Annotated in this window: 41 protein-coding genes (1 of these 41 only partly in view); 12 read left to right on the top strand and 29 right to left on the bottom strand. The window is 71.5% G+C overall.

Annotated elements, in window-relative coordinates; genetic code table 11:
• Positions 1 to 295: 295 nt before the first annotated feature.
• From ACLJT4_RS04340 to ACLJT4_RS04305, 8 genes are all read right to left on the bottom strand, one after another.
• Entirely contained in the window at positions 296 to 631 is a 336-nt protein-coding gene (locus tag ACLJT4_RS04340) for a metal-sulfur cluster assembly factor (protein ID WP_016578639.1), read from the bottom strand.
• Positions 628 to 1086, bottom strand: coding sequence for a Fe-S cluster assembly sulfur transfer protein SufU (gene sufU / locus ACLJT4_RS04335; protein WP_016578640.1), 459 nt, complete (start codon positions 1084 to 1086; stop codon positions 628 to 630). Before sufU ends, ACLJT4_RS04340 begins: the two co-directional genes overlap by 4 nt.
• Positions 1087 to 1138: 52 nt before the next feature.
• Positions 1139 to 2395: a cysteine desulfurase gene (locus ACLJT4_RS04330; RefSeq protein ID WP_411121044.1), complete on the bottom strand. Its 1257-nt coding sequence runs from the start codon at positions 2393 to 2395 to the stop codon at positions 1139 to 1141.
• Positions 2392 to 3156, bottom strand: coding sequence for a Fe-S cluster assembly ATPase SufC (gene sufC / locus ACLJT4_RS04325; RefSeq protein ID WP_411121043.1), 765 nt, complete (start codon positions 3154 to 3156; stop codon positions 2392 to 2394). The genes ACLJT4_RS04330 and sufC overlap by 4 nt, the downstream gene beginning before the upstream one ends.
• A 7-nt stretch (positions 3157 to 3163) precedes the next feature.
• Positions 3164 to 3481 (bottom strand): non-heme iron oxygenase ferredoxin subunit, encoded by a 318-nt coding sequence (locus tag ACLJT4_RS04320; protein WP_016578643.1) that lies wholly within the window; start codon positions 3479 to 3481, stop codon positions 3164 to 3166.
• Positions 3478 to 4665 carry a Fe-S cluster assembly protein SufD gene (gene sufD, locus ACLJT4_RS04315; protein WP_411121042.1) on the bottom strand — a complete coding sequence of 396 codons (1188 nt, stop codon included), beginning with the start codon at positions 4663 to 4665 and terminating at the stop codon, positions 3478 to 3480. Before sufD ends, ACLJT4_RS04320 begins: the two co-directional genes overlap by 4 nt.
• 61 nt (positions 4666 to 4726) lie before the next feature.
• Positions 4727 to 6148: a Fe-S cluster assembly protein SufB gene (gene sufB, locus ACLJT4_RS04310; protein ID WP_411121041.1), complete on the bottom strand. Its 1422-nt coding sequence runs from the start codon at positions 6146 to 6148 to the stop codon at positions 4727 to 4729.
• Positions 6145 to 6966, bottom strand: coding sequence for a helix-turn-helix transcriptional regulator (locus ACLJT4_RS04305; RefSeq protein WP_411121040.1), 822 nt, complete (start codon positions 6964 to 6966; stop codon positions 6145 to 6147). The genes sufB and ACLJT4_RS04305 overlap by 4 nt, the downstream gene beginning before the upstream one ends.
• Before the next feature lie 223 nt (positions 6967 to 7189).
• Here ACLJT4_RS04305 and ACLJT4_RS04300 point away from each other — a divergent pair, with 223 nt between their 5' ends.
• The 3 genes from ACLJT4_RS04300 (at position 7190) to ACLJT4_RS04290 (ending at position 10016) form a co-directional block, all read left to right on the top strand.
• A complete protein-coding gene (locus ACLJT4_RS04300) occupies positions 7190 to 8152 on the top strand; it encodes an ABC transporter ATP-binding protein (RefSeq protein WP_411121039.1) in 963 nt (320 codons plus the stop codon).
• On the top strand, positions 8149 to 8937 hold the full coding sequence (locus tag ACLJT4_RS04295; RefSeq protein WP_411121038.1) for an ABC transporter permease: 789 nt from the start codon (positions 8149 to 8151) through the stop codon (positions 8935 to 8937). Before ACLJT4_RS04300 ends, ACLJT4_RS04295 begins: the two co-directional genes overlap by 4 nt.
• An 83-nt stretch (positions 8938 to 9020) precedes the next feature.
• Entirely contained in the window at positions 9021 to 10016 is a 996-nt protein-coding gene (locus ACLJT4_RS04290; protein WP_411121037.1) for a COX15/CtaA family protein, read from the top strand.
• On the opposite strand, the gene ACLJT4_RS04285 is transcribed toward ACLJT4_RS04290, so the two are convergent.
• The 3 genes from ACLJT4_RS04285 to ACLJT4_RS04275 form a co-directional block, all read right to left on the bottom strand.
• The gene (locus ACLJT4_RS04285; RefSeq protein ID WP_411121036.1) at positions 9989 to 11035 is read right to left on the bottom strand and encodes an amidohydrolase; all 1047 of its coding nucleotides are present in this window, start codon (positions 11033 to 11035) and stop codon (positions 9989 to 9991) included. The genes ACLJT4_RS04290 and ACLJT4_RS04285 overlap by 28 nt on opposite strands.
• Positions 11036 to 11166: 131 nt before the next feature.
• Complete coding sequence (locus ACLJT4_RS04280) at positions 11167 to 11553, bottom strand: hypothetical protein (protein ID WP_016578651.1); 387 nt, start codon at positions 11551 to 11553, stop codon at positions 11167 to 11169.
• Positions 11554 to 11600: 47 nt separating this feature from the next.
• Positions 11601 to 12551, bottom strand: a complete 951-nt coding sequence (locus tag ACLJT4_RS04275) for a heme o synthase (RefSeq protein ID WP_411121035.1) — start codon at positions 12549 to 12551, stop codon at positions 11601 to 11603.
• Positions 12552 to 13070: 519 nt separating this feature from the next.
• Between ACLJT4_RS04275 and tkt the strand changes: the two genes are divergently transcribed.
• The 5 genes from tkt to pgl are packed head-to-tail and all read left to right on the top strand — an operon-like array spanning position 13071 to position 19714.
• Positions 13071 to 15173 (top strand): transketolase, encoded by a 2103-nt coding sequence (gene tkt, locus ACLJT4_RS04270; protein ID WP_411121034.1) that lies wholly within the window; start codon positions 13071 to 13073, stop codon positions 15171 to 15173.
• A gap of 34 nt (positions 15174 to 15207) precedes the next feature.
• Positions 15208 to 16326, top strand: a complete 1119-nt coding sequence (gene tal, locus ACLJT4_RS04265; RefSeq protein WP_411121033.1) for a transaldolase — start codon at positions 15208 to 15210, stop codon at positions 16324 to 16326.
• A gap of 6 nt (positions 16327 to 16332) precedes the next feature.
• Positions 16333 to 17865: a glucose-6-phosphate dehydrogenase gene (zwf, locus tag ACLJT4_RS04260; protein WP_411121032.1), complete on the top strand. Its 1533-nt coding sequence runs from the start codon at positions 16333 to 16335 to the stop codon at positions 17863 to 17865.
• Positions 17862 to 18911, top strand: coding sequence for a glucose-6-phosphate dehydrogenase assembly protein OpcA (gene opcA, locus ACLJT4_RS04255; RefSeq protein ID WP_411121031.1), 1050 nt, complete (start codon positions 17862 to 17864; stop codon positions 18909 to 18911). The genes zwf and opcA overlap by 4 nt, the downstream gene beginning before the upstream one ends.
• Positions 18908 to 19714: a 6-phosphogluconolactonase gene (gene pgl, locus ACLJT4_RS04250; protein ID WP_411121030.1), complete on the top strand. Its 807-nt coding sequence runs from the start codon at positions 18908 to 18910 to the stop codon at positions 19712 to 19714. The genes opcA and pgl overlap by 4 nt, the downstream gene beginning before the upstream one ends.
• 87 nt (positions 19715 to 19801) lie before the next feature.
• Here pgl and pgi read toward each other — a convergent pair whose 3' ends face one another.
• The 13 genes from pgi to ACLJT4_RS04185 form a co-directional block, all read right to left on the bottom strand.
• Complete coding sequence (gene pgi / locus ACLJT4_RS04245) at positions 19802 to 21454, bottom strand: glucose-6-phosphate isomerase (RefSeq protein ID WP_411121029.1); 1653 nt, start codon at positions 21452 to 21454, stop codon at positions 19802 to 19804.
• A 56-nt stretch (positions 21455 to 21510) separates the two neighbouring features.
• Positions 21511 to 22785, bottom strand: coding sequence for an MFS transporter (locus ACLJT4_RS04240; protein WP_411121028.1), 1275 nt, complete (start codon positions 22783 to 22785; stop codon positions 21511 to 21513).
• A gap of 230 nt (positions 22786 to 23015) precedes the next feature.
• Positions 23016 to 23351: an RNA polymerase-binding protein RbpA gene (locus ACLJT4_RS04235; protein ID WP_016578660.1), complete on the bottom strand. Its 336-nt coding sequence runs from the start codon at positions 23349 to 23351 to the stop codon at positions 23016 to 23018.
• Positions 23352 to 23502: 151 nt separating this feature from the next.
• Positions 23503 to 23739, bottom strand: coding sequence for a preprotein translocase subunit SecG (secG, locus tag ACLJT4_RS04230; protein WP_275465173.1), 237 nt, complete (start codon positions 23737 to 23739; stop codon positions 23503 to 23505).
• Positions 23740 to 23880: 141 nt separating this feature from the next.
• Entirely contained in the window at positions 23881 to 24657 is a 777-nt protein-coding gene (gene tpiA, locus ACLJT4_RS04225; RefSeq protein ID WP_016578662.1) for a triose-phosphate isomerase, read from the bottom strand.
• Between the two features lie 6 nt (positions 24658 to 24663).
• Entirely contained in the window at positions 24664 to 25875 is a 1212-nt protein-coding gene (locus ACLJT4_RS04220) for a phosphoglycerate kinase (RefSeq protein ID WP_016578663.1), read from the bottom strand.
• A gap of 111 nt (positions 25876 to 25986) precedes the next feature.
• Positions 25987 to 26991 carry a type I glyceraldehyde-3-phosphate dehydrogenase gene (gene gap, locus ACLJT4_RS04215; RefSeq protein ID WP_016578664.1) on the bottom strand — a complete coding sequence of 335 codons (1005 nt, stop codon included), beginning with the start codon at positions 26989 to 26991 and terminating at the stop codon, positions 25987 to 25989.
• A gap of 250 nt (positions 26992 to 27241) precedes the next feature.
• Positions 27242 to 28231, bottom strand: coding sequence for a DNA-binding protein WhiA (gene whiA, locus ACLJT4_RS04210; protein WP_037683479.1), 990 nt, complete (start codon positions 28229 to 28231; stop codon positions 27242 to 27244).
• Positions 28222 to 29283 (bottom strand): gluconeogenesis factor YvcK family protein, encoded by a 1062-nt coding sequence (locus ACLJT4_RS04205; protein WP_411121026.1) that lies wholly within the window; start codon positions 29281 to 29283, stop codon positions 28222 to 28224. Before ACLJT4_RS04205 ends, whiA begins: the two co-directional genes overlap by 10 nt.
• A complete protein-coding gene (gene rapZ / locus ACLJT4_RS04200; RefSeq protein WP_411121025.1) occupies positions 29280 to 30233 on the bottom strand; it encodes an RNase adapter RapZ in 954 nt (317 codons plus the stop codon). Before rapZ ends, ACLJT4_RS04205 begins: the two co-directional genes overlap by 4 nt.
• Positions 30230 to 32395 (bottom strand): excinuclease ABC subunit UvrC, encoded by a 2166-nt coding sequence (gene uvrC, locus ACLJT4_RS04195; RefSeq protein WP_411121024.1) that lies wholly within the window; start codon positions 32393 to 32395, stop codon positions 30230 to 30232. Before uvrC ends, rapZ begins: the two co-directional genes overlap by 4 nt.
• Positions 32396 to 32507: 112 nt before the next feature.
• The gene (locus tag ACLJT4_RS04190; protein WP_411121023.1) at positions 32508 to 33401 is read right to left on the bottom strand and encodes a hypothetical protein; all 894 of its coding nucleotides are present in this window, start codon (positions 33399 to 33401) and stop codon (positions 32508 to 32510) included.
• A gap of 4 nt (positions 33402 to 33405) precedes the next feature.
• Positions 33406 to 34017, bottom strand: a complete 612-nt coding sequence (locus tag ACLJT4_RS04185; protein WP_411121022.1) for a papain-like cysteine protease family protein — start codon at positions 34015 to 34017, stop codon at positions 33406 to 33408.
• Between the two features lie 240 nt (positions 34018 to 34257).
• Between ACLJT4_RS04185 and ACLJT4_RS04180 the strand changes: the two genes are divergently transcribed.
• Entirely contained in the window at positions 34258 to 35217 is a 960-nt protein-coding gene (locus ACLJT4_RS04180) for a hypothetical protein (RefSeq protein ID WP_411121021.1), read from the top strand.
• A gap of 21 nt (positions 35218 to 35238) precedes the next feature.
• On the opposite strand, the gene ACLJT4_RS04175 is transcribed toward ACLJT4_RS04180, so the two are convergent.
• From ACLJT4_RS04175 to ACLJT4_RS04165, 3 genes are read right to left on the bottom strand one after another with little or no spacing between them, the layout of a single operon-like run.
• Complete coding sequence (locus tag ACLJT4_RS04175; protein WP_411121019.1) at positions 35239 to 35652, bottom strand: Rieske (2Fe-2S) protein; 414 nt, start codon at positions 35650 to 35652, stop codon at positions 35239 to 35241.
• 14 nt (positions 35653 to 35666) lie between these two features.
• A complete protein-coding gene (locus ACLJT4_RS04170) occupies positions 35667 to 37082 on the bottom strand; it encodes a sugar porter family MFS transporter (RefSeq protein WP_411121018.1) in 1416 nt (471 codons plus the stop codon).
• Positions 37083 to 37108: 26 nt separating this feature from the next.
• The gene (locus ACLJT4_RS04165) at positions 37109 to 38125 is read right to left on the bottom strand and encodes a zinc-dependent alcohol dehydrogenase family protein (RefSeq protein WP_411121017.1); all 1017 of its coding nucleotides are present in this window, start codon (positions 38123 to 38125) and stop codon (positions 37109 to 37111) included.
• A gap of 196 nt (positions 38126 to 38321) precedes the next feature.
• Between ACLJT4_RS04165 and ACLJT4_RS04160 the strand changes: the two genes are divergently transcribed.
• On the top strand, positions 38322 to 39326 hold the full coding sequence (locus ACLJT4_RS04160) for a LacI family DNA-binding transcriptional regulator (RefSeq protein ID WP_411121016.1): 1005 nt from the start codon (positions 38322 to 38324) through the stop codon (positions 39324 to 39326).
• A 114-nt stretch (positions 39327 to 39440) separates the two neighbouring features.
• A complete protein-coding gene (locus ACLJT4_RS04155) occupies positions 39441 to 40400 on the top strand; it encodes a carbohydrate kinase family protein (protein WP_411121014.1) in 960 nt (319 codons plus the stop codon).
• Between the two features lie 114 nt (positions 40401 to 40514).
• Here ACLJT4_RS04155 and uvrA read toward each other — a convergent pair whose 3' ends face one another.
• Both uvrA and ACLJT4_RS04145 read right to left on the bottom strand, forming a co-directional pair.
• On the bottom strand, positions 40515 to 43604 hold the full coding sequence (gene uvrA / locus ACLJT4_RS04150) for an excinuclease ABC subunit UvrA (RefSeq protein ID WP_411121013.1): 3090 nt from the start codon (positions 43602 to 43604) through the stop codon (positions 40515 to 40517).
• A 272-nt stretch (positions 43605 to 43876) separates the two neighbouring features.
• Positions 43877 to 44590, bottom strand: a complete 714-nt coding sequence (locus ACLJT4_RS04145; RefSeq protein ID WP_411121012.1) for a TetR/AcrR family transcriptional regulator — start codon at positions 44588 to 44590, stop codon at positions 43877 to 43879.
• 63 nt (positions 44591 to 44653) lie between these two features.
• On the opposite strand from ACLJT4_RS04145, the gene ACLJT4_RS04140 reads away from it, so the two are divergent.
• Positions 44654 to 44948: the start of an FAD-dependent oxidoreductase gene (locus ACLJT4_RS04140; RefSeq protein ID WP_411121011.1), read on the top strand. The gene runs 1259 nt beyond the window's last position; the window shows 295 of its 1554 coding nt (coding positions 1-295); the start codon lies at positions 44654 to 44656; its stop codon lies off the right edge, out of view.

The following is a 44948-nucleotide window of genomic DNA, read 5'->3' as shown; positions in this document are numbered from 1 at the left end:
CCCCCCCCCTCCGGCCCGGCGCCACCCCCCCCCCCCCCCCCCCCCCCCCCCCCCCCCCCCCCCCCCCCCCCCCCCCCCCCCGCCGGCCCCCCCCCCCCCCCCGGGGCGGCCCCCCCCCCCCCCCCCCCCCCCCCCCCCCCCCCTGGGGGGGGGGGGGGGGGCCCCGCCCCCCCCCCCCCCCCCGGCCCCCCCCCCCCGGCCGGCCCCGCCCCCCCCCCCCCCCCCCCGCCCGCCCCCCCCGCCCCCCCGGGCGCCACGGCCGTGGTGACCGTGCGGGGTGCCGCAGGAGGGCCGCTCAGACGTTGAAGCCCAGCGCGCGCAGCTGCTCGCGGCCGTCGTCGGTGATCTTGTCCGGGCCCCACGGCGGCATCCAGACCCAGTTGATCTTCAGCTCGTTGACGATGCCGTCCGTCGCGGACCGCGCCTGGTCCTCGATGACGTCGGTCAACGGGCAGGCCGCCGAGGTCAGCGTCATGTCGATGGTGGCGATGTTGGCGTCGTCGATGTGGATGCCGTAGATCAGCCCGAGGTTGACGACGTCGATGCCCAGCTCGGGGTCGACGACGTCGTACAGCGCCTCGCGGACCTCTTCCTCCGAGGCCGGCTTGGTGGTGGTCGGGGTGTCGGTCATGCGGTCTTCGCCTCCTGGGAAAGGGCCTTGGCCGTGGCGTCCTTCCAGGCCATCCAGCTGAGCAGGGCGCACTTCACGCGCGCCGGGTACTTCGAGACGCCGGCGAACGCGACCGCGTCCTCCAGCACCTCCTCCATGGCGTCGTCCGGCTCCACCTGGCCCTTGGACTGCATCAGCTCCAGGAACGTCTCCTGGATCCGCTGCGCCTCACCGAGCTCCTTGCCGACCAGGAGGTCGTTGAGCACCGACGCACTGGCCTGGCTGATGGAGCAGCCCTGCCCCTCGTACGACACGTCCTCGATGGTCGTGCCGTCGAGCCGCACGCGGAGCGTGATCTCGTCGCCGCACGTGGGGTTGACGTGGTGCACCTCGGCGTCGCCGTCCCGAAGACCGCGCCCGTGGGGGTGCTTGTAGTGGTCCAGGATGACGTCCTGGTACATGGAATCCAGCTTCACGACTCAGTCAGTCCTCGTCCTCATCCGCCGTGCTCGTTAACCGCGGTGATCATTAACCGAAGAAGTTGCGGACGTGCTCCAGGCCCTCGACCAAGGCATCGACCTCACCCGGGGTGGAGTACAGATAGAACGACGCCCGCGTGGTCGCAGGAATTCCGTAGCGCAGGCAGACCGGGCGCGCGCAGTGGTGCCCCACCCGGACCGCGATGCCCTGCTCGTCCAGAACCTGACCCACGTCGTGCGGGTGGATGTCGCCGAGCGTGAAGGAGATCGTCGCCCCGCGGTCCTCGGCCGTGCTCGGGCCGATGATCTTGAGGTCGGGGACCTCCAGCAGCCGCTTGACGGCGTACTCGGTGATCGCGTGCTCGTGCGCGGCGATCTTGTCCATGCCGATGGCGCTGAGGTAGTCCACCGCCGCGCCGAGGCCGACGGCCTGGGCGATCGGGGGCGTACCGGCCTCGAACTTGTGCGGCGCCGGGGCGTACGTGGAGGAGTGCATCGAGACGGTTTCGATCATCTCGCCACCGCCGAGGAACGGCGGGAGGTCCTCCAGCAGCTCCTGGCGGCCCCACAGGACGCCGATGCCGGTCGGGCCGCACATCTTGTGGCCGGTGAAGGCCACGAAGTCGGCCTGCAGCGCCTGGACGTCCAGGACCATGTGCGGCGCGGCCTGCGAAGCGTCTATGCAGACCAGCGCGCCGACTTCCTGGGCGCGGCGGATGATCGTCTCGACCGGGTTGACCGTGCCCAGAAGGTTGGACACCAGGGTGAAGGAGACCACCTTGGTCCGGTCGGTGATGACCTCGTCGATGGTGGAGAGGTCCAGCCGGCCGTCGTCGGTCAGGCCGAACCACTTCAGCTTCGCGCCGGTGCGCTGCGAGAGCAGCTGCCACGGAACGATGTTGGAGTGGTGCTCCATCTCCGTGATGACGATCTCGGTCTCGTGGTCCACGCGGTAGGGCTCGTCGGCCCAACCGAGCATGTTCGCCACGAGGTTGAGCGACTCCGAGGCGTTCTTGGTGAAGATCACCTCGTTGCGGCTCGGCGCGTTGATGAAGGTGGCGACCTTGTCGCGGGCACCTTCGTACAGCGCCGTGGCCTCCTCGGCGAGCACGTGCACGCCGCGGTGGACGTTGGCGTTGTGACGTTCGTAGTAGGCACTCAGGGCGTCGAGGACCTGGCGCGGCTTCTGCGACGTCGCCGCGTTGTCCAGGTACACGATCTTCTTCCCGTCGTGGACCTGACGGTCCAGGAGGGGGAAGTCCTTACGGATCGCCTCTGTGTCGAGGAGGCCCGGCAGCTGTGTCACGCGGTGGTACCACCCTTCACGTACGCCTCGTAGCCCTCGGCCTCCAGCTTGTCCGCCAGCTCAGGGCCGCCGGACTCGGCGATCCGGCCGTTGGCGAAGACGTGGACGTGGTCGGGCTTGATGTAACGGAGGATCCGGGTGTAGTGGGTGATCAGCAGAGTGCCCACCTCACCGGACTCGCGGACGCGGTTGACGCCCTCGGAGACGACCCGCAGCGCGTCGACGTCGAGGCCGGAGTCGGTCTCGTCGAGGATCGCGATCTTCGGCTTGAGCAGCTCCAGCTGGAGGATCTCGTGGCGCTTCTTCTCACCGCCGGAGAAGCCCTCGTTGACGTTGCGCTCGGCGAACGCCGGGTCCATCTGGAGACGCTCCATGGCCTCCTTGACCTCCTTGACCCACGTGCGGAGCTTGGGGGCCTCACCGCGGATGGCGGTGGCGGAGGTGCGCAGGAAGTTGGAGACCGAGACACCGGGGACCTCGACCGGGTACTGCATGGCGAGGAAGACGCCGGCGCGGGCGCGCTCGTCGACGGACATCTCCAGGACGTCCTCGCCGTCGAGGGTGACGGTGCCGCCGGTGATCGTGTACTTGGGGTGACCCGCGAGGGAGTAGGCGAGGGTCGACTTGCCGGAGCCGTTGGGGCCCATGATGGCGTGCGTCTCGCCCTGCTTCACAGTCAGGTCGACGCCCTTCAGGATCTCGCGCTGGCCGTTCTCGGCCTCGACGGAGACGTGCAGGTCGTGGATCTCAAGCGTTGCCATGGGTGACTCAGGACTCCTGGGTGACGGAGACGAGCACGTCGTCCCCTTCGATCTTTACGGGGTAAACGGGGACGGGGCGCGTCGCGGGAAGGCCGGACGGCTTGCCGGTGCGCAGGTCGAAGCTCGAACCGTGCAGCCAGCACTCGATCGAGCAGTCCTCGACCTCGCCCTCCGAGAGGGAGACGTTCGCGTGCGAGCAGATGTCGTTGATCGCGAACACCTCGCCCTCGGTGCGCACCAGCGAAATCGGCGTGCCGTCGATCTCCACCCTCTTGGGGGTGTCCTCCTCCAGCTCGCTCAACGCGGCGGCGCGTACGTAGGTCATGCCGCCGACGCTTCCAGCTCGGCTTCGATCTTGCTCATCAGCCGCTCCTCGACGTCCGGGACGCCGATCTGCTGGACCAGCTCGGCGAAGAATCCGCGGACGACCAGCCGACGCGCCTCGTCGGCGGGGATGCCGCGGGCCCTCAGGTAGAAGAGCTGCTCGTCGTCGAACCGGCCGGTCGCCGAAGCGTGGCCGGCGCCGACGATCTCGCCGGTCTCGATCTCCAGGTTGGGCACCGAGTCGACCCGCGCGCCGTCGGTCAGGACGAGGTTGCGGTTGAGCTCGTAGGTGTCGGTGCCGGTGGCAGCCGCCTGGATCAGCACGTCGCCGATCCAGACCGCGTGCGCGTCCTGCCCCTGCAGCGCGCCCTTGTAGGTCACGTGCGAGCGGCAGTTCGGGGTGTCGTGGTCGACGAAGAGGCGGTGCTCCTGGTGCTGGCCCCGCTCGGTGAAGTACAGGCCGTAGAGCTCGGCCTCGCCGCCGGGGCCCTGGTAGTCGATCCGCGGGTGGAGGCGGACCAGGTCGCCGCCGAAGGTGACGACCACGGACTTGAAGCTTGCGTCCCGGCCGATCAGGGCGTTGTGCTGGCCGCAGTGCACGGCGGTGTCGTCCCAGTCCTGCACGGAGACCACGGTCAGCTTGGCGCCGTCGCCGAGCAGGTAGTCGACGTTGGCGGCGAGCACGCCGTCACCGGTGTGGTCGATGACCACGACGGCCTCGGCGAACGCGCCCAACTCGATGACCTGGTGGCCGAAGGCGGTGCCGCCGTCGCCGTGCACCCGGATCCGCACCGGCTCAGTGAGGACGGTGTCCTTGGGGACGGTGACCACCGACGCCTTCTCGAACACGCTGTACGCCTGCGCGGCGACACGGTCCACCGGCTTGCCGGCCTTGCCGACCCGCGGGTCGGCACGGTCGACGAGTTCGTGGGTGACGCCCTCGGGCGCGGTGATGTCGACCTTCAGGTCGGGGCCGCCGGCCGTGGCGCTGCCGTCGTGCAGACCGCGAAGCCGCGCGAGCGGCGTGAAGCGCCACTCCTCCTCGCGGCCGTGCGGCACCGGGAAGTCCGCCACGTCGTAGGACGGCGGGGCGCTCATCCGGGTGGCGACGGTGGACTCGGCAGCCACCGCGATGGAACCGGTGGTGGTGGAACCCGCCGGGATAGTCGTCTGAGCCTCAGCCATGGCTGTCGTCTAGCTCGCTTTCTGCGTTCTGTCGGGAGTCAGTCGCTGCGTGGGGCCGGGGTCAGCCGACCGCGCCTTCCATCTGCAGCTCGATCAGCCGGTTGAGCTCCAGCGCGTACTCCATCGGCAGCTCACGGGCGATCGGCTCGACGAAGCCGCGGACGATCATCGCCATGGCCTCCTGCTCGCTCAGGCCGCGGCTCATCAGGTAGAAGAGCTGGTCCTCGCTGACCTTGGAGACGGTCGCCTCGTGGCCCATGGAGACGTCGTCCTCGCGGACGTCCACGTAGGGGTAGGTGTCCGACCGGGAGATGGTGTCGACCAGCAGCGCGTCGCACAGCACGTTGGACTTGGAGCCCGCGGCGCCCTCGCCGATCTCGACCAGACCGCGGTAGGAGGTCCGGCCGCCGCCCCGCGCCACCGACTTGGAGACGATGTTGGAGGAGGTGTTCGGCGCCATGTGGACCATCTTGGAACCGGCGTCCTGGTGCTGGCCCTCGCCCGCGAAGGCGATGGAGAGGGTCTCGCCCTTGGCGTGCTCGCCCATCAGGTAGACCGCCGGGTACTTCATCGTCACCTTGGAGCCGAGGTTGCCGTCGACCCACTCCATGGTCGCGCCCTCGTAGGCCACGGCCCGCTTGGTGACCAGGTTGTAGACGTTGTTCGACCAGTTCTGGATCGTCGTGTAGCGGCAGCGGCCGCCCTTCTTGACGATGATCTCGACGACCGCGGAGTGCAGCGAGTCGGACTTGTAGATCGGCGCGGTGCAGCCCTCGACGTAGTGGACGTAGGCGTCCTCGTCGACGATGATCAGCGTCCGCTCGAACTGGCCCATGTTCTCGGTGTTGATCCGGAAGTAGGCCTGCAGCGGGATGTCCACGTGGACGCCCTTGGGCACGTAGATGAACGAGCCGCCGGACCACACCGCGGTGTTCAGCGACGCGAACTTGTTGTCGCCGACCGGGATGACCGTGCCGAAGTACTCCTGGAAGAGCTCCGGGTGCTCCTTCAGCGCGGTGTCGGTGTCCAGGAAGATGACGCCCTGCTTCTCCAGGTCCTCGCGGATCTGGTGGTACACGACCTCGGACTCGTACTGCGCGGCGACACCGGCGACCAGGCGCTGCTTCTCCGCCTCGGGGATGCCGAGCTTGTCGTAGGTGTTCTTGATGTCCTCGGGCAGGTCCTCCCAGGAGGCCGCCTGCTGCTCGGTGGAGCGGACGAAGTACTTGATGTTGTCGAAGTCGATGCCCGACAGGTCGGAGCCCCAGGTCGGCATGGGCTTCTTGTCGAACAGCTTCAGCCCCTTGAGGCGGAGCTTGAGCATCCACTCCGGCTCGCTCTTCTTCCCCGAGATGTCGCGGACGACAGCCTCGGACAGGCCGCGCTTGGCAGCGGCGCCGGCGGCGTCGGAGTCGGCCCAGCCGTATTCGTAGTTGCCCAGTCCCTCAAGCTCAGGGTGAGCAGTCTCCGTGGGGAGCGTCATGCGGGGTTCCTCCCGGCCGTGGTGCTAGCAGAAGCTGTGGTGGTCTTTGTGGGGCGCTCACCGGTGCGGTGAGCTGCCTTGCCTGCGCCGGCCTTCGGGACGAAGGTCGTGCACACCCCGTCGCCGTGGGCGATGGTGGCAAGGCGCTGTACGTGGGTCCCGAGCAATCGGGAGAAGACCTCGGTCTCCGCCTCGCACAGCTGCGGGTACTGCTCGGCGACGTGGACGACCGGGCAGTGGTGCTGGCAGAGCTGTTCACCGAGCTGGGGATTGGGCGCACTGCGCGCCGTAGCAGCGTACCCGTCCGTGGTCAACGCCCTCGCCAGGGCCTGGGTGCGGGCCTCCGGCTCGGCCGCCTCGACCGCCTCGCGGTACCCCTCGGCCTGCGCGGCCAACCGGGCCCGGGCGAACGCGGCGACCGCCGCTTCACCCTTGACTCCGCCGCCCGCACTCTGCGCGATCCAGCGCAGCGCATCGGCGGCGAGGTCGTCGTACGCCTGGTCGAAGGCGTCCCGGCCGCACTCGGTGAGGGCGAACGCCTTGGCCGGGCGGCCGCGGCCGCGGGCACCGTAGACCCGCTTCTCGCGGGGCTCCACGACGCCCTCGGCCGCCAGCGCGTCCAGGTGACGGCGGACGGCGGCCTGGGTCAGCTCCAGGCGGAGGGCGAGCTCGGCCGCGGTGGACGGACCGTGGTCGAGGATGGAGCGGGCGACGCGGTTGCGGGTACCGGGCTGGTCGTCGTGCGCCGGCGCGACGGAACCCGGACCGGCGGTCTGCCGGGCCGCGGGCCTCTTCCGATCCTCGCTCGCGTTTTTCACAACGCCATTGTTGCGTAATTCGTCAAAGCGATTCAAGCCTGTACCGAATGGCGGACCGGTGGCCTCCATCACTTAGGGTCACCTAATTACGGGGTGGACCGTCACGCTGCGGAACCACCGTCGGCCGACCCGGAGGGTGCCTCCCGCCGGAGCACCCCGCGCCGACCGGACGGGCCCCGGCCCCCGCTCCCGGCACCCCCGCCCGCTCCGTAGACTGCCCGGCATGCCCAGCACCTCCCCAGGGGACGCCCCCCGCTCCCCCGGCCGTGAGCCCGCCGTCGAGGTCGTCGGCCTGGTCAAGCGGTACGGGACGAAGACCGCCGTGGACGGTCTCGACCTCACCGTCGCGCGCGGCACCGTGACCGCGGTCCTCGGCCCCAACGGCGCCGGGAAGACCACCACCGTCGAGACCTGCGAAGGGTACCGGCGCCCGGACGCCGGCCGGGTCCGCGTCCTGGGACTGGACCCGGTCGCCGACGCCGCCGCCCTGCGCCCGCGGATCGGCGTGATGCTCCAGTCGGGTGGGGTCTACCCGGGCGCCCGGGCCGAGGAGATGCTGCGGCACACCGCCACCCTGCACGCCCACCCCCTCGACGTGGACCAGTTGATGGACCGACTGGGCCTGGACAGCTGCGGACGCACCGCGTACCGGCGGCTGTCCGGCGGGCAGCAGCAGCGACTGGCCCTGGCGATGGCCGTGGTCGGCCGCCCCGAGCTGGTGTTCCTCGACGAGCCGACGGCCGGCCTCGACCCGCAGGCCCGCCGCGCCACCTGGGACCTCGTCAGGGAACTGCGCGCCGACGGCGTCAGCGTGGTGCTGACCACCCACTTCATGGACGAGGCCGAGCAGCTCGCCGACGACGTCGCGATCATCGACGGCGGCCGGGTCGTCACCCAGGGCAGCCCGGAGGCGCTGTGCAAGGGGGGCGCGGAGAACAGCCTGCGCTTCACCGGCCGCCCCGGCCTGGACGTCGCCTCGCTGCTCAAGGCACTGCCGGCGGAGAGCGCCGCCGCCGAACTGACCGCCGGCACCTACCGCGTCCAGGGCCGGATCGATCCGCAACTGCTGGCCACCGTGACCTCGTGGTGCGCCCAGAACGGCGTGCTGCCCGACGCGATAGCCGTCGAGCGCCACACGCTGGAGGACGTCTTCCTGGAACTGACCGGCAAGGAGCTGCGCGCATGACCACCGCGACCGGCACGTTCGCCCCGCGGCCCGGCGCCGCCCCGCTGCCCCGGATGATCCGCGCGCAGGCCGCCCTGGAAACCAAGATGCTGCTGCGCAACGGCGAGCAGCTGCTGCTGACGGTGATCATCCCGACGCTGCTGCTGGTGCTGTTCTCCGCCGTCCGCATCATCGACACCGGTGCCGGCAAGCCGGTGGACTTCCTCGCCCCCGGCATCCTGGGGCTCGCCGTCCTGTCCACCGCCTTCACCGGGCAGGCCATCGCCACCGGCTTCGAGCGGCGCTACGGCGTGCTCAAGCGGCTGGCCGCCTCGCCGCTGCCGCGCTGGGGCCTGATGACCGCCAAGACCTGCGCGGTGCTGGTCACCGAGGCCCTCCAGGTCGCCCTGCTGACCGTGGTCGCCCTCGCGCTGGGCTGGTCCCCACACGGCGCCGCGACGTTTTCCGGCGTGCTCTCCGTGGTCCTGCTGCTCCTGCTGGGCACCGCCGCGTTCTCCGGCCTGGGGCTGCTGATGGCCGGCACCCTCAAGGCCGAGGCCACGCTGGCCGCCGCCAACCTGGTCTTCCTGCTGCTGCTCGTCGGCGGCGGGGTGATCGTCCCGCTGGACAAGTTCCCGGCCGGGGCCCAGCAGGTGCTCCAGTTCCTGCCGATCTCCGCGCTCTCGGACGGGCTGCGGGAGGTCCTCCAGCACGGCGCCGGCCTGCCCCTGGCCGACCTGGGCATCCTGGCCGTCTGGGCCGTCCTGGGCCTGGGCGCGGCGGCTCGGTTCTTCCGCTGGGAGTGACCGCCCACCGTCCGACCAGCCCCGCGCGCCCGTTTCGCACCCCTCGTGAAAACTCGCACAAGCCGCCGCCTACGATGACTCCCGTGCCGAACACGCTGAATCCCCTTGAGCTGATCGCCCGCCACTGGCAGCCCTCCGCGCGCTTCGTCCGGCGGGCGGCGCTCGCCACCGTCGTGATGGCCGTGATCATCGTCGTGACCGGCGGCGCGGTCCGGCTGACCGAGTCCGGCCTCGGCTGCTCGACCTGGCCCAAGTGCACGCCGGACAGCCTCACTCCGACCGCCGCGATGGGCATCAACGGCCTCATCGAGTTCGGCAACCGCCTGCTGACCTACGTCCTGTGCGCGGTCATCGGGCTGTTCATCATCGCCGCCCGGGCCCGCGCACCGCGTCGCCGGGCGCTCACCCGGCTCGGCTGGGCACAGTTCTGGATCGTGATGGGCAACGCGGTCTGGGGCGGCATCGTCGTGCTGACCGGCCTGAACCCGTACCTCGTCGCCGCGCACTTCCTGCTCACCAGCGCCCTGCTGACGGTCGCGGTGCTGAGCTGGCAGCGCGCCAAGGAGGGCGACGAGGAGCCGCGCGACGTGGTGGCCCGACCGGTCCGGCAGCTGTCCTGGCTGCTGGTGGCGGCGACCGGCGCGCTCACCGTGATCGGCACGGTCGTCACCGGCACCGGCCCGCACGCCGGCGACGCCCACAAGGTCCACCGCATCCCGCTGAACTGGCAGGAAGTCACCCAGCTCCACGTCGACTTCGTCTACGTCGTGGTCGGCCTGAGCGTGGCCCTGTGGTTCGCCCTGCGCGCGGTCAAGGCCCCGGCCGCGGCGCGCCGCACCGCGCTGGAACTCCTCGGCTGCATCGCCCTGCAGGGCGTCATCGGCTACGTCCAGTACTTCAGCGGCCTGCCGGAGATCGTGGTCGGCCTGCACATGCTGGGCTCGACCCTGGTGTGGGTCGCCGTGCTGCGGGTCGCCCTCGCCCTGCGCGTCCGCGGCCCGCTCCAGGAGGACGACCCCGCCGCGTCGGCCGTCGACGCGGCGCCGGACGCTCAGCTCGCCTCCGCCGCCAGCCGGTAGACCCGGCGCGCGGTCCCCGAGCCGACCAGCTCGACGATCCGCCGGCCGTCCGAGGCGGCGCACAGCCCCTCGGCGGCCCACTCCCCGACGACGCGTTCGACGGCCCGTGAGAAGAGCCGGGCCGCGGTGACGTAGAGCTCGGGCAGGCCCCGCGCCCCCGAGGAGAACAGCAGCTTGCCGAACGGCGCCTGGCCCAGCGTCTCCTCGGGGAACGGGCCGGCGTCCGCGTAGACGTGGGCGTGCACCGTGGCGAGCTGTGCGGCCCGCCGGTGGTGCGGGATACGGGGCAGCAGCACCACGTCCGAGCCGAGCCCGGCGGTGGCCCGCAGGAAGTCGGTCAGCGGCTGCGGATCGGGGCAGTGCAGCTGCACCGGCAGCCCGGTGGCCACCGCGCTCCACAACAGGTGCCGGACGAGCGCCGGCTCCCCCAGCGGCTCCCCCGGGCGGCGGCCGCGCAACCAGCGGTCCGCGGCCCGACGCACCGCGCCCGCGTCCGGGGCCCGACCCTCGCAGTAGGTGGCGCCGGAGGCGAAGGCGGTGGCGTGCTGGGCGGCGGCGTAGAGGGCCTCGGCGGTGTAGCCGAGGAAGGAGTCGACGCTGCCGGAGGTGTCGGCGACCTGCTCGGCGAGCGGTTCCAACCGAACGACCTCGTGGGCGCGGGCCTCGGCGGCGGCCGCGAGTTCAGCGGCCGAGGTCAGGCCCGCCGGGGCGCCGGCCTCCACCAGGAACGCGCCGATGCCGGCCCCGCGCAGCAGCATCCGGCCGGCCAGGAAGGCGCCCAACTCCCGCCGGCGGGCCAGGTAGCGCACCGGCGAACAGTGCGGCTCCAGACCGAGCAGCGGGGGGCACCAGCGGCGTATCGCGAGCCCGGTGCGGGTGTCGAAGTGGCTGGTGCCGGCGGGCGCCGGGCCCTCGGCACCCGAGGCGGCGGCCATCTGTGCCTCGAAGGAACCGAGGCCGAGCTCGCCGTGGACGGCACCGTGGCTGTGTTGGTCGACGAGCGGGGGCAGTGCCGGCATCCGCCCTCCTCCGCCGTCGGCCCACCAGGCGTGGCCGGTCCACCGCGCCCGGTGAGCTTAACGGGCGGTCCCGCGGTGAGGTAGCGGGCGCTGCGCCCCGGCGCACGGCACCGGGGCGGCGCCGCGGAGCCCTACGGGTTGGCCGGGCCGCCCAGTTGGAGGCCGGCCATCCGGGACCACTCGTACGGACCGGTGCGGACCTTGCCGGCCAGCTCGCCGTCGAAGTCGTCCTGCAGGGTGAGGCCGGCCTGTTCGGCGGCCTTCTCGGCGGCGCCGTAGCTGTCCGCGACGAGGTTGCCCCACTCGCCGTTGGCACCGACCAGGGCGATCCGGGTGCGCCCGCGGCCGATGTGGGCGAGCTGTCCCTCGGCGCTGCCGCCGTGGGAACTCGCGAAGGCCCGGATCTGCTTGGCGAGTCGGGCCGCCTGCTTGTCGGCCCGCTTCTGCGCCGCGTTGGCGGTGGCCGGGCCGCCCGCCGCCTGCTCGTCCGCCTGCTGGGTGTCTGCCATGGTCAGCATGCTACTCGCGGGTACGGCCTTTGTGGGGGTGATCCCCCACACCTCCGTCAGCGCAGGAAGGGGTCCACCGCGACGGCGACGAACAGCAGCGACACGTAGGTGATGGACCAGTGGAACAGTCGCATCTCCTTGAGCTTGGCACCGGTGACGCCGGCCTTGGCGCGGCTCTGGAGGGCGTGCGCCTCGCGGAGCCAGAAGGCGCCGCAGGCGACCGCGACGGCGGTGTAGAACCAGCCGGTGTAGCCCAGCGGCTGGAGCAGCAGCGAGACCGCGACCATCACCCAGCTGTAGACGACGATCTGCCGGGCGACGACCTTGTTGCCCGCCACGGCCGGCAGCATCGGCACGCCGACCCGCTTGTAGTCGTCGGAGACCTTCATCGACAGCGGCCAGTAGTGCGGCGGCGTCCAGAAGAAGATGACGAGGAAGAGGACGAGCGAGGCCCAGGAGACGGAGTTGGTCACCGAGGACCAGCCGATGAAGACGGGCATGCAGCCCGCGATGCCGCCCCAGACGATGTTCTGCGAGGTGCGCCGCTTCAGGATCATCGTGTAGACGACCACGTAGAAGAAGATCGCCCCGAGCGACAGCATCGCCGACAGCGGGTTGACGAGGTACCAGAACAGCGCGGTGGAGCCGACCGTGAGCGCGGACGCGAAGACCAGGCACTCGCGCGGCGAGACCATCCCGGTGACCAGCGGCCGCTGCGCGGTGCGGTCCATCATCGCGTCGATGTCGCGGTCGAGGTACATGTTGAAGGCGGCGGCGCCGCCGGCGGAGAGGTAACCGCCGACGCAGGTGGCCAGCACCAGCCACAGGTCCGGCACGCCTCCGGCGGCCAGGAACATCACCGGCACCGTCGTCATCAGCAGCAGTTCGATGACCCGCGGCTTGGTCAGCGCGATGAACGCCTTCACCCGGGCCCCGAACGGCCGGTTACCGGGACTCCCGGGGACTTGAGAGAGCCCCCCCGCAGGACGGGTTTCGACGGCCGTCACGCACACCCCTGGAAGTTAACGTCAGCGGCCTGGGCCGCGGAGATAAGGCCAGCAAGCTCCGCCGGCAGTGAACACCCGGTAAAGGCTTGCGCTTACCACGCCACTTTAGACGTTGGCCATACGGCGGCTCTCGCGGGGGTGGGGTCGTGTTGGGTGCCTGAGCGCGGCGTGGTCGCCGCGGCGGGCCCGGCGGAGCGCGCGACGGTTTGTCCGGAGGTCTCCCGGGACGGTCGTCCGGCGTTCGAGAGGCGGAGGCGCCCGGGGCCCGGCAGTCTGGTCCTAGGGCGCGCCCCCGGCGCCGGGAACGCCCCGGCTTCGACGTGATGACCCCAAGCGAAATCCGCTCCCGCGGGACCCGCCCGCCGACTGAGCGCCCCCGGCGCCGACTGAGCACCGACTGAGCGCTGAAATCACCGACTGAGCGTCGAAAAGGCGGGCCCATTTACGGGGGTAGGCTCGACACCGCCTGGGCGGACATGCCGTCCGCGTTCGACATGTGGAGAGGAGCCCTGACTCAGGGTGAGCACCAAGCCGACCACCACAGATTTCGAGTGGACCGAACTGGACCAGCGGGCGGTGGATACCGCCCGCGTCCTGGCCATGGATTCCGTGCAGAAGGTCGGTAACGGCCATCCGGGTACGGCCATGAGCCTGGCGCCCGCCGCCTACGTTCTGTTCCAGAAGCTCATGCGGCACGACCCCGCCGATGCGGACTGGACCGGCCGGGACCGGTTCGTCCTCTCTGCCGGCCACTCCAGCCTGACCCTCTACACCCAGCTCTTCCTGGCCGGCTTCGGCCTGGAGCTGGACGACCTGAAGGCCTTCCGCACCTGGGGCTCGAAGACCCCCGGTCACCCGGAGTACGGCCACACCACCGGCGTGGAGACCACCACCGGCCCGCTGGGCCAGGGCGTCGCCAACGCCGTGGGCATGGCGATGGCATCCCGTTACGAGCGCGGCCTGTTCGACCCCGAGGCGGCGCAGGGCACCTCGCCCTTCGACCACACCATCTACTGCATCGCCGGCGACGGCTGCCTCCAGGAGGGCATCGCCGCCGAGGCGTCCTCCCTGGCCGGCCACCAGAAGCTCGGCAACCTCGTGCTGCTGTGGGACGACAACCACATCTCCATCGAGGGCGACACCGAGACCGCGGTCTCGGAGGACACCTGCAAGCGCTACGAGGCGTACGGCTGGCACGTCCAGCGCGTCGAGCAGGCTCCCAACGGCGACCTGGACCCGGCCGGCCTGGCCCGGGCCCTGGAGGCCGCCAAGGCCGTGACCGACCGCCCGTCGTTCATCGCGATGCGCTCGATCATCGCCTGGCCGGCCCCCAACGCCCAGAACACCGAGGCCGCCCACGGCTCGGCGCTGGGCGAGGAGGAGATCGCCGCCACCAAGCGCGTGCTCGGCCTCGACCCGGAGCAGACCTTCGAGGTCGCCGACGAGGTCCTGGCGCACACCCGTGGCGCCCTGGACCGCGGCCGCGAGGCCCGCGCCGAGTGGGAGAAGGCGTTCGCCGCCTGGCGCACCGCCAGCCCCGAGCGCGCCGCCGCGTTCGACCGGATCGCCGCGGGCGAACTGCCCGAGGGCTGGCAGGAGCACGTCCCGGCGTTCGAGACCGGCAAGGCGGTGGCCACCCGTGCCGCCTCCGGCAAGGTGCTGCAGGCGCTGGGCGCGGTCGTGCCCGAGCTGTGGGGCGGCTCCGCCGACCTCGCGGGCTCGAACAACACCACGATCGACAAGACCTCGTCGTTCCTGCCCGAGGGCAACCCGCTGCCGGGCGCCGACCCCTACGGCCGCACCATCCACTTCGGCATCCGCGAGCACTCCATGGGCGCGGAGATGAACGGCATCGCGCTGCACGGCAACACCCGCATCTACGGCGGCACCTTCCTGGTGTTCTCCGACTACATGCGCAACGCCGTCCGACTGTCCGCCCTGATGCACCTGCCGGTGACGTACGTGTGGACGCACGACTCCATCGGTCTGGGCGAGGACGGCCCGACCCACCAGCCGGTCGAGCACCTGGCCTCGCTGCGCGCCATCCCGGGCCTGAACGTCGTCCGCCCGGCCGACGCCAACGAGACCGCCCTCGCCTGGCGCGAGATCATGCGCCGTTGGACGAAGGAGTTCGGCGTGGGCGCCCCGCACGCGCTGGCGCTGACCCGTCAGGGCGTGCCGACGTACGAGGCCAACGACGACACCGCCAAGGGCGGTTACGTCCGCTTCGAGGCCGAAGGCGCCGACGGCCGGGCCACCGAGCCGCAGCTCGTGCTGATCGCCACCGGTTCCGAACTGCAGCTGGCCGTCGCGGCCCGCGAGCAGCTCCAGGCCGAGGGCGTGCCCACCCGCGTGGTGTCGATGCCGTCGGTGGAGTGGTTCGAGGAGCAGGACCAGGAGTACCGCGACAGCGTGCTGCCCCCGTCCGTCAAGGCCCGGGTCGCCGTCGAGGCCGGCATCGGCCTCACCTGGCACCGCTACGTCGGCGACGCCGGCCGGATCGTGTCCCTGGAGCACTTCGGCGCCTCCGCCGACGCCAAGGTCCTCTTCCGCGAGTTCGGCTTCACCCCCGAAGCGGTGGCCACCGCCGCGCGGGAATCCCTGGCCGCCGCCGCGCGCTGACGCCCACATACGACTAGTAGGAGATGCAGAACCCATGACAGACGCACTCAAGCGCCTCTCCGACGAGGGCGTGGCGATCTGGCTGGACGACCTGTCGCGCAAGCGCATCACGTCCGGCAACCTGGCCGAACTGATCGACCAGCAGCACGTCGTCGGCGTCACGACCAACCCGTCGATCTTCCAGAAGGCGATCTCCTCCGGCGACGGGTACAGCCCGCAGCTGGCGGACCTGGCGGCCCGCAAGGTCACCGTCGAGGAAGCCATCCGCATGATCACCACGGCGGACGTCCGGGACGCCGCCGACGTGCTGCGCCCGGTCTTCGACGCCACCGGTGGCCAGGACGGCCGGGTCTCCATCGAGGTCGACCCGCGGCTGGCGCACCACACCGTGGCGACCGTCGCCGAGGCCAAGCAGCTCGCTTGGCTGGTGGACCGCCCGAACACGCTGATCAAGATCCCGGCCACCAAGGCGGGCCTGCCGGCCATCACCGAGGTGATCGGCCTGGGCATCAGCGTCAACGTCACCCTGATCTTCTCGCTGGAGCGCTACCGCGAGGTGATGGACGCCTACCTCGCCGGTCTGGAGAAGGCCAAGGCCGCGGGCCTGGACCTGTCCGAGATCCGTTCGGTGGCGTCGTTCTTCGTGTCCCGCGTGGACAGCGAGATCGACAAGCGCCTGGAGAAGCTCGGCACCGACGAGGCGAAGGCGCTCAAGGGCAAGGCCGCGCTGGCCAACGCCCGACTGGCGTACCAGGCGTACGAGGAGGTCTTCTCCTCGGACCGCTGGGCCGCCCTGGACAAGTCGGGCGCCAACAAGCAGCGTCCGCTGTGGGCCTCGACCGGCGTGAAGGACCCCGCGTACAAGGACACCCTGTACGTGGACGAGCTGGTCGCCCCCGGCACGGTCAACACCATGCCCGAGGCCACCCTGCAGGCCACCGGCGACCACGGCCAGATCACCGGCGACACCATCGCCGGCACCTACGCCGCCGCCCAGGCCGACCTCGACGCGATCGGCGCGCTCGGGATCTCGTACGACGACGTCGTGCAGCTCCTGGAGGACGAGGGCGTGGAGAAGTTCGAGTCGGCGTGGAACGACCTGCTCAAGTCGACCGAGGCGGAACTGTCGCGCCTCGCTCCCTCGGAGGGCTGATCTCCCTTGTCTGGTTCACACGGAGCTAACCCGCTCCGTGACGCCGCGGACCGACGGCTCCCGCGTATCGCGGGGCCGTCGGGCCTGGTCATTTTCGGCGTCACGGGCGATTTGTCCCGTAAAAAGCTGATGCCCGCGGTCTACGACCTGGCGAACCGGGGGCTGCTGCCGCCGGGCTTCTCGCTGGTCGGCTTCGCCCGCCGCGAGTGGGAGGACGAGGACTTCGCACAAGAGGTGTACGAGGCCGTCAAGCAGCACTCCCGCACGCCGTTCCGCGAAGAGGTCTGGCAGCAGCTGGTGCAGGGCTGCCGGTTCGTCCAGGGCAACTTCGACGACGACGACGCCTTCGAGACGCTCAAGGACACCATCAACGAACTCGACAAGGCGCAGGGCACGGGCGGCAACTTCGCCTTCTACCTGTCGGTGCCGCCGAAGTTCTTCCCCAAGGTCGTCCAGCAGCTCAAGAAGCACGGGCTGGCCGACCAGAAGGAGGACTCCTGGCGCCGCGCGGTCATCGAGAAGCCCTTCGGTCACGACCTGAGGAGCGCCCAGGAGCTCAACCGGATCGTCCACGAGGTCTTCCCGCCCAACGAGGTCTTCCGGATCGACCACTACCTGGGCAAGGAGACGGTCCAGAACATCCTGGCGCTGCGGTTCGCCAACACCATGTTCGAGCCGCTGTGGAACCGCAGCTACGTCGACCACGTGCAGATCACGATGGCCGAGGACATCGGCATCGGCGGCCGGGCCGGCTACTACGACGGCATCGGCGCCGCCCGTGACGTCATCCAGAACCACCTCCTCCAGCTGCTCGCGCTGACCGCCATGGAGGAGCCCGCCTCCTTCGAGGCGGACGCACTGGTCGCGGAGAAGACCAAGGTGCTGGGCGCCGTCCGGCTGCCCAAGGACCTCGGCAAGGAGACCGTCCGAGCGCAGTACACGGCCGGTTGGCAGGGCGGCGAGAAGGTCGTCGGCTACGCCGAGGAAGACGGCATCGACCCCAAGTCGAAGACCGACACCTACGCCGCGATCAAGCTCGGGATCGACAACCGCCGCTGGGCGGGCGTCCCCTTCTACCTGCGGACCGGCAAGCGCCTGGGCCGCCGGGTCACCGAGATCGCGGTCGTCTTCCAGCGCGCCCCGCACTCCCCGTTCGACCACACCGCCACCGAGGAGCTGGGGCAGAACGCCCTGGTCATCCGGGTGCAGCCGGACGAGGGCGTGACCGTGCGGTTCGGCTCCAAGGTGCCCGGCACCTCGATGGAGGTGCGCGACGTCTCGATGGACTTCGCGTACGGCGAGTCCTTCACCGAGTCCAGCCCCGAGGCGTACGAGCGGCTGATCCTCGACGTGCTGCTCGGCGACGCCAACCTCTTCCCCCGCCTGGAGGAGGTCGAGCTGTCCTGGAAGATCCTCGACCCGATCGAGACCTACTGGGACAAGCACGGCAAGCCCGCGCAGTACCCGGCGGGCACCTGGGGTCCCGACGAGGCAGACGAAATGCTCGCACAAGACGGACGGAGCTGGCGTCGGCCATGAAGATCGATCTGACGGAAACCACGGCCAGCAAGATCAACAAGGCGCTGGTCCAGGGCCGCCGCGCCGTCGGCACCCCGGCCATCGGCATGGTGCTCACCCTCGTCATCGTCACCGACGAGGAGAACGCCTACGACGCCCTGAAGGCCGCCAACGAGGCGTCCCGCGAGCACCCCTCGCGCACCCTCGTCGTCATCAAGCGGGTCAGCCGGTCGCCGCGCGACCGCGCCAAGGCCCGGCTGGACGCCGAGGTGCGGGTCGGCACGGACGCCGGCACCGGCGAGACGGTGGTGCTGCGGCTGTACGGCGAGGCGATCGACCACGCCCAGTCCGTGGTGCTGCCGCTGCTGCTGCCGGACGCCCCGGTGGTGGTCTGGTGGGCGGTCAACGCCCCGCTGGACCCGGCCCAGGACCCGCTCGGCGCACTGGCGCAGCGCCGGGTCACCGACGCGTACGCCTCCGAGGAGCCCATCCGGGAGCTGTCCGCGCGCGCCGACACCTACACCCCGGGCGACACGGACCTGTCCTGGACCCGGATCACGCCCTGGCGCTCCATGCTGGCGGCGGCGCTGGACCAGTCTCCGTGCACCGTCACCTCGGCCGTGGTCGAGGGCGAGGAGTTCAACCCCAGCTGCGAGCTGCTCGCCATGTGGCTCGCCAGCCGGCTGGACGTGCCGGTCCAGCGCACCGTCTCGACCGGCCCCGGGCTCACCGCGGTGCGCCTGGAATCCAGTGCCGGAACGATTGTCCTGGACCGTGCGGACGGCTCGCTGGCCACCCTGTCCATGCGCGGTCAGCCGGACCGCGCGGTGGCACTCAAGCGGCGGGAGACCGCCGAGCTGCTCGCCGAGGAGCTGCGCCGACTCGACCCGGACGACATCTACGCCGCCGCGCTGAAGTACGGCGTGCAGCGGATCGGCGAGCCGGACGGGCAGTCGCCGGCCCCGGCCGCCGACCAGCCGGCGGCCGGCAAGGCCGCGGACGCGGGCGACGCCCCGGCCAAGCCGGCGGCGAAGAAGGCGCCCGCCAAGAAGGCAGCCGCCAAGTGAGTGCGCCGCAGGTCGTCGTCCACCGCGACAAGGAGCTGATGGCGAAGGCCGCCGCGGCCCGACTGATCACCAAGATCGTCGATGCCCAGTCGGCCCGCGGCACCGCCTCCGTCGTGCTCACCGGCGGGCGCAACGGCAACGGGCTGCTCGCGGCCCTGGCCGAGGCGCCCGCCCGGGACGCGGTCGACTGGTCCCGGCTGGACCTGTGGTGGGGCGACGAACGCTTCCTGCCGGACGGCGATCCGGAGCGCAACTACACCCAGGCCCGCGAGGTGCTCCTGGACAGCGTCCCGTTGGACCCGGCCCGGGTGCACCCGATGGCGCCCTCGGACGGCCCGCACGGCAACGACGCGGACGCCGCCGCCGAGGCGTACGCGGCCGAACTGGCCGCCGCCGCGGGCCCGGAGCACTACCAGTCCGCGGCCGCCACCGCGGGCGGCGCGGTGCCGTCCTTCGACGTCCTGCTGCTGGGCGTCGGCCCGGACACCCACGTCGCCTCGCTCTTCCCGGAGCTCCCCGCGGTCTACGAGCGGGAGCGGACCGTGGTCGGGGTGCGCGGAGCGCCCAAGCCGCCGCCCACCCGGGTCACACTGACCCTGCCCGCGATCCGCGCGGCACGGGAGGTCTGGCTGCTGGCGGCCGGCGAGGACAAGGCCAACGCCGCGGCCATCGCGCTGTCCGGTGCCGGCGAGGTGCAGGCCCCGGCCGCCGGGGCGCGCGGCCGCAGCCGGACGCTGTGGCTGCTGGACGAGGCCGCCGCCACCCAGCTGCCGCGCGCCCTCTACCCCCCGGCGTCCTCCTGAGCCGGGCGGCGCACCGGCCCGCCCGAGCGCCGCAGATGTGCTGATGGCCCCGCACCCCGAAGGGTGCGGGGCCATCAGCACATCGCATCAACGGCCGCGCAGCTCGCGGTACTTGGCGACCAGACCGGCCGTGGACGCGTCCAGGCCCGGCACCTCGGCGCCCTCGGTGAGCGCCGGCTCGACGCGCTTGGCCAGGACCTTGCCCAGCTCCACGCCCCACTGGTCGAAGGAGTTGATGTTCCACACCGCGCCCTGGACGAACACCTTGTGCTCGTAGAGCGCGATCAACTGGCCCAGCACCGAGGGGCTCAGCTCCGACGCCAGGATCGTGGTGGTGGGGTGGTTGCCCCGGAAGGTGCGGTGCGGCACCAGTTCCTCGGCGACGCCCTCGGCGCGCACCTCGTCCGCGGTCTTGCCGAACGCCAGCGCCTGGCCCTGCGCAAGGAGGTTGGCCATCAGCAGGTCGTGCTGGGCGACCAGGTGCGGCTGGAGGTCCTCGACCGGCCGGGCGAAGCCGAGCAGGTCGGCCGGGATCGTCTTCGTGCCCTGGTGGAGCAGCTGGTAGTAGGCGTGCTGGCCGTTGGTGCCGGGGGTGCCCCAGACCACCGGGCCGGTCTGCCAGTCCACCGGCCGGCCCTCGCGGTCCACGGACTTGCCGTTGGACTCCATGTCCAACTGCTGGAGGTAGGCGGTGAACTTGGAGAGGTAGTGGCTGTAGGGCAGCACGGCGTGCGCCTGGGCGTCCCAGAAGTTGCCGTACCAGATGCCCAACAGGCCCAGCAGCAGCGGGGCGTTCTCCTCCGGCGGGGCGGTGCGGAAGTGCTCGTCGACGAGGTGGAAACCGGCGAGCATCTCGCGGAACCGCTCCGGGCCGATCGCGATCATCAGAGACAGGCCGATGGCGGAGTCGTAGGAGTAGCGGCCGCCGACCCAGTCCCAGAACTCGAACATGTTGTCGGTGTCGATGCCGAACTCGGCGACCTTCTCGGCGTTGGTCGACAGCGCCACGAAGTGCTTGCTGACCGCTTCCTGGCCGGCCCCGAGGCCGGTCAGCAGCCAGTCCCGCGCGGAGGTGGCGTTGGTGATGGTCTCGATGGTGGTGAAGGTCTTCGACGCGACGATGAACAGCGTCTCGGCCGGGTCCAGGTCGCGCACCGCCTCGTGCAGGTCGGCACCGTCCACGTTGGAGACGAAGCGGAACTGCATGTCCCGGTGGGTGTAGGCGCGCAGCGCCTCGTAGGCCATCGCGGGGCCCAGGTCCGAACCGCCGATCCCGATGTTGACGACCGTCTTGATCCGGCGGCCGGTGTACCCCTTCCAGTCCCCGGAGCGGACCCGGTCGGCGAACGTCGACATCCGCGTCAGGACGTGCTGCACCGCGGGAACGACGTTCTCCCCGTCGGTCACGATGGCCGCCGAGCCCGGGGCGCGCAGCGCGGTGTGCAGCACGGAGCGGTGCTCGGTGATGTTGATCTTCTCGCCGCGGAACATCGCGTCCCGCAACTCGGCCACGCCGGTCGCCGCGGCCAGTTCGCGGAGCAGCCGCAGGGTCTCGTCGGTGACCAGGTGCTTGGAGTAGTCCAGGTGCAGGTCGCCGACCTGGAGGGTCAGGCGCCCGGCGCGCGAGGGGTCCTTGTCGAACAGCTCGCGCAGGTGTACCTCCCCCATCTGCTCGCGGTGCTTGCTCAACGCGGTCCACTCAGGCATCTGGTCGAGCCTGCCGCGGCCTTCTGCGTTCATTCGGACATCAGCCTTCTTCGTCTCGTAGCGGCCCCGCCGTCCTCCAACCTAATTGATCAGGGCGCGGTATGAGGTATCTGTCCCCCGTTGGACGGGGTGCCGTCGCCGCCCCGAACAACGGGTGCCAGCACCACCGCCCCCACCCCCAGCAGCGCGGCCGCCACCAGCGCCGGGGAGTTGGGCCCCCACGCCACCGCGGCCCCGCCGCCCAGCAGTGCGCCCACCGGGGTTCCGGCGATCGAGACCGTGCGGAACGCGGAGCTGATCCGGCCCAGCATCGCCTCCGGGGCGCGCTGCTGGACCAGCGTGGTCTCCAGGACGTTCCACACCGTGCCGGCGAAGCCGAACAGGGCCAGCGCCAGGGCCGCTGACCACAGCACGCGCACCGTGCCGAACCCCACCAGCACCACGGTCTGCACCACGCCGGCCAGCAGCAGGGTGCGCAGTTGGCCGCCGAGCGCGGCGATGACCCGGCCCGCCAGCAGCCCGCCGAGCACCGTGCCGGCCCCGTACCCCGTCGTCACCGCGACGTACCCGAAGTCCCCCGCGCCCAGCCAGTCCTTGACGACCACGACGAGCTCGGCGATCAGCGCGCCGAGGCCGACGTTGCCCAGCGCCACCGACAGGCAGACACCCCGCAGCACCCGGTCACCGCGCAACGCCCTTAGGCCCTCGGCCATTTCCCGCCGCAGGGTGCGCCCGGCGACGGCCGGCGGACGGGGCGGCGCACCGGTGCGCAACGAGGCCACCAGCGCGGCGGCGAGCAGGTACGTCGCCGCGTCGGCCAGGAAGGGCAGCGCGACGCTCACCCCGATCAGCACCGGCGCCACCGGTCCGCCGACGAACCGTCTGACCACCTCCTGGCCGGTCATCAGACGGGCGTTGGCGGTGGTCAACGCCGCTCTGGGCACCACCGCCGGCAGCAGGGCGGTGGCGGCGTTGTCGAAGAGCGTCTGGAGGGTGGTGAGCGCGAAGGCCAGCGCCAGCAACAGCCCGATGCCCGCCGCGCCCGCCGCCACCGCCAGCGCGAAACCGGCCATCAACAGCCCGCGCAACAGGTCCACCGCCCACATCGCGCGCCGCTGGTCGACCCGGTCGGCGACCGCGCCGCCGAGCAGTCCGAAGAGCAGCCACGGAGCGAAGCCGCAGGCGGTGACCAGCGCGATCAGCAACGGATCGGCGGTCAACGCGTGGGCGAGCAGCGGGAGGGCGGTGCCCCGCAGCGCGTCACCGAAGGCGGAGACGACGGCGGCGCTCCACAACCGACCGAACCCGCCGCCCCCGAAGCGGCCGTCAACTCCCGCCGCGCCACCCGCCACCGTCCGCGCCATCGTCGCCCCCGTACCGCGCCCGGGCGGTCCCCGCGCGGGATCCGCCTGCTGAAAACCGTACGGTCGACCTCTGACATCGGGCCTGGGGCAACCTCCCCATCACGAGCCTCAGATGGCCGCCGCCCCGGTGCCGCGTCGCGGGCCCGACAACGCGAATCGGCCCGGCCGGAAGGGGAGCGGTGTCCCTTCCGGCCGGGCCGGTCGTGCTCGGCAGTGCGCTGCGGGTGCGGTCAGATCTCGCCGCGGAGTTTGGCGAGCGCCTCGGCCAGGATCGCCTCGCCGTCGGCGTCGCTGCGGCGCTCCCGGACGTAGGCGAGGTGCGTCTTGTACGGCTCGGTACGCGGCGGGTCCGGCGGGCTGTCCCGGTCCTTGCCGGCCGGGAAACCACAGCGGGGGCAGTCCCAGGTGTCCGGCACCTGGGCATCGCCGGCGAAGCTGGGCTGCGTCTCGTGCCCGTTGGAGCACCAGAAGGAGATGCGGATACGCGGCGCGGACTCGCCGCGCTCGGCCTCCCCCATCGGCCCCGCCCCGACCCGACTTCCTCGGATCGCGTTGCCACTTGCCACGGTCGTAACTCCCTGCGTAATGGTGCCGCGTGCTCTCACAGCAGCTGCGCTGCGGGCGCCCCAGTCTACGTAAGGCCCAACGCGCGTCCAGTGACACGAGTTACCGTCCCGGGACGCTGCCTTCATGATAGGCCGCGTCCCCGACGGTATGTCAGCTGCCGAGCTTCATCAGGATGCCGAGCACCACGATGCAGGCGAACCAGAGCAGGGCGATCACGATCGTGATGCGGTCGAGGTTGCGCTCGGCGACGGAGGAGCCGCCGACCGAGGACTGCATGCCGCCACCGAACATGTCGGACAGACCGCCGCCCTTTCCCTTGTGCATGAGCACCAACATCATCAGCAGCGCGCTGAAGATGATGAGGGCGATCGAGAACCCGATGACCACGGCTGGACCAACTCTCTGAGGACTGTCGGACGGAACGCACCAGCCGTCCGAAGGTGCCGGACGGTGCGGGGCCGGGCGGTGCGCACGACACCGGACCCGGCCCCGACAGGGTACGACGGGCCGGGCCCGTCGTCATAGCTGCTACTGATCGCGGAAACGGACGATCTTCACGAATTCGTCCGCGTCCAGGGCCGCGCCGCCGATCAGGGCGCCGTCCACGTCAGGCTGCGCCATGATCGCCGCGACGTTGCCGGACTTGACCGAGCCGCCGTACTGGATGCGGACCTTGTCGGCCAGCTCCTGGCTGTAGAGCTCGGCGAGGCGGCCGCGGATGGCACCGCAGACCTCCTGCGCGTCCTCGGGCGTGGCGACCTCGCCGGTGCCGATGGCCCACACCGGCTCGTAGGCGATCACGATCGTCTCGGCCTGTGCGGCCGGGACGTCCTTCAGGCCGCCGTCGACCTGGGCGAGGGTGTGCGCGACCTGGTTGCCGGCCTTGCGGACGTCCAGGCCCTCGCCGACGCACAGGATCGGGGTCAGGCCGTGCTGGAACGCGGCCTTGACCTTGGCGTTGCAGATCTCCTCGTCCTCGCCGTGGTACTGGCGGCGCTCGCTGTGGCCGACGGCCACGTAGGTGCACTTGAGCTTGGCCAGCATGGCGCCGGAGATCTCGCCGGTGTAGGCACCGGAGTCGTGCGCCGACAGGTCCTGGGCGCCGTACTTGATCTTGAGCTTGTCGCCGTCGACGAGGGTCTGCACCGAGCGCAGATCGGTGAAGGGCGGCAGGACCGCGACCTCCACCTGGTCGAAGTCCTTGTCGCTGAGGGCGAAGGCGAGCTTCTGGACGTGGGCGATGGCCTCAAGGTGGTTGAGGTTCATCTTCCAGTTGCCCGCCATCAGCGGGGTGCGGTCACTCACGGTTGTTCAGTCCTCCAGAGCGGCGAGGCCGGGGAGCGTCTTGCCTTCGAGGTACTCGAGGCTGGCGCCACCACCGGTCGAAATGTGGCCGAAAGCATTCTCGTCGAAGCCGAGCAGGCGCACCGCGGCGGCCGAGTCACCGCCGCCGACGACGGTGAAGGCGTCCGATGCCAGCAGCCCCTGGGCGACGGCCTTGGTGCCGTTCGCGTAGTCGGGGTGCTCGAAGACGCCCATCGGGCCGTTCCAGAAGACGGTGCCCGCGTCGGCGAGCTTCGCGGCGTAGAGCTCGCGGGTCTTCGGGCCGATGTCCAGGCCCTCCTTGTCGGCCGGGATGGCGTCCGCGGCGACGAGGTCCGGGTTGGCCGGGGCCTTGGTCTTCAGGTCCGGGAAGTCGGCCGAAACCAGTACGTCGACGGGGAGCACGAACTCCACGCCGCGCTTCTCCGCCTCCGCCAGGTACCCCAGGCAGACCGGGATCTGGTCCTTCTGCAGCAGCGAGATGCCGACCTCGTGGCCCTTGGCCGCCAGGAAGGTGTACGCCATGCCGCCGCCGATCAGGATGCGGTCGGCCTTCTTGAGCAGGTTGTCGATGACGCCGAGCTTGTCGGAGACCTTGGCGCCGCCGAGCACCACCACGTAGGGGCGCTTGACGTCCTCGGTGAGCTTCTTGAGCACGCCGACCTCGGTGGCGATCAGGTCGCCGGCGGCGTGCGGCAGCCGCTTGGGCAGGTCGAAGACCGAGGCGTGCTTGCGGTGCACGGCACCGAAGCCGTCGCCGACGTAGAGGTCGGCGAGCTGGGCGAGCTGGTCGGCGAAGGCGCCGCGCTCGGCGTCGTCCTTGCTGGTCTCGCCCGCGTTGAAGCGGAGATTCTCCAGGACGGCCACCTGTCCGTCGGCCAGACCCGCGACCACGGCAGCGGCCGACTCGCCGACCGTGTCGGTGGCGAACGCCACGTCCTGGCCGAGGATCTCGCCGAGCCGCTCGGCCGCCGGGGCCAGCGAGAAGGCGGGGTCCGGGGCGCCCTTGGGGCGGCCCAGGTGGGAGGCGACGATCACCTTGGCGCCGAGCCCGGCCAGCTTGGCGATCGTCGGGGCGACGGCGCGGATCCGGCCGTCGTCGGTGATGGTGGTGCCGTCCAAGGGAACGTTGAGGTCGGCGCGGACGAAGACCCGCTTGCCGGCGACGCCTTCCGTGGCGAGGTCGTCGATCGTCTTCATGTGAAGTGAACTCCGTTGTAGTCCGTCATGGGACGGGGCCCGTACGACGCGTTGCCGCGCCCTACGAGCCCCGTCCCACATTCCGGTGCCTTGGGTGACGTCAGGCAGTGATCAGAGCTGGCCGCCGACGAAGACGGTGAGGTCCACCAGACGGTTGGAGTAGCCCCACTCGTTGTCGTACCAGCCGACGATCTTGACCTGCTTGCCCTGCGCCATCGTAAGGGAGGAGTCGAACGTGCAGGAGGCCGGCCAGTTGACGATGTCCGAGGAGACGATCGGGTCCTCGGTGTACTCCAGGATGCCCTTGAGCTGACCCTCGGCCGCCTTCTGGAAGGCGGCGTTGATCTCGTCCTTGCTGACCTCGCGGTCGAGTTCCAGGACGAGGTCGGTGACCGAGCCGGTGGGGACCGGGACGCGCATGGCGATGCCGTCCAGCTTGCCCTTGAGCTGCGGGAGGACCAGGGCGGTGGCCTTGGCGGCGCCCGTCGAGGTCGGGATGATGTTCTCCGCGGCGGCCCGGGCGCGGCGCAGGTCCGAGTGCGGGAAGTCCAGGATGCGCTGGTCGTTGGTGTACGCGTGGACCGTGGTCATCATGCCCTTGACGATGCCGAAGTTCTCATCGAGGACCTTGGCCATCGGCGCCACGCAGTTGGTGGTGCAGGACGCGTTGGAGATGACGTGGTGGTTGGCCGCGTCGTACTTGTCCTGGTTGACGCCCATCACGATGGTGATGTCCTCGCCCTTGGCGGGCGCGGAGATGAGCACCTTCTTGGCGCCGGCGGCCAGGTGCTTGGCGGCGTCCTCGCGCTTGGTGAAGATGCCGGTCGACTCGATGACGATGTCGGCGCCCAGCTCGCCCCAGGGGAGGTTGGCGGGGTCGCGCTCGGCCATCGTCTTGAAGGTCTGGTCGCCGACCGTGATGGAGTCGTCGGTGTGGCTGACCTCCTGCTTCAGACGACCCAGGATGGTGTCGTACTTCAGCAGGTGGACCAGGGTGGCGTTATCGGTCAGGTCGTTGACACCGACGATCTCGATGTCCGCACCCTGCTCCAGGAGCGCGCGGAAGTAGTTGCGACCAATGCGGCCGAATCCGTTGATGCCTACGCGGATCGTCACGAACCGATCTCCTCGTTGGTACGCCGGTTTTGGATACCGGCGAGCTGTATGGGCTGTCCCCGACCGCCTACGACCCTACCCCCTGGAAGAGACGTACGTGACATTGACATCGGCGCCCAAAGGTGCTCAGGTGAGCGGCTTCGAGCCCCTCTGACGCGCATCGGTGCGCGCCGGGTCGCGCCGTCCACACGCACGCGCCCCCGGCACCCGAGTGCGGGTGCCGGGGGCGCGGGGGACCGGGCCGTCGCGGTCAGCCGACCATGCCGTCCGCGAGCTCCTCGGTGAGGTTGGATTCGGTGCCCGGGATGCCGAGGTCCTGGGCGCGCTTGTCGGCCATCGCGAGCAGTCGCCGGATCCGCCCGGCGACCGCGTCCTTGGTCAGCGGCGGGTCGGCGAGCGCACCCAACTCCTCCAGGGACGCCTGCTTGTGCTCCATCCGCAACCGGCCGGCTGCGGCGAGGTGCTCGGGGACCTCCTCGCCGAGGATCTCCAGGGCGCGCTGCACCCGGGCGCCGGCGGCGACCGCGGCCCGCGCCGAGCGGCGGAGGTTGGCGTCGTCGAAGTTGGCGAGGCGGTTGGCGGTGGCCCGCACCTCGCGGCGCATCCGCCGCTCCTCCCACGCCAGCACCGACTCGTGGGCGCCGAGCCGCGTCAGCAGCGCGCCGATCGCGTCACCGTCCCGGACGACGACGCGGTCCACGCTGCGCACCTCGCGGGCCTTGGCGCCGATGCCGAGCCGGCGAGCCGCGCCGACCAGGGCGAGGGCCGCCTCGGGGCCGGGGCAGGTGACCTCCAGGGAGGACGAACGGCCCGGCTCGGTCAACGAGCCGTGGGCCAGGAACGCGCCACGCCAGGCGGCTTCGGCGTCGCAGGTCGCTCCGGAGACCACCTGCGGGGGCAGTCCGCGGATCGGCCGGCCGCGGCCGTCGACCAGGCCGGTCTGGCGGGCCAGCTGGTCACCGCCGGCCACCACGCGGACCACGAAGCGGCTGCCGCGCCGCAGGCCGCCCGGGGCCATCACCACCAGGTCGGAGGAGTGCCCGAAGATCTCCAGGATGTCCTTGCGGAGCCGGCGGGCGGCGATGCCCGTGTCGAGCTCCGCCTCGATCACAATGCGGCCGCTGACCAGGTGCAGACCACCCGCGAACCGCAGGATCGACGAGACCTCCGACTTCCGGCAGCAGGTCCGGGTGACGGGGAGCCGGGAGATTTCGTCCTTCACCGCAGCCGTCATCGCCATGGGCCGATCCTTCCATGCATCCGAAAAATACGGTCGTACGCGGCTGCCAGCAGCTCCGGATCGTGCCGGTCGGGGGCTCCTCCGGCACCGGACCCGGCGTCGTCTCCGCGGGCCGCGACCGCGGCCAGCTCGACCTCGCTGCCGACCAGCTGCTTGGCGGCAGCGGTCAGACCGTCGATGTCGGGCACCGCGGCCTCGTCGGCCAGCACCACGTCAAAGGCGAGTTTAGGGGCGTGTCGGGCCAAAACCTCCAAATGACGCTGCGGGGAGAAGCCGTCGGTTTCGCCCGGTTGGGGCGCGAGGTTGAGGGAGAGCACCTTCCGCGCCTTGGTCTCCTCCAGGGCGACACGCAGTTCGGGCACGAGCAGGTGCGGGATGACCGAGGAGAACCACGAACCGGGGCCCAACACCACCCAGTCGGCGTCGCGGACCGCGGCCACCACCTCGGGGACGGCCGGCGGGTCCTCGGGAACGACGTGCACCGACTGCACCTCGCCCCGGGTCAGGGCGACCGTGGCCTGGCCGCGGACCGTGCTGATCTCGTCCGGGTGATCCTGGTCCAACCCCTTGACCTGGGCCTGGAGCTCCAGCGGCACCGCCGACATGGGCAGCACCCGGCCGTGCGCACCGAGCAGCTTGCCGACCAGGTCCAACGCCTGGACGTGGTCGCCGAGCTGCTCCCACAGCGCGACGATCAGCAGATTGCCCACCGCGTGGTTGTGGAGTTCGCCCTCGCTCTCGAAGCGGTGCTGGATCACCCGGGCCCAGGTCTGGCCCCAGTCGTCGTCACCGCAGAGCGCGGCCAGGGCCTTGCGCAGGTCGCCGGGGGGCAGCACGCCCAGCTCGTCGCGGAGCCGGCCGCTGGAGCCGCCGTCGTCGGCGACGGTGACCACGGCGGTCAGGTCCCGGGTGATGCGGCGCAGCGCGGCGAGCGAGGCGGACAGGCCCATGCCGCCGCCGAGCGCCACCACCTTGGGGGTGGCGCCCTTGGTCGCGCGGCCGCTGGGGACGAAGCGGCGGACCCGGCGCAGCCGTGGCGTACGGGAGGTCACTCGCGCCCCATGTCCCGGTGCACGACGACCGTTTCGACGCCCTCGGAGATCAGTCGGCGGGCCAGCTTCTCGGACATCGCGACGCTGCGGTGCTTGCCACCGGTGCAGCCGACGGCGATGGTCACGTAGCGCTTGCCCTCGCGGCGGTAGCCGGCCGCGACCAGGCGCAGCAGCTCGGTGTAGCCGTCCAGGAACTCCTTGGAACCGGGCTGGTTGAAGACGTACTGGGAGACCTCTTCGTTCAGACCGGTGAAGGGGCGCAGCTCGGGGACCCAGTGCGGGTTGGGGATGAAGCGGCAGTCGACGACCATGTCGGCGTCGACCGGCAGGCCGTACTTGAAGCCGAAGGACATGACCGTGGCGCGCAGCTCGGGGACCTCCTCGCCGGCGAACTGGGCGTCGAGCTTGGCGCGGAGTTCGTGGACGTTGAGGCTGGAGGTGTCGATGACCAGGTCGGCGTCGCCGCGCAGCTCGCGCAGCAGGTCGCGCTCGGCGGCGATGCCGTCGACGATCCGGCCGTCGCCCTGGAGGGGGTGCGGGCGGCGGACCGACTCGAAGCGGCGCACCAGGGCCTCGTCGGAGGACTCCAGGAAGACGATGCGGCGCTTGACGTTCTGCGCGTCGAGGGTGGCCAGCGACTCCTTGAGGTTGGCGAAGAAGCGGCGACCGCGGACGTCGACGACCACGGCGATCTTGGCGACGTTGCCCTGGGAGCGAGCGCCGAGCTCGACCATCGGGGGGATCAGCTCGGGCGGGATGTTGTCGACCACGAACCAGCCGAGGTCCTCCAGGCACTTCGCCGCCGTGCTGCGGCCGGCGCCGGACATGCCGGAGATGATCACCAGCTCGGGGATCGCGGCGCTCTCGCCCTGGTCGGCTTCGCGCATCGTGCCCGTACTCACCTGTGCACCGTCTCTCTCGGGTTCCTGCGTGTCGTGCGGTGTGCTCATCGGTCCTGCCCCCGTTCTGCCGGCAACGCGGCCGGTGGGGCCCCGTCATCCTCAATGATCTCTCCTGTGGCGGTGTTCACCGCGGGGGCGGGCGGGGGTGCGGTGGCCAGTGCCGCGGCGACCGTCTCGGCCGTCTTGCGGCCGACGCCCGGGACCTCGCAGATCTCGTCCACCGTGGCGGCCCGCAGCTTCTTCAGCGAGCCGAAGTGCTTCAGCAGGGCCTGCCGGCGGGTCTCGCCGAGGCCGGGGACGGCGTCCAGCGGGGAGGACTTCAGCCGCTTGCCGCGCTTGTTGCGCTGGTAGGTGAGGGCGAAGCGGTGCGCCTCGTCGCGGACCCGCTGGAGGAGGTAGAGCCCCTCGCTGCTGCGGGGGAGCACCACCGGGTCGTCCTCGCCGGGCAGCCAGACCTCCTCCAGGCGCTTGGCCAGGCCGCAGACCGCGACGTCGTCGATGCCCAGCTCGTCCATGGCCCGGCGGGCGGCGGCCACCTGGGGGGCGCCGCCGTCGACGACCACCAGTTGGGGCGGGTAGGCGAACCGCTTGGGGCGGCCCTCCTCGTCGGTGAGGCGGTCGCCGGGGTCCGCAGGGTCGGCAGGGGCAACAGGGGTGGCAGGGGCGACGGATTCGGAGGCGGCGGAGGCGTCGACGGCGGTGGTCGGGTCCGGCGCGCCGTCTCCGGCGGCGGTCCCGAGGTGGTCCGCGGCGGCTGGTTCCTCGCCCCACTCCCCCGACTTCTGCTTCTCCTGGAGGTAGCGCCGGAAACGGCGGCCGATGACCTCGTGCATGGAGCGCACGTCGTCCTGTCCCTCGCCGTGCCAGACCTGTGTGTCGCCGATCCGGCCCGTGATCTGGAAGCGGCGGTACTCGCCCTTCCTGGCGAGGCCGTCCTCGAAGACCACCATGGAGGCCACCACGTCCTCGCCCTGGAGGTGCGAGATGTCGAAGCACTCGATGCGCAGCGGGACGGTGTCCAGGTCGAGGGCCTGGGCGATCTCCTCCAGGGCGCGGGAGCGGGTGGTCAGGTCGGAGGCGCGCTTGGTCTTGTGCAGCGCGAGCGCCTGCTGGGCGTTGCGCGCGACCGTGACCATGAGGTCCTTCTTGTCGCCGCGCTGCGGGATGCGCAGCGAGACCTGCGCGCCGCGGCGCTGGGTGAGCCACTGGGTGACCGGCTCGACCGGCTCGGGCAGCGCCGGGACCAGGACCTCCTTGGGGACCGCGTCGCCCTGCTCCTCGCCGTAGAGCTGCTGGAGGGCGTGCTCGACCAGGCCGGCGGTGGTGACCGCCTCGACCTTGTCGGTGACCCAGCCGCGCTGGCCGCGCACCCGGCCGCCGCGGACGTGGAAGATCTGTACGGCGGCTTCGAGTTCGTCCTCGGCGACCGCGATCAGGTCGGCGTCGGTGGCGTCGGCGAGCACCACCGCGCTCTTCTCCATGGCGCGCTTGAGCGCGCCTATGTCGTCCCGCAGGCGGGCGGCGCGCTCGTACTCCATCTCCTCGGCGGCCTCCTGCATCCCGCGCTCCAGGCGGCGGATGTGGGCGCCGGTGCGGCCAGCCATGAAGTCGCAGAACTCCTCGGCGAGTTCGCGGTGCTCCTCGGGGGAGACCCGGCCGACGCAGGGGGCCGAGCACTTGCCGATGTAGCCGAGCAGGCAGGGGCGGCCGATCTGGGCGGAGCGCTTGAAGACGCCGGCGGAGCAGGTCCGCACGGGGAAGACCCGCAGCAGCAGGTCGACGGTCTCGCGGATGGCCCAGGCGTGGGCGTACGGGCCGAAGTAGCGCACGCCCTTCTTCTTCGCGCCGCGCATCACCTGGACGCGCGGGAACTCCTCGCCCAGGGTCACCGCGAGGTACGGATAGCTCTTGTCGTCGCGGTACTTGACGTTGAACCGGGGGTCGAACTCCTTGATCCAGCTGTACTCCAGCTGGAGCGCCTCGACCTCGGTCGAGACGACGGTCCACTCGACCGAGGCGGCGGTGGTGACCATCGTGCGCGTGCGCGGGTGGAGTCCGGCCAGGTCCTGGAAGTAGTTGGCCAGGCGCTGGCGCAGGCTCTTGGCCTTGCCCACGTAGATGACCCGGCCGTGCTCGTCGCGGAACTTGTAGACCCCCGGCGAGTCGGGGATCTGTCCCGGCTTGGGTCGATAGCTGCTGGGGTCTGCCATGCCCACCACCCTACTGACCGCCACCGACAATCAGGGCCGTGGCGGCGGAGCCCGGCCCCCCGCCGACCGGTGAACGGGGCGGAAGGACGGGCTCCGGTGGTGCGGTGGCCGGTCAGCCGCGGCGGCGCCGGCGCACCGCCGCCGCGGCCGACAGGCCGAGGGCGAGCAGGGCGCCGGCGCCGGCCACGGTCGTGGCGGCGGTCACCGCCCCGTTCGGGCCGTCCGCGGTGGCGTCGGCGGTGGCCGCGGCGTCCGCCGCGAGGGGGTGGGGCGCACGGCCGGTGTCGTCGGCCGGTGCCGTCCCGGGCCCGAAGCCGCCGGCCTCGCCGCGCTTGTCGTAGGCGGAGCCGGGGAGCTTGTCGCCGTACGCCTTGGTGACCCGCTCCTGGTAGGCGGTGACGGTGGTGCCCCGTGCGCCCACGGCCTTGCGGGCCGCGTCGTCCAGGGGCTCGATGCGGTCGCCGCGCTGGACGTACCAGGCGTCGATCTGCGGCTCGTGGAAAACCGTTCCGGCACCCCCGGCGGCGCCGGCCGCGGCGTAGCGGGTCTCGTCGTCGCCGCTGGCGATGTTGACGACCTTCCAGTCGGCGCCCTTGCGTGCGGTCCACACCGAGGCCGTGCGGCCGTCGGCGGCGACCGCCTTGCTGGCCATGAACTCCGCCCGGGCGACCGGGGCACCGGCCTTGCCGCGGACGAAGTCGGGCGACAGGACGTAGACCGGCACGGTGGAGCCCTCAAGGTGCGCAACGTTCCGGGCCGGGGCCGCGAGGGAGGCGGCACCGCCGGCGCGGGCGCCGTCCTTGGCCGGGACGGTGGCGAAGAAGCGAGCCAGGGTGTCCAGGGTCGCGGTGGAGGCGGACGCGTCCCGGGCGGCGGTGACGGCGGCGCGCGGCGGAGCCTGCGGCGCGGGCACGTCGGCGGCCAGTGCGGCGAGCGGGGCCAGGCCGAGGAAGGCCGCGGCGAGCGTGCCCGTGGCGGCGGCGCGGGCGGCGGTGCGCTTGGTCATGGCCTCAGGCTCCTATCCGGTAGAGGGAGTGTGTCCAGGAGAAGGAGCTGCCGTTCACGTAGTTGTCGAAGTCGCCCCAGTTGTAGCGGTTGTTGGTGGCCCAGGGGTCGCCCCAGTACACCCAGTTCCGGGAGGCGTCGTAGCCGTAGATGACGTGCATGTGGCCGCCGCCGGACGACCACTGGATGCGGGTCTCCACGGGGCGCTTGGCGTTGATCTCACTCTGGACCGTCGTGTAGCGGAGCCAACCCGTCACATATGAGCCAGGATTGATGCCCATCCAGTCGAATGCGTTCTGCACGTTTCCCAACGTGGCCTGGTTGTTGGGGCAGGTGGAGCCCTGTTGGCGGTTGAAGGCCGCGTTGCAGAACTGGTTCTGGCTGTAGTTCTTGCCGAACCAGGTCGCGATGGTGTTGCCCGAGCCCGCCCAGCACCAGTTGGTCTTCTCCTGGGCCTGCATGGTGATGTCCAGGCGGTTGGCGGCCTGTACGGCGGCGCCGGCGGGCTGGGGGGCGGCACTGGCGCCCCCCGGGAGCGCGGTCAGCGCCACCGCGGTGAGCACGGCTGCCGACAGCCGTCTGCCGCGCCGACGGCGGACGTGAAGGGGTTGAGACATGGCGTTCCTCCCGGTCAAGGGGTGAGGGGGGAGAGGAGCGCATCCGGATGCTGTTGAGGAGCATCAGGTGTTGTCGCAGGCAGGTCAACACGCTTCAATGCCAGGTGACATGGGGGTGTGGACGGACGGGCCCGGAAGTGAACGGCCGGCGCGCGGCGTCCTGCAGTGACGAGGCTGGCAGAGCGCGCGCCGTGCGTTCCCGTTGTGAACGTTCACCTCGTGCGCCGGAGGATTGAGGCAATGGCACAGAACACTCCCGATACGATGGAAAACCTTCCGGTTTCGGCCGAGTTGGCGCAACTCTTGCGGACCGGCCCGTTCCACCTCGCCCTGCGCAGCGCGCTCACCGCACGCGGCCTCGCCCTCACCCGCGTCCAGCACAAACTCGCCCAGCGCGGCATCACCATCGGGGTCACCAGCCTGAGCTACTGGCAGCAGGGGGCCCGCCGCCCGCAGCGCCCCGAGTCGCTGCGGGCGGTCCGCGCCCTGGAGGACGTCCTCGGTCTGCCCGACCGCTCGCTGCACCGGCTGCTGGTGCCCGAGGGCGGCACCCGCCCGGAGACCGAGCGCCCGCCGGCCCGCTCCTACCGCTCCCTGGTCGCCCCGGCCGACTGCCTCCAACAGCTCTTCGCCGAGCTGGAGACCCCGGTGGACGGCGGGGTGCACACCGTCGGCCACCACGAGCGGGTGCGGATCGGGGCCCGCCGCGAGCTGAGCGAACGGGAGTCGCTCCAGGTGGTGCGCGCCCACCGGGACGGGGTGGACCGCTACGTCGCCATCCACCGCGGCGACAGCGGCTGCGACCCGTCCCGGGTGCGGGTCAGGGCGATGGAGAACTGCCGGCTGGGGCGGGTCCGTGGGGACGCGGAGAACGGCGTGGTCGTCGCCGAGCTGCTCTTCGACACCCGGCTGCGGGCCGGCGACACGCACGTCTTCGGCTACGCCTTCGAGGACGGCAGCGGCGGTCCCAGCTCCGAGTACGTGCGCGGCTTCAGCTTCGCCGGCGGCCAGTACGTCCTGCAGGTGCGGTTCGACGAGGGGGCACTGCCGGTGCGCTGCCGGCGCTTCGCCCAGGCGTCGACCGGCGCCCCGCGCACCGGCCAGCAGGAGCTGACGCTGAGCGGGCTCCACCACGGGGTGCACGTGGTGGAGCAGGGCGTGCGGCAGGGGATCCTGGGGATCTCCTGGGACTGGGGGTGAACGGGGTGGCGGGGCGCCGCCTCAGCCCGCCACCAGCTTGTCGCCCTTGACCTTGACCGGGACCTCCTCCAAGGGGCTGGACGCCGGGCCCTGGGCGACCTTGCCGGTGTCCACCTCGAAGTGGCTGCCGTGCAGCGGGCAGACGGCCTGACCCTTCTCGATCTTGTTCAGCGTCCCGCCCATGTGCGTGCACACGGCGCTGAAGCACTTGAACTCGCCCTTGGTGGGCTGCGAGACCAGCAGCCGCTGCGCGGCGTAGAGCTTGGCGCCGCCGACCGGCACCTCCGCGGCCGGGCCCAGCTCCACCGGCGCGTCCGAGGACGGCCGGGCGCCCGATTCCTGCTCCCCCGCGGCGCAGGCGGCGGCGCCGAAGCAGGCGATGCCGGCGAGCGCGGCACCACGCAGCACGGTCCGGCGGTCCGGGGACGCACTCATGGGGTACCTCCAGGTCAGTGGGCGGTGTCGGCCCCTGACGATACCGGGGCGCTCCGGCCGCCCGGCCGGCGGTCCACCCCGCCCCGCAACAGCTCCGCCTCGATCTCCTCCAGGCTGCGGCCCTTGGTCTCCGGCAGCAGTCGCTGGACGAAGAGGAACGCCAGCAGCGTCGTCCCGGCGAAGAAGCAGAAGTTGATCCCGGCGCCCCAGGCGTGCAGCAGCGAGGGGAAGACCAGCGCCACCACCATGTTGAACAGCCAGTTGAACAGCACGCACAGGCTGACCGCGGCGGCCCGGATCCGCATCGGGAACAGCTCCGGCAGCATCACCCACTGCACCGGCCCCCAGGAGACCGCGAACGACGCGATGTAGAGCGCGATCCCGAACAGGGTGAGCGCGGACAGCAGCGGCCCGTAGCCGAGCCCGGAGAGGTTGGTGACGGCCAGCACCACCATCGCCGCGCACATGCCCAGCGCCCCGGTCCGCAGCAGCGGCTTGCGGCCCAGGCGGTCGATCAACCGCATCGCCGGCAGCGTCATCAGCATGTTGAGCAGGCCGATGCCGACGTTGGCGAGGATGGCGCCGCCCGAGCCGAAGCCGATGTCGGTGAGCAGGGTCGGGGCGTAGTAGATGATCGTGTTGATGCCGACGAAGTTCTGGAAGAACACCAGCAGCATCCCGACCGCGAACACCCCTCGCAGCTGCGGCGACAGCAGCCGGCGCAGGCTCAGCGGCTCGCTCGCCCCCCGTTCCGCGCGCTCGGTCCGCTCGATCTCGGCCAGCTCCTCGCCCGCCGCCGCGGCGTCCCCGCGGAGCCGGGTCAGCACCTCGCGGGCCTGTCCGCCGCGGCCCTTGCTCACCAGCCAGCGCGGGCTCTCCGGCTGGGTGACGATGCCGAGCGCCAGCACCGCGGCCGGGACCACGCCCAGGCCGATCATCCAGCGCCAGGCCCCGGAGCCGGCGAGCAGGTAGTCGGTGACGTAGGCGACGAAGATGCCGACGGTCACCAGCAGCTGCATCAACGAGGTCAGCCCGCCGCGCAGATGCTTGGGCGCGAGCTCGGTGAGGTAGAGCGGGACGACGACGGAGGCGATGCCGACGCCCACGCCGATCACGAAGCGGAACGCGATCAGCATGGCCGCCCCGGTGGCGCAGGCCGCGCCGAGCGTGCCGAGGATGAAGATCCCGGAGGCGGCCAGGATCAGCCGGCGGCGCCCCCAGGAGTCCGAGAGCCGCCCCGAGAGGCCGGCGCCGAGCATCGCCCCCACCAGGAGACCGGAGACGACCAGGCCCTCCAGGAGCGGGGTGAGCGCGATGTCCTTCTTGAGGAAGAGCATGGCGCCGGAGATGACGCCGGTGTCGTAGCCCCAGAGGATGCCCCCGAGGGCGCCGAAGACCCAGATCAGCACGTTTTTGAGGGATCCGGGCACAGCCTTGACGGTTGCGGGCACCGCGTTCAGCCCTTCTGCGGGGCGATGTGGATCTTGCGACCGGTGCCGGCCCGGAAGCGGGCCACCGCCTCGTCGAAGTCGTCCAGGCCGTAGACGTCGGAGACCAACTCCTCGACCGGCACTCCGCCGAGGCCCGCGGCCAACAGGTCGATGGCGGGCTGGAAGCTGTTGTGCACCGCCATCGAGCCGATGATGTCGATCTCCTGGCTGTAGACGCGGTACGGCGAGACGGACGCCGCCCGGGCCGGGTCGGCGACGCCGAACTGGAGGAACGTGCCGCCGCGGCGCACCCGGCCCAGGCCGTCCTCGATGGCCGCGATCACTCCGGTCGCGTCGATGACCACCTCGAAACCGGGGGCCCGGTCGAGGGCGTCGGCGTCGGTCACCGCCGCGTCCACCCCGAAGGAGCGGGCGAACGCGAGCCGTTCCTCGTTGAGGTCCACGACGGAGACCGAGGCGGCCCCCGCGGTCCGCACCAGCGCGGCCATCAGCAGGCCCATGGTGCCCGCGCCGTAGATCAGGTAGTGCTCGCCGGGGCGGCGCGGCAGCCGGTTGAGGCCGTGCACCGCGCAGGACAGTGGTTCGACGAGTCCGGCGGCGGCCTCCGAGAGGTGCGCCGGCAGCACGTAGCAGCAGCGGGCCGGCACGGCGACCAGTTCGGCGAAGCCGCCGGCCCGGGTGACGCCGATCGCGGTGTAGTCCTCGCAGAGGTTGCCGCGGCCGATCCGGCAGTAGTGGCAGGCGCCGCACGGCATGTTGGGGTCGACCGCGACCCGCTCGCCGACCGCCCGGTCCCGCACCGCCGCGCCCACCGCGACGATCTCGCCGGTCAACTCGTGCCCGGGGACCAGCGGGTAGCCGACCACCGGCAGTTCGCCGCCGAGGACGTGCATGTCCGTGCCGCACAACCCGCAGGACGTGACCCGCACGACCACCTCGTCGGGCTCCGGTCGGGGGTCGGGCAGTTCGGTGACAGCGGTGGTGCCCCGAAGGCCCGGTGCGGTGACCACGAGAGCGCGCATCGGCGCCTCCTCACGACGTCGTGCGAGTTCGATGGCGGGGACACTACAGAAAAACCGCCGGCACGTAAACGCTTACGCAAGCGTTTACGTTTGGTCCGTCCGCGACGTACTGTGATGGACTGCGACGGACCGGCACGGAGGCCGTCCGCCGGGATCCGGAGCACGGTGCGCCGGGGCGTCGGGAGGAAAGAGCCGGATGACGACGATGGTCGATGTGGCGCGGCGCGCGGGCGTCTCCGTCGCCACGGTCTCGCACGTGGTGAACGACACCCGGCCGGTGCGCCCGGACACCCGGGCCGCGGTGCTGGCCGCCATCGAGGACCTCGGCTACACCCACAACACGCTCGCCCGGTCCCTGGTCACCGCCCGCACCCGCTCCATCGGCCTGGCCGTCTCCGCGATCAGCAACCCGTACTTCACCGAGATCCTCCAGGGCGTCGAGGCCGGCGCCCTGGAAGCCGGATACAGCCTGCTGATCGCCGATCCGCACGACGATCCGCGGCACGAGCGCAAGGTCGTCCAACTGCTCCACGAGCGACGGGTGGACGGCATGATCGTCGCCCCCTCCGCGGAACCAGCCGAACTGATCGACTACGTGACCCGGCGCCGGGTCCCCACGGTCTTCCTCGACCGGCTGGTCGGCGACGGCTTCGACCAGGTCTGCGCCGAGAGCGCCGAACCGGTCCGCCGGCTCGTCGAGCACCTGGCCGACCTGGGCCACACCCGGATCGGCCTGGTCGCGGGGCTGCCCGGGCTCAGCACCACCACCGAGCGGGTCGAGGGCTACCGCGCCGGGCTGCGCGCCCGCGGACTGCCCTTCGCACCCGAGCTGTTGGCGGGCGGCAACTCCGAGGCGGAGGGCGCCCAGGACGCCACCCGCCACCTGCTCGCCGCGCCGGAGCCGCCCACCGCGGTCATCACCGCCAACAACGCGATGACCATCGGCGCGCTCCAGGCACTGCGCGACCTCGGCCTGGAGGTGCCCCGGGACATCGCGCTGGCCTGCTTCGACGACTTCTCCTGGGCCGACCTCTTCACCCCCCGACTGACCGCGATCGCCCAGCCCAGCAAGGAACTCGGCGCCGCGGCGGTCCGGCTGCTGCTGGCGCGGCTGGACGATCCGGCCCGGCCGCCCCGCACCGTCCGGCTGCCCTGCACGTTCGTGCACCGCACCTCGTGCGGCTGCCCCGAGACCGCTTAGCGGCCGTCCGGTGGGCCGGGCCCCCGCGCCCCACCGGACGTCACCCGGGCCCGGACGGGCCCCGCCCGCACGCCCCGGCCGGTCCCGGCCGCCGCAGGAAAGGACCCGCACCTCGTGATCGTCGTCGCCGGCGAGGCGCTGATCGACCTCGTCCCCAGCCAGCAGCCGTCCCCGGACGGCCCCTTGCCGGCGCTGCTGCCGCGGCGCGGCGGGGGGCCCTACAACACCGCGGTGGCACTCGGACGGCTGGGCTCCCCCACCGCCTTCTGCTCCCGGGTCTCGACCGACGCCTTCGGGGCGTCACTGCTGCGCGGTCTGCACGACGGCACCGTGGACACCTCGCTGGTGCAACGCGGGCCGGAGCCCACGACCCTGGCGGTGGCGGACGTCAGCGAAGACGGCTCGGCCGGCTACGGCTTCTACGTGGAGGGCACCGCCGACCGGCTCTTCACCCTCCCCCCGGCGCTGCCCACGACGGTGCGGGCGCTCTCGCTGGGCACCTGCTCGCTGGTGTTGGAGCCGGGCGCCGGGGCGTACGAGGCGCTGTTGCGGCGGGAGGCCCGGCGCGGGGTCTTCACCGCGCTCGACCCCAACATCCGGCCGGGGCTGATCGTCGATCCGGACGCCTACCGGGCCCGTTTCCGCTCCTGGCTGCCGGACCTGGCACTGCTGAAGCTGTCGGAGGAGGACGCGGCCTGGCTGGCCGGGGCGGGCGCCGACGGGGCCGACCGGGCGGCGGTGCTGGCGGCGGCTCGGGAGTGGTTGGCCGCCGGGCCGGCCGCGATCGTGGTCACCCACGGCGGCGACGGGCTGACGGCCGTGACGCGGGGCGCCGGGGAGGTGGCGGTGCCCGGTGAGCGGGTGGACGTCGTCGACACCATCGGCGCCGGCGACACCGTCAACGCGGCGCTGCTGCACCGGCTGGACGGGCACGGCGCGCTGTCGTACGCGGCGGTGGGCGCGCTCACCGCCGACGACTGGACGGACATCCTGCGGTTCGCCGCCCGGGCGGCCGCCGTCACCTGCTCCCGGGCGGGCGCGGAGCCGCCGTTCGCCGCGGAACTGGCGGACTGAGGCGCGACCCCGGCTCGACGGCCCGTCGGCCGGCGGCCCGGCCGGGCGGTCGTGAGCAGCGCAGCGGGGGCGGAGCCCGGGAAGGCTCCGCCCCTGCTGTGCGGTGGTGCGGCGTCAGGACGTCCGACGGGCCCGCGTCGTCGTCTTCTTTGCGGCCGTCTTCTTTGCGGCCGTCTTCTTGGTCGCGGTCTTCTTCGCCACGGTCTTCTTGGCCGTGGACGCGGCGGTGCTCTTCTTGGCCGCCGTCGAGGCCGTCACCGTCGTCTTCCCGGCGGCGTCGGCGGCCACCGCCTTCTTCTTGGCCGCGGTCTTGCGGGCGGCCGGCTTCCGGGGCCCGCCGTTGAACAGCGTCGCGTCGCTGACCCGGTCGCCGAGGATGTCCCGCAAGAACTTGCCGGTGTGGCTGGCCGGGATCGCCGCGACCTCCTCCGGGGTGCCCTCGGCGACGACCATGCCACCGCCGTTGCCGCCCTCGGGGCCCATGTCGATGACCCAGTCCGCGGTCTTGATCACATCGAGGTTGTGCTCGATGACGATCACCGTGTTGCCCTTGTCGACCAGGCCGGACAGCACCTTGATGAGCTTGCTGATGTCCTCGAAGTGCAGGCCGGTGGTGGGCTCGTCGAGGACGTAGACGGTGCTGCCGGTGGAGCGCTTCTGGAGCTCGCTGGCGAGCTTGACCCGCTGCGCCTCACCGCCGGAGAGGGTCGGCGCGGACTGGCCGAGCCGGACGTAGCCGAGACCGACCTCGTTGAGCGTCTTGAGGTGACGGGCGATGGTCGGCACCGCCTCGAAGAAGCTCAGCGCCTCCTCGATCGGCATGTCCAGCACCTCGGCGATGGACTTGCCCTTGTAGTGGACCTCCAGCGTCTCGCGGTTGTAGCGCGCGCCGTGGCAGACCTCGCACGGGACGTAGACGTCCGGCAGGAAGTTCATCTCGATCTTGATCGTGCCGTCGCCGGAGCAGTTCTCGCAGCGACCGCCCTTGACGTTGAAGGAGAAGCGGCCCGGCAGGTAGCCGCGGACCTTCGCCTCCATCGTCTCCGCGAAGAGCTTGCGGACGTGGTCGAAGACGCCGGTGTAGGTGGCCGGGTTGGAGCGCGGCGTCCGGCCGATCGGCGACTGGTCGACGTGCACCACCTTGTCGACGAGGTCGTCGCCGGCGACCCGGGTGTGGCGGCCGGGAACGGACTTGGCGCCGTTCAGCTCGCGGGCGAGGTGGGTGTAGAGGATGTCGTTGACCAGCGTCGACTTGCCGGAGCCGGAGACGCCGGTGACGGCGGAGAGCACCCCGAGCGGGAAGGAGACGTCGATGTCGCGGAGGTTGTTCTCCTTCGCGCCGTGGACGGTCAGCTGGCGGGAGGGGTCGGTGGGACGGCGGACGTCCGGCGTCGCGATGGCCCGCTTGCCGGCGAGGTACTGGCCGGTGATCGAGTCCTTGTTGGCCAGCAGCTGCTTCATCGGGCCGCTGTGAACGACCTTGCCGCCGTGCTCACCGGCGCCCGGGCCGATGTCGACCACCCAGTCCGCGACCTTGATGGTGTCCTCGTCGTGCTCCACCACGATCAGGGTGTTGCCCATGTCGCGCAGGCGGACCAGGGTCTCGATCAGGCGGTGGTTGTCGCGCTGGTGCAGGCCGATCGACGGCTCGTCGAGGACGTAGAGCACGCCCACCAGGCCGGAGCCGATCTGCGTGGCGAGCCGGATGCGCTGGGCCTCGCCGCCGGACAGGGTGCCGGCCGCGCGGTTCAGCGAGAGGTAGTCCAGGCCGACGTCGACCAGGAACTTCAGCCGCTCGTTGACCTCCTTGAGGACCCGCTCGGCGATGGTCTTCTCGCGGGCGTTGAGCGTCATGGTGCGCAGGAAGTCGGCGCAGTCGCTGATCGACATGGCCGCGACCTCGGCGATCGACTTCTCCTGGACCGTGACGGCGAGCACGATCGGCTTGAGCCGGGTGCCCTCGCAGGTCGGGCAGGGCACCTCGCGCATGTAGCCCTCGAAGCGCTCCCGGCTGCTGTCGCTCTCGGCCTCGCTGTGCCGGCGCTTGACGAACGGCACGGCGCCCTCGAAGGCGGTGGTGTAGGCGCGCTGGCGACCGTAGCGGTTGCGGTAGCGGACCTCGATCTGGGTCTTGTGTCCGTGGAGGAGGGCCTTCTTGGCGCGCTGCGGCAACCCGGCCCACGGGATGTCCGTGCGGAAGCCCAGGGCGTCGGCGAGCGCGCCGACCAGACGGCCGAAGTAGTCCTTGGTGTGGCCGCCGGACCAGGGGTGGATGGCGCCCTCGTCGAGGGAGCGCTCCTCGTCCGGGATGATCAGCTCCGGGTCGACCTCCATGCGGGTGCCGATGCCGGTGCAGTCCGGGCAGGCGCCGAACGGCGAGTTGAAGGAGAAGGAGCGGGGCTCCAACTCCTCGAAGGAGAGGTCGTCGTGGGCGCAGTAGAGGTGCTCGGAGTACATCCGCTCGCGCTGCGGGTCGTCGGCGTCGAGGTCGACGAAGTCGAGGATGACCATGCCGCCGGAGAGGCCGAGGGCGGTCTCGACGGAGTCGGTCAGCCGGCGCTTGGCGCTCTCCTTGACCGTGAGGCGGTCGATGACCACCTCGATGGTGTGCTTCTCCTGCTTCTTGAGCGTCGGCGGGTCGGTGAGCTGGATGGTCTCGCCGTCGACCCGGGCGCGGCTGTAGCCCTTGGTCTGGAGGTCGGAGAAGAGGTCGACGAACTCGCCCTTGCGCTCGCGCACCAACGGCGAGAGCACCTGGAAGCGGCTGCCCTCGGGGAGCTCCAGGACCTTGTCGACGATGGCCTGGGGCGACTGCCGGGCGATCGGCCGTCCGCACTCCGGGCAGTGCGGCTTGCCGATCCGGGCGAAGAGCAGGCGGAGGTAGTCGTAGACCTCGGTGATCGTGCCGACCGTCGAGCGCGGGTTGCGCGAGGTCGACTTCTGGTCGATCGAGACCGCGGGGGACAGGCCCTCGATGAAGTCCACATCGGGCTTGTCCATCTGCCCGAGGAACTGTCGGGCGTAGGAGGAGAGCGACTCGACGTAGCGCCGCTGCCCCTCGGCGAAGATCGTGTCGAAGGCGAGCGAGGACTTGCCCGACCCGGAGAGCCCCGTGAAGACGATGAGGGAGTCGCGGGGGAGGTCGAGCGAGACGTTGCGGAGGTTGTGCTCGCGAGCGCCACGGACGATGAGACGGTCGGCCACGCCGGTCGGCACCTTTCTTGGAGAGGGGCGGAAGCCACGGGCTGCGTCCGCCGCGCGGTGAGCGAGCAGAGGCGGCGGAGCGGAGCGGGCCCCCGACCAAGGGTATGGGGGCCGTCGCGGCAGTGTCGTTGGGATGCCAGACACGAGCCTATAGCACGTGCATTCGATTTACGGGCCTCGCAAGCCCTCTTCACCCAAACGTGTGGCGGCCCCACAACCTTCCCACCGCGGTGACCAGCCGTTACGCCGTCCGGCGGGCGGCACCCCCGCATTCAGGACCGCTCCGGACCCCCGTCCGGCAGCGCTCGCGCCAGCACGTCGAACGTGTGCCGGATCACTGCCTCGTGCTCAACGGCCACGTCCTCCACGGGGTCACCCTCCAGCTGCCGGGTGACGACCTCCGTGTAGAGCGTCCGCCAGGCCGCGACGATCATCGCGGCGGCGAGCCGGGCGTCCCGGTCGGGCCGCGCGGGGTCGCCGCCGGCCGCCTCGGCGAGCGCCCCGGCCAGCGCCGTCTCGATCTCCTCGGCCGCCTCACGGGCCCGCGCCCGTAGCGAGGGCGCCGCCAGCACGGTGCGGAAGAAGTGCTCGAACCCCTCCCCCAGCCCGCCCAGCGGATGCCGCTGCACCAGCAGCTCCAGCGCCAGTCGGCGCAGCGCGGCGAGCGGCGGCTCGTCGGCACCGCGTCCCCGCACGGCGCCGACGACCAGCTCCGTGGCCTCGGGGATCCGGTCGAGGAAGAGGTCCTCCTTGCGCGGGAAGTAGTTGAAGACCGTCATCGTGGACACCCCGGCGGCGCGGGCGACCTCGGCGACGGCGACCTCGTCGAACCCCCGCTCCAGGAACAACGCCGTCGCCTCCCCGGAGATCCGCTGCCGGGTGAGCCGCTTCTTCCGCTCGCGCAGGCTCAGCGTCCCGCCGTCCTGCGCGTCCCCGGCGGAACGTCGCACCTCGTCCCGTGCCGCCACCGACTCCCCTTCCGTCACTCCCGCTCCTCTCATCCGGAAAATTGTAGCGGAAACAAATTTTTAGTGACTACACTCTCGCCCATGAAGCGCGACGCAGACGTAGTGGTGGCAGGGGGCGGCCCGGTGGGGCTGATGCTCGCCTGCGAATTGGCACTGGCGGACGTCCCGGTCGTCGTCCTGGAGCGACTGACCGAGGTGGACACCACCATCAAGGCGGGGGCCCTCAACACCCCCAGCTCGGAGGCCCTCTACCGGCGCGGGCTGCTGCCGCAGCTGGTGGAGGTGCAGAACGCCAGCCTGGCGGGGTTCGGCTCGTTCGTCCGGCAGCGGCAGGCGAGCGGGGCCCCCGTCACGGCACCGGCGCCGAAGTTCGCCG

This window comes from Streptomyces sp. x-19, assembly GCF_046549115.1.
GTDB classification, from domain to species: Bacteria; Actinomycetota; Actinomycetes; order Streptomycetales; family Streptomycetaceae; genus Streptomyces; species Streptomyces albulus_C.
Note: the sequence above shows the minus strand (reverse complement) of the source record. Positions and strands in the feature narration are given on the sequence as shown.

Bases quoted from the DNA above. Each gene is read 5' to 3' on its own strand.
- sufD (WP_411121042.1), bottom strand. From the start codon at position 4,665: ATGGCTGAGGCTCAGACGACTATCCCGGCGGGTTCCACCACCACCGGT.
- ACLJT4_RS04240 (WP_411121028.1), bottom strand. From the start codon at position 22,785: ATGGCGCGGACGGTGGCGGGTGGCGCGGCGGGAGTTGACGGCCGCTTC.
- sufB (WP_411121041.1), bottom strand. From the start codon at position 6,148: ATGACGCTCCCCACGGAGACTGCTCACCCTGAGCTTGAGGGACTGGGC.
- ACLJT4_RS04180 (WP_411121021.1), top strand. From the start codon at position 34,258: ATGGCACAGAACACTCCCGATACGATGGAAAACCTTCCGGTTTCGGCC.
- ACLJT4_RS04300 (WP_411121039.1), top strand. From the start codon at position 7,190: ATGCCCAGCACCTCCCCAGGGGACGCCCCCCGCTCCCCCGGCCGTGAG.
- pgi (WP_411121029.1), bottom strand. From the start codon at position 21,454: ATGAACGCAGAAGGCCGCGGCAGGCTCGACCAGATGCCTGAGTGGACC.
- rapZ (WP_411121025.1), bottom strand. From the start codon at position 30,233: ATGAGCACACCGCACGACACGCAGGAACCCGAGAGAGACGGTGCACAG.
- ACLJT4_RS04185 (WP_411121022.1), bottom strand. From the start codon at position 34,017: ATGTCTCAACCCCTTCACGTCCGCCGTCGGCGCGGCAGACGGCTGTCG.
- ACLJT4_RS04165 (WP_411121017.1), bottom strand. From the start codon at position 38,125: ATGCGCGCTCTCGTGGTCACCGCACCGGGCCTTCGGGGCACCACCGCT.
- ACLJT4_RS04285 (WP_411121036.1), bottom strand. From the start codon at position 11,035: ATGCCGGCACTGCCCCCGCTCGTCGACCAACACAGCCACGGTGCCGTC.
- tal (WP_411121033.1), top strand. From the start codon at position 15,208: ATGACAGACGCACTCAAGCGCCTCTCCGACGAGGGCGTGGCGATCTGG.
- opcA (WP_411121031.1), top strand. From the start codon at position 17,862: ATGAAGATCGATCTGACGGAAACCACGGCCAGCAAGATCAACAAGGCG.
- ACLJT4_RS04190 (WP_411121023.1), bottom strand. From the start codon at position 33,401: ATGACCAAGCGCACCGCCGCCCGCGCCGCCGCCACGGGCACGCTCGCC.
- ACLJT4_RS04175 (WP_411121019.1), bottom strand. From the start codon at position 35,652: ATGAGTGCGTCCCCGGACCGCCGGACCGTGCTGCGTGGTGCCGCGCTC.
- uvrC (WP_411121024.1), bottom strand. From the start codon at position 32,395: ATGGCAGACCCCAGCAGCTATCGACCCAAGCCGGGACAGATCCCCGAC.
- ACLJT4_RS04280 (WP_016578651.1), bottom strand. From the start codon at position 11,553: ATGCTGACCATGGCAGACACCCAGCAGGCGGACGAGCAGGCGGCGGGC.
- sufC (WP_411121043.1), bottom strand. From the start codon at position 3,156: ATGGCAACGCTTGAGATCCACGACCTGCACGTCTCCGTCGAGGCCGAG.
- ACLJT4_RS04340 (WP_016578639.1), bottom strand. From the start codon at position 631: ATGACCGACACCCCGACCACCACCAAGCCGGCCTCGGAGGAAGAGGTC.
- whiA (WP_037683479.1), bottom strand. From the start codon at position 28,231: ATGGCGATGACGGCTGCGGTGAAGGACGAAATCTCCCGGCTCCCCGTC.
- ACLJT4_RS04295 (WP_411121038.1), top strand. From the start codon at position 8,149: ATGACCACCGCGACCGGCACGTTCGCCCCGCGGCCCGGCGCCGCCCCG.
- ACLJT4_RS04320 (WP_016578643.1), bottom strand. From the start codon at position 3,481: ATGACCTACGTACGCGCCGCCGCGTTGAGCGAGCTGGAGGAGGACACC.
- ACLJT4_RS04220 (WP_016578663.1), bottom strand. From the start codon at position 25,875: ATGAAGACGATCGACGACCTCGCCACGGAAGGCGTCGCCGGCAAGCGG.
- ACLJT4_RS04160 (WP_411121016.1), top strand. From the start codon at position 38,322: ATGACGACGATGGTCGATGTGGCGCGGCGCGCGGGCGTCTCCGTCGCC.